Below are 55639 nucleotides of genomic sequence, written 5' to 3'. Positions count from 1 at the left end.
GACGGCGGTATCGGCGTGCTGTTCTCGTATTCGGGCAAGGGCCGCCGCGAGCTGCCGAACAGCCGCGTGCACGTCGACGGCCCGGTGGAGCCGCTCTCGAAGGACGGCAGCTTCCTCGGTCGGCACGTGTACACGACGCTGCCGGGCGTCGCCGTGCAGATCAACGCGTTCAACTTTCCCGTGTGGGGGTCTCTGGAGAAGCTCGCCCCGGCGTTCCTCGCCGGTATGCCGACGCTGGTGAAGCCCGCCACGCCGACTGGATATCTCGCCGAGGCGATGGTGCGCATTCTCGTCGAGTCGGGGCTGCTGCCCAAGGGGTCGCTGCAGCTGGTCAGCGGCAGCGTGCCCGATCTGTTCGATCACCTGCGGCTGGGCGATCTGGTCGGGTTCACCGGCAGCGCGTCGACCGCCGAGGCGCTGCGGCAGCACGCCGCCGTGCAGACCGGCGGGGTGCGCTTCACCGCCGAGACCGACTCGATCAACGCGTCGGTGCTGGGCACGGATGCCGTCGCCGGCACGCCCGAGTTCGACGCCTACGTGCGCCAGCTGGTGGTGGAGATGACCACGAAGGCAGGGCAGAAGTGCACAGCCATCCGCCGCGCGATCGTGCCGGCGGCGGCGGCCGACGATGTGATCGAGGCCGTGCGCGCGCGCATCGCGGAGAAGACGGTGCTCGGCGACCCGCGCGCCGAGGGCGTAACGATGGGACCGCTCGCCTCGACCGCGCAGCGCGAGGAGGTGCTGCGCCAGGTGCAGAAGCTGCGGGATGCCGGCGGCCGCGTCGTGGTCGGCTCGACCGATGCGCCCGCCGTGCGGCATGCCGACGGGTCGGCGGGCCCGGCACCTGACGGGGCTTTCGTGGCGCCGCTGCTGCTGCGCTTCGACGAAGCGAGCGCCGAGGCCGTGCACGATGTCGAGGCGTTCGGGCCCGTCTCGTCACTGCTCACGTATTCCACCACCGCCGAGGCCGCGGATCTGGTCGCCCGCGGTGGCGGGTCGCTCGTCACGAGCATCGCCACGCACGACCCCGCGCAGGCGGTCGAGTTGGCGACGCGCATCGCGCCGTTCAACGGCCGGATGCTGCTGCTCGACCGCGACGATGCCCGATCGTCCACCGGGCACGGCTCTCCCCTGCCGGGGCTCGTGCACGGCGGACCGGGGCGGGCGGGAGGCGGCGAGGAGCTCGGCGGCATCCGCGCCGTTCTGCACCACATGCAGCGCACGGCCGTGCAGGGCTCGCCCGAGATGCTCACCACGCTGACCGGCGTGTGGCACGCGGGCGCGTCAACGCGCACCGGCGACCGACATCCGTTCCGCAAATCATTGGCCGAGCTGCGTATCGGCGACCAGGTCGCGTCGGATGCCCGAGAGGTCACTCTCGACGACATCGAGACCTTCGCGCACTTCACCGGCGACACGTTCTACGCCCACATGGACGAGGACTCCGCGGCGGCCAACCCGTTCTTCCCCGGCCGCGTCGCGCACGGCTATCTGCTCGTGTCGTGGGCGGCAGGGCTGTTCGTGGACCCTGAGCCGGGTCCGGTTCTGGCGAACTACGGGCTCGAGAACCTGCGGTTCGTCACGCCGGTGTCGCCGGGCGACAGCATCCGTGTCGAGCTGACGGCGAAGCAGATCACTCCGCGCGAGACCGACGAGTACGGCGAGGTGCGCTGGGACGCGGTGATCCGCAACCAGGACGACGAGATCGTCGCGACCTACGACGTGCTGACCCTGGTCAGCAAGCAGCCGGCGGCCGAGGTCGTGTCGGTGTGAGGGAGATGATGCGGCGCGATGCGGCGTCGGCGATGCTCGGCATGGTGGTCGAGGCCGACGAGCCGGGCCGCGCCGTCGTGTCAATGCTCGTGCGCGACGACATGCTCAACGGCTTCGCGATCGCCCACGGCGGGCTGGTGTTCGCGCTCGCCGACACGGCGTTCGCGATCGCCTGCAACGAAGACGAGCGGGTGACCGTCGCCGCCGGCGCCGACATCACATTCTTGAAGTCGACGACCGCCGGTCAGACGCTGCGGGCCACCGCTGTGCGGCGCACGGTCAGCGGCCGCACCGGCGGCCTGTACGACGTGACCGTGCGCGACGAGACGGATGATGTGGTGGCGGAATTCCGCGGACGCTCGACGACGACGAGCCGCGTCGTCGGCTGACGGCTGCCGTATCGCTGCCGCGGCCGTGTTCGATCGAGGCTTTCGCGGGTGCTGCCGAAAACGCTGCGCGAGGGGTTTCGGTCGATTCGGTTTCGGCAGGGGGTTTCGGTGGGTCGATGCGCGGTGTGTCGCGCCTCTGCCGAGGGAGGTCGTCGACCCGGCCGAAAACGATCGTTTACGGCAGGGGGCAGTCAGCCTGTTTGACGTTGTTGCGCCGGTCTCAGAGCCCGAATGCTCCTCCGCTGATCAGGATGAATACACCGAGCCCGATGAGGACGAGGGGGAACAGGACGTGTTCCCAACGTTCCAAGATCTCGGCGATCGGACGTCGCGTGGCGATGAACTTGGCCACGATGACGAGCACAGCAACGAGCGCGAGGAACACGACGCAGTATGCGACCACCGCCGCGGGTCCGACGTTGAGGAAAACGGGGACGTAGACGCCGATGTTGTCACCGCCGTTAGCGAAGGTGACCCCAGCTACGGCCCAGACAGCAACCTTCTTGCCTTCGATCTTCGCCTCATCGTCGTCATCGTCGTGCCGGCGACGCCATGCTTGCCAAGCTGCCCATAGTCCTAACGCCAGCGGGATGAGGCCGAAGTATGGAATGACCTCGGGCGGAAGGAAGGCTCCGGCGCCGAGGGAAACGAGTACGGCAGCGCCGAGAATGCCGACGAATCCCAGGTACTGACCCGCCAGGATTCGAGTTGTCGTGCCGCGTTGCCCCGCGCCGCGGGCGAAGAATAGGGACAACACGATGATGTCGTCGATGTTCGTGGCTAGGAACAGACCGATCGCTTGGAGGACAGAGAGAATCATGTGTTCGCTTTCCGGAGATAGAGCAACAAGCCAAGTCCCACGCCGACGCCGAGGATGACGTCGGCAAGGTTGCCGATGAAGAGGTTGCCGTAGGCCAGGAAGTCGGTGACGTGACCGCGACCGAATCCGGGCGGAGCGAGCAAGCGGTCCAGCAGGTTGCCAACCGCGCCTCCCCACAGGAGTCCGATCGCGATCGCCCACCCAGCCGTTCGGGCGCGCGTCGCGGCGATGAGCAGCGCGATGGATGCGGCAGCGGCCAAGACGGTCAGGAGCCAGGTCGCGTCGGCGCCGAGAGACATCACGGTGCCAGGGTTGAACGCGAGCTGCAGCCCGAGCCAGTCTCCGAGGATGGGGACTCGGTCGGCCTCGCTGAGCCGTGCAAGGGCGAGTGCCTTCGTGCCTTGGTCGACCCAGACGGCGACCGCTGCGACACCTACTGCGAGTAGGAACCGCAGCAATCGGCTTCGCGCGGACGCTCGGTCGGGCGAACTCGTCGCGTCCCCACGAGTGGCTCTGCCGAGAGTGATTCCGTCATCGGGCCGGGTCATGCCTTTCTCCGTCGCGCCGCTCGGAGCCCGTTGAGGATAACGACAACCTCTGCGACCTCGTGAACAAGGACGACGGCTGCCAGACCTAGGTATCCGGTAATCGCCAAGGGCAACAGCACCGCGATGATCGCGATGGACAGCACAACGTTCTGATTGATGATGTTGCGGCCACGGCGTGCGTGTTCCAGTGCCTGCGGGATAAGGCGCTGGTCATGTCCAGTGAACGCAACATCGGCCGACTCGATCGCGGCATCCGCGCCCTTCGCTCCCATCGCGATTCCCAAGTCCGCGGAAGCCAGCGCGGGGGCGTCGTTGATGCCGTCCCCGATCATGGCCGTGGGTTGCGACTTCGACAGTGCTGCGACAGCGGCAGCTTTATCCTCGGGGCGTAGCTCGGCGCGCACATCGCTGATCCCGGCCTGTGCGGCCAGAGCTGCGGCGGTGCGAGCGTTGTCGCCGGTGAGCATTGTCACCGCGATTCCACGTCGGGTGAGGGTTGCGATGACATCGGGAACTTCAGGGCGCAGCTCATCACGCACTCCTACCGCGCCAACAGGCTGGTCGTTGCGGTGCACGATAACCACAGTCATCCCCTCGGATTCCATTGCCTGCACCTCGCCGTCCAGCGAACCGGCGTCCAGCCAGCGCGGGCTACCCACCGCGATACGGGCACCGTCGAGCGTGCCAGAGATGCCGTGCCCGGCAGTCTCACTGACGGCCTCCGCGGTTCGGGCCTCGGAAACGGCGGTGGTGATCGCAGCAGCCAGGGGGTGCGTACTGTGACCCTCCAAGCTCGCCGCCCACGCGAGCACATCGTCCTCGGTCGTCCCCGCGACGGTGACGACGCGGGCCACGGTGGGCTCATTGCGGGTCAGGGTGCCGGTCTTGTCGACAGCGAGATGGCGGATCCCACCAAACCTCTCGAACGCGGCCCCGGACTTCACCACCACACCAAACTTCGATGCTGCACCGATCGCGGCTACGACGGTGAGCGGAACAGCGATCGCCAGGGCGCACGGGGACGCGGCGACCAGCACGACCAAGGCGCGGGTGATCCACAGCTCAGGATCGCCAGTCAGGAGCGAACCGAGCACACCGACCAGAACCGCGAGGATCATCACTCCGGGAACGAGAGGACGGGCGATCCGGTCAGCCAGTCGCGCCCGGTCGCCCTTCTCAGCTTGCGCCTGCTCGACCAGCTCGACGATCGTCGTCAGCGAGTTGTCGGTGCCAGCAGCGGTCGCCTCGATTTCGAGAACGCCTGTGGTGTTGATCGACCCGGCAGAGACTTCGTTGCCGGGATCGACGTCGACCGGGATCGACTCGCCCGTGATCGCTGAGGTATCCAGGCTGCTCCGCCCAGTCCGCACAATGCCGTCTGTGGCTACCCGTTCACCCGGGCGCACCACGAGCACGTCTCCCACGCGCAGATCCTTCGCCTCCACTTCGGACGTCGCGTCGCCTCTCTTGACGAGTGCGGTTTCGGGTACGAGCTTCAACAACGCCCGCAAGCCCGCGCGTGCACGGTCCATGGCCCTGTCCTCCAGCGCTTCCGCGATGGAGTACAGGAACGCCAACGCCGCGGCTTCCTCGACGTAGCCGAGGATGACTGCACCGGTAGCGCTGATCGTCATCAACAGTCCGATCCCGAGCTTTCGCTTCGCGAACAGCTTGCGCAGCGCACCCGGAACGAAAGTCGACGCACCCAACAACAGAGCCACCCAGAACAGCACCAGGCCCGCGGCCTCTGCGCCGGTCCACTCGCACACCAGGCCGGCGCCGAACACCACGCCGGAGAAAATCGGGATCAGAACGCCCGGGCTCCGGTACCACGGCCGGTCATCGTCATCATCGTCGTCGAGGTCGACATGCTCGACGTGCGAACCCGTGACCGAGCTCACGCCCGCAACTCCCCCGCCACGCATCCTTCGACCCCACAGTCCGGGTCCATGCACGGCACACTCTCATCGACCGCGAGCGTCACGTCAACCAGCGCCGTCAAGGCGCGGGCAAGGTGTGGGTCTGCGACCTCGTAGCGAGTCTGCCGCCCCTCGGGCTCAGCCACCACGATCCCGCACCCGCGCAAACACGTCAGGTGATTCGAGACGTTGGAACGAGACAGCCCCAGCTCCCGAGACAACACCGCCGGGTAGCTCGGTCCGTCAAGAAGGGTCAGCAGGATGCGCGAACGAGTAGGGTCAGCCATCGCCCGCCCGAGCCGGTTCATCACGTCAAGTCGATCTGAAATAGTCAGCATACGATGACTATACATTGTGCGATGTACAGTTTACCGCCGTCTTCATGCATCCTCAAACGGCTTCCACCGGTTCGAGACGCTCGCCTGGGCGGGCATCACTTGCGGCATCGTCGACGCCTGGCCGGCGGCGCCAAAGACGACCCGGGTATCAAGGCTGCCTTTCGGGAATAGACCGGCACCCGTTGAGTAGGATACCCCTAGGGGGTATCTTGTGAGCATGAACGGTTACACCGACAACAAGGCGGATCTGCGTAAGCGATTGAGTCGGGTTGAGGGTCAGGTGCGGGGTATCTCTCGGATGGTCGATGAGGACAAGTACTGCATCGACATCCTGACGCAGGTCGCTGCGGCCACGAAGGCGCTTGAAACTGTGGCGTTGTCGCTTCTCAGCGACCATCTGAGTCATTGCGTCGCCCAGGCAAGCGCTGAGGGTGGCGAGGTTGCCGCGGAGAACGTCCGCGAAGCAAACGATGCCATCGCTCGCCTGGTCCGTTCATAACCACTCGTCAAACTACTTGGGAGGAACTCACCATGACTGACCGCATCGAACTTGGACTGAAGGACGCGAACGCTGGTTGCGCGTGCTGCGCCGCTCCATCGAACACCGAAGCATCCACTCCTGTCACGACCCCGGTCTCGGAGGATGTCCTGGTCACCGGGATGACGTGCTCACACTGTGTGTCGAGCGTCAGTGAGGAACTGAGCGCCCTGGACGGTGTCGCGTCCGTCACCGTCGACCTGAACACTGGCGGCCCGTCCCGAGTGACGATCCACAGCGCATCCCCTGTCGATCCCGCTGCCGTGAGGGCTGCGGTCGAAGAGGCCGGCTACAGCCTCGCGACCGGTCACGCCTGACCCACTATCCGTCCGCGCCCGGGTCATCCCCGGGCGCATCCGAGCAAGGGTTTCCGATGAGCCAGCACGACGAACACACCCATCACACTGGACACGAGAATCACGGCGGTGCGCCGACAGCGCAGCATGACCACGCGGCGATGAGCCACGATCACGGCGCTCCTCAAGAACACGCCGGTCACAGCGGTCACGAGGGCCACGCCCGCCACGCCGGCCACGGCGATCACGTGGGCCAGTTCCGGCGATTGTTCTGGATCATGCTGATCCTCGCGGTCCCTGTTGTCGGGTTCTCGATGATGTTCTCGATGCTGCTCGGGTACCCGCTGCCGGAGGCCGCGTGGATCGGGTGGGTATCCCCGGTTCTCGGGACGGTCATGTACGTGTGGGGTGGTGCCCCGTTCCTCACCGGCGCGGTGAGTGAGCTGCGTGCCCGTAAGCCCGGCATGATGCTGCTGATCGCCCTGGCGATCACTGTGGCGTTCCTCGCATCCTGGGGTGCGAGCCTCGGGCTGCTGCATCACGAGCTGGACTTCTGGTGGGAGCTGGCGCTGCTAATCGTGATCATGCTGCTCGGTCACTGGATAGAAATGCGTTCGCTCGCACAGACGACCTCAGCGTTGGATTCCCTGGCTGCGTTGCTGCCCGACGAGGCGGAGAAGATCGAGGGAGATACGACCGTGACGGTCGCCCCGTCTGATCTGCAGGTGGGTGACATCGTGGTGGTGCGCCCGGGTGGGCGGGTGCCCGCGGACGGGAGGATCGTGCAGGGCTCGGCCAGCATGGACGAGTCGATGATCACCGGCGAATCGCGCCCGGTACGTCGCAGCGACGGCGACCAAGTCATCGCCGGCACCGTCGCCACCGATTCCGGGGTCCGGGTCGAGATCACCGCAATCGGTGAAGACACTGCTCTCGCCGGGATCCAGAAACTGGTGACCGAGGCGCAGAACTCATCCTCACGAGCGCAGCGACTCGCAGATAAGGCGGCAGGGTGGCTGTTCTGGTTCGCACTCGGCGCTGCCGCCATCACCGCGATCGTCTGGACGGTCGTCGGCCTGCCCGACGCCGCAGTGATCCGCACGATCACCGTGCTGGTAATCGCCTGCCCGCACGCTCTGGGCCTGGCGATTCCGCTCGTCGTGTCGATCGCGACCGAGAGGGCCGCGCGTGGAGGCGTTCTGATCAAGGATCGTCTCGCGCTGGAGAGCATGCGCACCGTCGATACCGTCCTGTTCGACAAGACCGGCACGCTCACCAAGGGCACTCCCGCTGTGACCGCGATCGACCCCGTCTCCGGAACCGACCCTGATCAGTTGCTGGCGTGGGCGGCGGCCGCGGAAGCAGACTCCGAGCACCCGCTCGCTCGCGCGATCGTGAACGCGGCGAAGGAGAAGACTCTCACGGTCTATTCCTCCTCCGACTTCGAATCTTCCCCGGCGGTTGGGGTGCGTGCACGTGTCGATCGACGCATCGTGCAGGTCGGTGGCCCGTACATGCTCGAGCAGGAGCACGCCTCCGAGCTGCCGGTCGCCGACGAATGGCGCGATGAGGGGGCGATCATCCTCCACGTGCTCGTCGACGGCCAGGTCGCCGGAGCGCTGCGTTTGGCGGATGAGATCCGCTCGGAGTCGCGTCACGCCGTCGACGCCCTCCATGAGCGCGGCGTGCAGGTGGTCATGATCACCGGTGACGCCGACGCGGTTGCCGCCTCGGTCGCGAGCGAACTCAGCATCGACCGCTACTTCGCCGGAGTCCGACCGGAGGACAAGGCCTCGAAGGTGAAAGAGCTTCAGGGCGAAGGCCGCAAGGTCGCGATGGTTGGAGACGGTGTCAACGATGCCCCCGCGCTCGCGCAGGCCGACGTCGGTATCGCCATCGGCGCGGGAACGGATGTCGCGATCGCGTCCGCGGGCGTCATCCTCGCCAGCGACGACCCCCGTTCGGTGCTGTCGGTGATCGAGCTGTCGCGGGCCAGCTACCGGAAGATGAAACAGAACCTCTGGTGGGCCGCCGGCTACAACCTGCTCTCCGTCCCCCTCGCGGCTGGCGTGCTCGCCCCGATCGGGTTCGTGTTGCCCATGTCAGTGGGTGCGCTGCTGATGTCTCTGTCGACCATCGTGGTCGCCCTCAATGCACAGCTGCTGCGCCGACTGGATCTGCGCCCGGACGCGGTGACGGGCACGTAGCCGGGAATCAGAGGCGCATAGTCTGCGGTGTTAGCATCCTGAGCAGAGTGGAGGGTCCCCGCATGCATGTCGCGTTTCGCAGCGCACGCCCGCAGTTGTCGCTGCGCGCGCTGTTGATGCTCGGCGCGGCCACGCTCATGGTCATCGTCGGGCTGCTGGCCATGCACACCTTCACCGCCGAACCAGCCGGGCACGGATCGCCCGGGCTCACCCACTCAACATCCGCAGCCGGCGATGAGCACGCCCCTGACGTGATGGGCACCGCCTGCGATGGGCCCTGTCACGTAAGCACCGGGCCCGACCAGGGCCACAACGACATGCTGACGGCCTGCGTGCTCGCGCTACTCGCCGGCCTCCTGCTGCTGCTTCCTCCGACGCTGATCCACGGTCGCGGCCTGCCCCTTCACCGAGCGATGAGCCTGGTGAGATGGGGTGCGACCGGTGTTTTTCCGCGGGCTCCCTCGCTCACGTTCCTTTCGATAAGTCGCACCTGAGTAGTCGCCGCCGACCCGGACGGTCGGTTTCGTGGCGCCGCCTGGCGCCGTTATTTGCGAACCCTCATACGACTTATCGAAGGAACAATCATGAACAAGAAGATCGCCCTCGCTGTCAGCACCGGCATTCTGACACTCGCGCTGGCGCTCAGCGGCTGCGCGGACAGCGGCACCGCGCCGTCCAGCGAGACCACCTCCCCGTCGCAGTCGTCGACCTCACAGGCGACTGAGGCGGATGAGATGTTCGTCACGATGATGATCCCGCATCACCAGCAGGCCATCGAGATGGCCGACATCCTGCTCGCCAAGGACGGGGCAGACCCACGCGTGGTCGAGCTCGCCGAACAGATCAAAGCAGCGCAGGGTCCCGAAATCGACAAGATGCTCGGATGGCTCGAAGACTGGGGCGTGGACTACGACCCTGACTCCATGGGCGGCATGGACCATGGGTCAATGGGCGGTGACGACAGCATGATGTCCGAAGAAGACATGACCCTGCTGGAGAACGCAGACGCCGCCGAGGCCAGCCGTCTGTTCCTCGAACAGATGATCGTGCACCACGAAGGTGCCGTCGACATGGCGCAAACTGCCCTTGACGACGCGCAGAGCCCGGACGTCCTCGACCTCGCCCAGCAAGTGATCGACGATCAGACCGCAGAGATCGCCACAATGCAGGAACTCCTGGAACAGCTCTAGGACCCGACTCGGGCGGGCCCAGAAACGTTCGGCCCGCCCTCACCGGCCACCTCTTTGCCACGCCCTCGACATCCATTACATGTCGGTGCGCTCCTGCCGCGCGCCGCGAAGCCAGGCCGTCCCGCGGCCGCCACCGGAAGCCATCATGAAACGCTCACTCCTTCTCGCCACTGCCACGGTGACCGCCCTCGCCGTCATCGCCACCGGCTGCACCGCAACACCGCTCGGAAACCCCGACTCGGCACCCCGCATCGACCACATCCACGGCATCGCCGAAGACCCACGTGGCGATGACCTGCTCATCGCCACGCACAACGGCATCTTCACCCTCGACCCCGGCGGGAAGATCTCCGGCCCGATCGGCGGACACGATTTCGACGCCATGGGATTCATCGCCTGGAAAGACACGCTGTTCGCGTCCGGACACCCCGGGGAAGACACCCCGCCTGAACTGGGAGCCCCGAACCTCGGCATCATCCGCAGCGACGACTACGGGAACTCCTGGTCCCCGATCGCCCTCAACGGGACCACCGACTTCCACGTCCTGACCGCAGGACCCGACGGCGTCCTGTACGGCATCCCTTCCAGTCAGGTGAACCTACTCACCAGCACCGACGAGGGAAGCACCTGGACAGAGCGTGCACCCCTCGGCGCCGCTGATCTCGCCGCCACCGAATCCGGCGTGTACGCCGCCGCCGAAGAAGGCCTCCTCCTCAGCACCGACGGCGGCAACACCTTCACGCCCGTCGATGCGGCCCCTGTCCTGTACGCCCTGGAGGCGCGCACGGACGGCACCCTTCTTGGTGCTGGTACGGACGGCGTCCTGTGGTCACAGGACGAAAGCGGTGCCTGGCAGCAGCTGGAATCGCTGCGCGGCGCCGTGCAAGCCCTCTCCGTCATCGACGAGCGCATCATCCTCGTTGACGACCGTGGCATCGTCGAGATCTCCACAAACGGCACGACCGTCCTCAGCCCCGCCCAATAGGGGGGCGGATACCGACAAAGCCCCGCGCTCCAAGACTTCTCATGAACAAGCCCAAGAACCCATTGCGGAATCTCACGTTCTTCATCACAGCCGCGACGATCGCCGTCGCCCTCCTCGCCATCGCCAGTTTCCTCACGATCGGAGCGATCTTCCAATGACCCGCGCCGGAACCCACCCGCTCGATCCTGTGCGAACTCATCGACGCCTCGTTCGCCTCGGGTACGTGCTCCTGGCCACGGGCCCGGTCCTCGCACTCGCGCACTTGCTGAGCGACACGCAATCGACCGATGCCGCCTGGTGGACCTACACAGTCGCCAGCTACGACATCGCGCTGATCATCGTCATGGCTGCCGTGGCATTGGTCCTGCGGGATCCCCCGCCTGGGGGAACGGATCAGCGAGACACTGCGCCCTGAGCGTTGAGGCCGCATCACGGCTGGGGCTACCATGCCCTCCCGGGGTATTCAACGGGGTGCCGCAGGCGACACCGTGATCGTAGTTTGAGAGTTCCAGGACGACGAGAGGATTCGATCATGACTGTCGTGGCAGAAGTGCTCCGCTCCTATCCGAAGGACCTCGGACAGGTCGACCAGAAGGCGCTCGTGGACTGTATCGAGGCCTGCATGGACTGCGCCCAATCGTGCACCGCATGCGCGGATGCGTGCCTGAGCGAGGAGATGGTCTCAGAGCTCACGAAGTGCATCCGCACGAACCTGGACTGCGCCGACCTCTGCGACACCACCGCGCGCATCCTGTCCCGACACACCGGCTACGACACCAACCTCACCCGGGCAGCCCTGGAAGCGTGCCGCACCGCGTGCGCGAGCTGCGCCGACGAGTGCGAGAAGCACACCATGCACGAACACTGCACCGTGTGTGCCGCGGCCTGCCGGCGATGCGAAGACGCGTGCGCCACGCTCCTCGCAACCCTCTGAACCGGACGCTCGTCAACCGCGCGACGCGCAACCAATCCAGACGAACAGGAGAATCACATGTCACAGGACGCCCATGAAGGAAGCGAACGACAAGCAAAGGACAAGAAGCACGGCTCGCTGAAGATGTACCTGCGTTTCGCGGCGATGATCCTCACCGGCATGGTCGTGATGTACTGGACGATGTTCGCCGGAGTGTGGGAATGGGGACACATCCGCTTCAGCGAGAGCCGCATATTCATGGCTCTCACCATGGGCGGCGCCATGGGCCTCGTTATGCTCGCCTGGATGCTGAACATGTACAAGAACACCAAAGCGAACATCGCCGTCGTCATCGTCAGCGTCCTCCTGCTCGGAGGCGGCGTCGCGCTCGACCGTAGCCAGATCACCGTCGACGACACCGCATACATGCGGGCCATGATTCCCCACCACTCCCTTGCGATCACCAGATCTGAACGAGCGCAGATTCAGGACATCCGGGTCTGCGAGCTCGCCGCCGGGATCAGCGAAGCTCAGCGGCGAGAGATCCTAGAAATGGACTGGCTGATCGACGATATTGAACGCAACGGACTCGCCACGACACCCGAGGACGCGCAGAACCGGCCCGTTCCCGACTTCGACCGGGCTGCCGACCGTGAATGCACCGACGACGAGTAGCGACGCCCGGGCGTGGCCCAGATGTCTGCGACGAGATAGTCACCGAGGTCCGTTGAAAGTCCCCACCACCGAATGAGTTTCGGAGAGCCACTGCGGCAGCTCGCCGTGAGACTCTAACCGAATCAGTCAGAAACGATGGGTTGCGCGACACCTGCCGTCGCCGTTCGCGAACGGACTGCGTGTGTCTCCGCGAGATCAGCCGGAAACCCTTGCCGTTTGGTGGTTATGACGAACGTTTGTGGCAGGCCTTCCGAGCCTTAGTTCTGGACCGCACCGGAAACGATCCTTTCGGCGGCGTTCGCGCCTCGCACCAGGAGCTATCGCCGCTAACGTGCCCGCTTGACCTCCACGGGTGATACAACCAGGTGCGGTTCTCTGTCGGCGGCCGGTGTTGCTTCACGGCACGCATCGATGGGTCGGTGTCCGGTCCAACCTCGCACCTGCAATTCTCCACAAATCTCTTTGAACCACATCTCCGACAGATCCCGAGCTTCGGAGTGAGAGAGTGAGAGAGTGGAGATGAGGCGAAACGGCAGAGCGGGCGCGATCCTCCTCTGCGCAATCGTGGCGGCATCAACATTCACAGGATGCGCTGTCGAATACCATGGTTATCCCAGCGCAATAGATGGTGCGCTCTGGCGACAAGTCGCATCCTTCGAAGATCCTTTATCCCAGCGTCTCTACAGCCCCCCGGTTGATGGTCCGACGGCTTACCTCGACACTCTGCCGGGCGCACGGTGGGATGGCGACGCCCGCTCAGCGGCTGAGTTCGAGATCGAGCAGGGCGGAATCGTCCTTTACGACATCTCGTCGACGGAAGCCTCCGCTCACGTGTCGGTGTTCATCACCTCAGGACCACGACCGGCCATCCCGACCGATGATGGCCATGCCTACAACGGGCCAAGCGAGGTATATACCTGCTACGACGTGAGGGCCGATTTTCGCTCGCAGCCAATGCCGTCAGCAGAACGAGTGATCTCTACGAAGTGTCCAACGCCCCTCGTAGAACTCTTAGCCGAGGATGCCGCATTTGCTAGTGGTGAGGTGTTCGACGGATAGGCATCGACTGCTTCCGTTCCCCGGCGAGCGACAGGAGTTGCCGAAAGCGCCTGCCGAAACACGCTTCCGGCGAACGTTAGTGGCACCCGTTGAAGCGCTCGACACCTGACCTCACCGGAAACGATCGTTTTCGGCAGGCTTCTGCGGCGGCGTCCGGTGCGATGAATTACGGTGGCTCCGACAGGAAGCTGAACGACAGCCGTCGGGTAGGCCGGACGGAAGTACGGTCGTCAGCTCCTGAAATCCTGAGGAGAGGTCTTGAATCGTCCGCAGAAGGTGGTCGCCTACATCGTGAAGGATGGCCGGATCGTGGTGGTTCGCCATGCTGATCTGCCATGGGATGAAGCGGGATTGCAGGTGCCTGCTGGGACGGTGAAGCCAGGAGAACTGCCTGAGCATGCGGTTCTTCGAGAGGCGAGCGAAGAAACCGGGCTGGGTGGGTTGCGCATCGTGCAATATCTCGGCACCGGCGAATATGACATGCGTCCCTACGCTGATGCCACCCATGCGCGGCACTACTTTCACCTGACGACCGACAGCAAGGACTTGCCCGAGCGATGGGAAGCGCACGAGGACAACGACGGGGTGGGTGAGCGCATCCGCTTCGAGCTTTACTGGGTCCCACTCGAGAAGGCCCACGTGATCGGTGCCGGTCAGGGCGCTTTCCTCGGCCGGCTGGTCGACGATAGCGCGAGCTAACACTCGACGTTCTTCGCCCGAAAATCGCCGCCGAAGTAGGTTATGGCTCACGTTTCTGAAGTGCGTCCGGCCGACCGTCGTGCTCGACCGCCGCAAACGATCGTTTACGGCGACGCCGACGCGCACGTTCCGACATACTGTAGCCATGTTTAAGGCACGTGGACTGCTTGTCATCACGCTCGTTGCGAGCGGGATCCTGGTATTTTCCGGGTGCTCGGCTTCAGTGAAAGATGACTTTGCCGACCTTCGGAAACCGCACACGTCTCAAGACAAGCTGCCCGCGCTCGACGAAGACCCGATCGAGACGATCAACTTTTCTACGGCCCGTTATGTTGGCGAGCACAAGGGAACGTCGTTGTGGATAGCTGAAGGTATTGAGGCGTCGTCCGTCTGCCTCGTCGCCTTGGTTGGAGACTCCGAGGGCTCCATCGCGTGTGGAGGCACCTCCGGGGTTGCATCACAAGGGCCAGCTGGTAGCTTCGCTGTCATTCCCGACGGTGTGCCTGTCCCTGACAACGCGATGAAGATCTCAGAGAACGTGTACGCGATCACGCCATGAAGGTCCACGTCGTCCGGTCGCCACCGTGCTCGTCGCAGCGCCCATAGACCCGCCAATAGCGTCTGCCAGAAGCACGTTCCGGAGAACGTTACCGGCGTGGCAACCGGGCACCAAACGAGAGATCCGCCGCAAACGATCGTTTTCGGCGGAGTGCGCCAGCGGCGCTCTTCTTCCTATGCTGGATGAGTGAAGAACGACTGGATCGAGCATCGCCGAGGCGGCGACGGAGAACTCATCGGATGGATGCAACCGACTGAGAATGAGTTCATCGTTGTCGATCTGCTTGGCAGGCAGCGCACGGAACCCGTCGACTGGCTAACGGCCGAGGAAACTCTCGACGGTCTCGGCCTCGCCTACCTCGCGGACCCGTACGAGCTCCGCCTTGACAGCGGCTCCTGGCTGAGGGTGCGGATCACAGAGGTCTCCACGGACGGGGTTCGAGTGAAGAAGGACGACTGGGGCGACGTGAACGCCCCAGAACTCTATTACTCCGTCCCCTTCCCCGCGGACGAGAATTTGCTGCGTCCGCTGGGCGAGCGCGCCTGAGATACTCACCGGGGCCCAGCCCGCAATCGAAGACCTCGACCCCAAACGGCATTTCGGTGGACGTTAATGGTCTGCCGCTCCAGATCGTTTGCGGGTTCGCGCCGCAAACGATTGTTTCTGGCGGCCCGCTCATAGGCCGGAGAGGAACCCGTCAACTGTGTCGGCGAAGCCTGGATGATCCTGCGGTCTGTGGTTCGTGCCGGCGAGCTGAACGTGTTCTGCGCCCTCTCCTACCAAGACACCGGCTATCACCTCGTACTCCGAGTTCCACCCTCCAGTGACGACAAGGGTGGGCACTCCGTTGATCGCGGAGCTCGTCACTCCGAATCCCCACGGGGGCTGCTTCGCTTCAAATCTCGCGGCTGCCTCCCGCTCTTCGTCCCAACGAGAACGGTCGGCGGGGCCTCCGAACATGAGCGGCCGGACGATGGACCAGTAACCGAACAGGTCGCCACTTCGAGAAAGGGCTCGGGCGCGCGTCATCGTCTCGATGTGATCTTCGATCACCGGGACACCCCTGGCGACGTCATAGAGACCAGGCTCCAGGAGAACGAGTGCACGCGGGGCGATCTGACGTGCCTGCAGAGCCAGAAAAACGGGCACGGCGCCGGCGGAATGCGCGAACACGACCGCATTACGCGGAGTGAGTGCTGCGAAAGATGCAACGTTCTCGTCCATCGGTCCAGTGAAGTCAAGACTCGCAAAGCGCAACCCCTGGTCCGGGATCGAGGGCCAGGCGTCACGGCCCCGGCGACCCGCGCCGTGAACATACACTCGCATCCGCCCACAGTACTCGCGGCCTCCGAAAACCCCTGCCAAATCCGGCCTACGGCAATCGTTGGTGGTGCGCCTCCATTCGTTGCATGGCCTTGATAGCCTCGATCACATGCTCAGGGTCGGCTGGCTCGCGCGCGAATCCGACTACCAGCCTCCCTTTCTACCGAAGGGCCGAGATCGTTCCTCCCGGATCAGTCCTGCTCCGAGCTATCGGCGCTGGTCTCATCGTCCTTGGGGCTGCCCTGCTCAGCACAAGCGCCTGGTACTGGCCTTTCGCTATCGTCCTGGCCGGCCCGATCGCCACGCTGACAGTGATCACCTTCCACAACAGAAGAATCGCGGAGCGAGCGACCGGCTGAGTGCATTCGGCGCATACCGCTCACCATGCACGCCAACCGAAAAAGTCTGCCGTTTGCCATTGTGACGAGCGTTTCCGGCAGTCCTTCCGAGCCCAACACCTCACATTTCACTGTGCTGCGAGGAGCCCTGGTCGGCGCATCCCAAGCGGTGTGGATATTGGAACCCGAGGATCGCAATGTGCGCCGCGAACGAGGTCTGACCGTCCTCACAGTGATGTACGCACAGACGGACAAGTATTACGGCTTTCTCGAGAGCACGCCACTCGACGCCGCGGACCGTGCAAGCCTCGTGGATCAGCGACGGTGGCTGACCGAACGCCGTGGTGATGCGTGAGAGTCAGCGGTTCGGTGTCGGGAGGCGGCTCTGGGCGCCCGCGCCGGGTGCCACTGCTTCCCGGCGTCGACCTGACGATCAGCACTGCGATCACGTACGACCGGCAGGGGAACCCGGTGGAGTTCCGCGGCATCCGGCCCGACCGCGACTGACGTCCCGTGTAGCGTGGAGTGTCAGAGTGTCGGCGAACAGCAGTCGGGGGTCGAGCATGCGTCGGTCGCAGGCGTTGTATGTCGAGGTGCTCATCCGAGCCGATGTGGAGACGGTCTGGGCGCTGACGCAGGATCCAGACCTCCATCCGCGATGGGACCTGCGCTTCAGCAGGATCGAGCCGACCGGCTCTGATTCGGCGGGCCGGTCGCGGTTCCGGTACGAACGGGCCTTGCCGCTGCACGTGATCCGGGGCGAGGGCATCTCACTCGGAGAGAAGACCCGCCACGACGGCATCCGCACATCCGCGCTCGCGTTCTCGACCGACGACCGCGTGTCGCCGTTGCGCAGCGGCCGCGGGTACTGGCGGTATGTGCCGACCGCCGAGGGCGTGCGATTCATCACCGGCTACGATTATCAGCCGGGCTGGGGACGGGTCGCCGATCTGGTGATGCGGCCGGCGATCCTCTGGATGACCGCATGGAGCTTCGACCGACTGCGCATCTGGGCCGAGCGCGGCGAAGAACCGAATCGGTGGCCCCTGCTGTCGGTCGTGTGGTTCTGGCATTCGGGCAGACCCCGCGCCTCGCGGTGTCGCACCGTCCCACCGCGTGACGGCGCGATGGCTGATGCTCCGCAGACGCTGCAGAAGGTCAGCGTCTCGTGAGCGGCACTCCGATGTTCCGGGCAGCGCTCGGAGACGAAGCCTTCGCACGTCTGCATCCCATGATGCAGCGACGGTTCGGCATCTCGGTGGCGAACGGCTACGGATGCGTCGGACGCGGGACCATGAGCCGAATCCGCCGAGGCCCATGGTGGACGGTTCCGTTTCTGCTGATCGGTCGGCTGCGCCACATCCTCGTCGCCGACACCGGCGCGAACGTGCCATTCGTCATCGAGAACTACCCGTACCTCGACCCGTACGGTCGAGAGACGGTGACGTTCGTTCGCGAGTATCGTGCGCGACGACGGCCGGCGCGGTTCGACGCGACGATGGTGCTCGACCCTGACCGTACGACGATCGTGGACTACCTCGGCACGCACCAGCACCTCGCCGTCGATCTGCACCTCGAAGTCGACGAGCACGGTGGCCTCGTTCTGCGGTCGGATGAGCAGCGCTTCTACGAGGGGCCCATCGCGTTCCGGTTCCCCATGCTGTTCTCGGGTCGCGCCGAACTCCACGAGCGCTACGACGAGGCTGAGGGCGCCTTCCACATCTCACTCGAAGTGCGAAACCGAATCTTCGGCTTCCTCTTCGGCTACGACGGCTGGTTCACGTGCGAGTTCCCGCCCGCGACCGATGCCCCGGACCGGCTGAAGCCACGACGACACGAGCGGCGGCTCTGACGCATCCAGACGGCGGTTGTCAAGGATTCGGCGGCCTGCCGTCCGCCTATGAAGTGAGCGAGTTCAAGCCGATCGTCGCAGCACTTCGATCGCCGACGTTGAACGAGGGGGCGCTTCGGGGACAGCCGCCGCATACTGGATCGTTACTCTGAGCCCATGGGACGAACGACGAGAGCTGTCTCGGCCGCCATTGCGACTGCCTCGGTGATCGGGCTCTCGGGATGCGCGGGGATGGACAGCCTCATCTGGGGACAGGATGGTGCGACCACGATCTCGACAACAGAGAGGCTGATCGAAGCAGCCGCGCAGGGCGACGCGAGCGGCTTCGTGTGCAACGGAGCAGATCCCGAACTCCGAGAACCCGCGGACTGGGAAGGGCTCTCCGCCGAGGAACCCGAGAGGTTCGTTCCCGAGTACTGGGAACAGTTCGCTGCTCTCGATCCGCAGTGGAGCATCAATCTGTCGCTGCCCGAAGACCGCGTGGCCCCGGGCGTCGAGTACCCGGGCGACGTGTTCTACCGCGACACAGACGACGGTCTCTGTCTTGTGGCTGTCGCATGGTGGACGATGGAAGGCCAGTCCGAAAGATGAGCGACCCGGATGTCGAGTGGTTCGACCAGCCGATCGGCGAGGCGATCGAGATCCAGAGCTGGTCAGATGAATGGCCTGAGATCGGCCGGCTGTGGGAGGAGCGCCTGACGGAGGTGCTCTCACCACTTCCTGCGCGGGTCGACCACGTCGGCTCCACCGCCGTGCCGGGGCTGGCTGCCAAGCCGGTCATCGACATGCAGGTGCAGGTGCCCGATCTGTCGAATGAATCGTCGTACGCTCCCGCGCTCGAGAGCGTGGGCATGGTGCTGCGGGCGCGCGGCTGCGACTTCCGCTTCTTCCGGCCGCCGGCCGGGCGGGTGCGCGAGGTGCACATTCACGTCGGCGAGGTGAACTCGGCGTGGGCCCGCGATCACCTCGCCTTCCGCGACGCTCTGCGCGGCGATCCCACGCTGGCCAGGGATTACGAGCGGCTGAAGCGGTATCTCGCCGCCACCGTGACAGAGCGGGCGGACTACAACGCGGGCAAAGAGTCGTTCATCCTGGCGGTGGTCGAGAAGTCGACCGCCGCCAGCCGCGCTTCCGACCGGGACTGACGTCGGCTCATATCCGCAGCACGCCGTCGCGGCGGCGACGCCGCTCGTGAAGGGTGGACAGTCTCGGCGTACGCCACTTCTGCTCGGCGTCCCACCAGGCCGGTCCGCGGATCTGCGGGAGGCCGCCGTTCATGCGGATCTCCCACCCAGACTGCCCGAGCGGTGATGCCACCAGCAGAGCGGCACGCCGTTGTCGGTATGCGTCGGGCCGCCCCGGGCGTGCTCGACGACGTGGTGGATCTCGCACCAGGTCGCCGGGACATGGCATCCGGGAATCAGGCATTCCCGATCTCTGGCGACGATCGCCCGGCGCTGGTGAACCGTGAACACCCGGTCGGTGGTCGTGATCCCCACGATGCGGCCTTCGTCGAACAGCACGCGCTGCACGGCTCCGGTGCAGGCGGTGTGGGTCGCCACGTGCAGCGGAACGGCGGTCTCGGATCCGGGCAGGGTCGCCCAGCCGGTGCCGACTGCCAGATCTGCGGCGTCGACGTGCACCACCAGAGTCGGGGCTGCACCGCCGAGCGAGGGCATCTCGCTGTGTCGGGCGGCGATGCCGAGAGCGGCGGCGAGCGCATCGTGTCGCTTCTGCGCAGGCGTGCGCGGATCGATCACGTTGCGAGGGTCGGTGTTGAACTCGTCGTCGCTGGAGGGGTCGTCGTCGAAGGTGAAGCGGACGCCGGTGTCGGGAGCACCGCCGACCTTCGGGTTGTTGTAGGCATCGTCGATGAGCTGGAACTGCGCAGCCAGCTCAGGGGTGAGGCCTCCCCGCACGGGGTGGAGACCGTCGCGCACCCGGCCGATCGTGAACCCTCGGCGCGCCTGCGCGCGCTCGTCTGACGGCTCGGCGCCGTCTGGGTCGAGGGCGATGGCGAGTGCGGCCGCGAACTGCTTCAGGTCGTCCGCCGATGCTCGCGGCGCCTGCCCCCGATCACCGTGATCACCGTGATCGGCATCGTCGTGGTCGCCGGGGAGGTCGTCGCCGCAGGCGAACGCGGCGAGGTTCGCGTCGGCCCACATCCGCTGCTCGACCGTGATCCGATCCCGCCCACGCTCCAGCGGCGCGACGGACGCGAGCAGACCTGCGACGCCGACCGCACCGTCGAGCAGCGCCTCACGCAGGGCGGGCCAGCGGGCCGGCATCCGCTCCCCCGACACCAGACTCGTCTCACGCTGCACGGCCTCCGCCGCCCGGATGATCCGCGCTGCGGAGGACGCGTCGACCAGTGCCGCCCGTCGCAGCATCTCGTTCATGCCGCGGCAGCCGAACCGATGCCCGAACTCGGTGTCGGCGGTCGCGACGGTCTCGACGATGCCCGCATCTGCCAGCCGCGAGATCTCACCCAACCCCGCGAGCGCTTCCGCGCGCTGCGCATCCGACAGCCCCGCAAGCGCATCGCCCGACAGCAGATCACGCAGGTCGGCGGCGACCTGAGCGAGAGCATCGGCGGGGCTGTTCATACCTCCATTCTGGCGAGGGCCACCGACATTCGAGGGCTCGGTTTCCCCAGATCAGAAAAACTTTTCGGAGAGAGCAGCGGACACCCGCCCGGCCACGCGAGACTTGCCTTCCAGCACGAGACAGTGCTCCGCGCGGGCCGTCTCGTGCTGGAACAGAAGTCTCGCGGATGGCGGCGGAACACCGAGGGGTCAGCCCCGCAGCGCCAGCACGAAGGGCAGCACCTCGCTCGCCCCGGCACGGCGCAGCTCGCGGGCAGCGACCGTGAGCGTCCAGCGACTGTCGGCCTGGTCGTCGACGAGCAGCACAGGCCCCTCCGGCACGGCGAGCCCATCGGCGCTGAAGCGCTCCCAGAGACCGGCGAGACGGAACACGCTGTTGCCGCCCGGCTCACCGCTCGGCCCGCCGTTCGCGAAGTCGAGCGCTCCGACATACGGCAGCCGCCCGATATCGGCGATCCCCCTGGCCAGCGAGTCGACGAGCAGCGGCTTCGATCGCGACGGCATCGCGACGACAGCCACGGGGCGCCGCTCCCAGCCCCAGCCGGCAAGCACCCGTACGCACGCGTCGAGCATCTGAGGGGTCACCTCGGCATCCGCGACTCCGACGGCGAAGATCTGCCGCAGCGTTCCTCCCCAGCCGAGGTCGGTGAGTCTCGCCAGGGCGCGCCCCTCCCCCGCCTGCTCGCCGGCGGGAATGCGCCCCTTCACCGGCACGCCGACACGGTCGCCGCCGGTGGGCCACTGCTTGCGCGGCTCGATCGGCACGCCCACGCGATCGAGGGCTCCGGATGCCGCCGCGCCCGCATCCGAGCCGATCTCGGACGGAAACCATGTGCCGGCGCAGTTGTCGCAGCGACCACATGGGGCTGCCGTGGCGTCGTCGAGTGAGCGCTGCAGAAACTCCATGCGACAGCCGTCGGTCTGCTGATACTCGATCATGTGCTGCTGCTCGGCGCGACGCTCGGCGGCGATGCGCTCGTACCGCTCGGAGTCGTACACCCACGGCTGACCGGTCGCGACCCAGCCGCCCTGCACCCGCCGCACTGCGCCGTCGACATCGAGCACCTTCAGCAGCAGCTCGAGAGGCGTGCGTCGGATGTCGACGATCGCCTCGAGCGCCGGAGTCGACAGCGGCTGATCGCCCAGCGCCGCGATCACGCGCTCGGCGCGCTCGCGATCAGGCATCGACGCGGTGGCGAAGTAGTGCCAGATGTCGCGATCCTCCACTCCCGGCAGCAGCAGCACGTCGGCACTGTCGCTGGCGCGGCCGGCGCGGCCGACCTGCTGGTAGTACGCGACGGGTGACGACGGGGCGCCGAGGTGCACGACGAACCCGAGGTCGGGCTTGTCGAAGCCCATGCCGAGCGCGCTGGTCGCCACGAGCGCCTTGACCTCGTTGCGCTTGAGCATCCCCTCCGATTCCTCGCGCTCGTCGGCATCCGTCTGGCCCGTGTACGCACGCACCTCGTGCCCCTGTTCGCGCAGCAGCCGGGCGGTGTCGACCGCCGCCGACACCGTGAGCGCGTAGATGATGCCCGATCCGGGCAGATCGTTCAGATGGCTGAGCAGCCAGGCCAGCCGCTGCGCCGACCCGGGCAGCTGCAGCACGCCGAGGCGGAGGGATGCCCGGGCCAGTGGCCCGCGGATCGTCAGAACCCCGGCATCAGCCGGCGAGGTGCCGCCGAGCTGCTCGGCCACGTCGGCGACGACCCGACTGTTCGCCGTCGCCGTCGTCGCCAGCACGGGGACGCCGGCAGGCATCTCGGCGATCAGCTCGCGCAGGCGCCGGTAGTCGGGGCGGAAGTCGTGCCCCCAGTCGCTGATGCAGTGCGCCTCGTCGACCACGAGCATCCCGATTCGCCGCACCAGCGCAGGCAGCTGGTTCTCGCGGAAGGCGGGGTTGTTGAGCCGCTCGGGCGAGACGAGCAGCACGTCGACTTCATCGCGGTCGAGCCTGGCGATCACCTCGGCCCATTCATGCGCGTTCGTCGAGTTGATCGCCACCGCCCGCACACCGGCTCGCTCGGCCGCCGCGATCTGGTCACGCATCAGCGCGAGCAGCGGCGAGACGAGCACGGTCGGTCCCGCGCCCTGCCGGCGCAGCAGCAGCGTCGCGACGAAGTACACCGCCGACTTGCCCCACCCGGTGCGCTGCACCACGAGCGCCCGGCGGTGCTCGGCGACCAGCGCCTCGATTGCCTCGTACTGCCCGTCGTGGAACGTCGCGTCGGGCCGTCCGACGAGCTCGCGCAGCGCTGCGAGCGCGGCATCGCGGATGTCGGTCGAGGTCGATGAGGCCATGCATCCACTCTGCCGCACCCCGCCGACACCACGGCGAGCCCGCAAGCACATCCCAGGGCATCCGCCCGTCGCCTACCGTAGAGACATGATCAGCCGCGAACTGGCCGTGACCCTGCGCGAGAACGGTCTCGTCTGGCATCCGGCCAGCGGCGACCGGTTCGCGCTCGATCTGCCCGTAGACATCGAGCTCGAGGCCGAGGCCGACATCTTCACCGTCAGCGAGATGACGATCGAGGCGCGCGCGACACCCTCGGGTACGGATCTCGCCTTCAACGGCACGACCGAATGGGCCCTCGACGCCGTGCAGCTGACGGAGGCCGTGTGGCTGCCGCGCGAGGATCAGCTGCGCGAGCTGCTGCGCGGCACGTTCCGCTCACTGCAGCGGCTGACCGACGCCTTCGTCGTAGAGATAGAGATCACCGGAGAGCGCCTGCGCTTCGAGCATCCGGAACCCGCCGAAGCATACGGACAGGCTCTGCTCGCCCTGCTGCGCCGCGCTCGCTGACACCTGCCTTGATCGCCCGACTCCCGCATGCGAGAATTACCAAACGAACGGTCAGTAAACCGATGGAGTCGATGATGACCAGTCCCGCAGACCTCTCCCTCGTGCACGATGCACCCTCCGAACAAGAACGGCGCTTCGACGAGCTGGTCGAGAACGAGCAGCGCATCGAGCCCCGCGACTGGATGCCCGAGGCGTACCGCAAGACGCTGATCCGGCAGATCTCGCAGCACGCGCACTCCGAGATCATCGGCATGCAGCCCGAGGGCAACTGGATCACCCGCGCGCCCAGCCTCAAGCGCAAGGCCATCCTGATCGCGAAGGTGCAGGACGAAGCGGGTCACGGGCTCTACCTCTACTCGGCCGCGCAGACCCTCGGCACCACGCGCGAGGAGATGATGCGCCAGCTGATCGAGGGCAAGGCGAAGTACTCATCGATCTTCAACTACCCCACCCCCACATGGGCCGATATGGGCGCCATCGGCTGGCTGGTCGACGGCGCCGCGATCGTCAATCAGGTGCCGCTGTGTCGCGCGTCGTACGGCCCGTACGGGCGGGCGATGGTTCGCATCTGCAAAGAGGAGTCGTTCCACCAGCGGCAGGGATTCGAGATTCTGCTGGCGCTCATGCAGGGCACCGACGAGCAGCGCCAGATGGCGCAGGATGCCGTGAACCGATGGTACTGGCCGAGCCTGGCCATGTTCGGCCCGCCGGATGACCAGTCGCCGAACTCGGCGCAGTCGATGAAGTGGAAGATCAAGCGCTTCTCGAACGACGACCTGCGTCAGCGCTTCGTCGGGATGCTCGTGCCGCAGGCCGAGATCCTCGGGATCACACTGCCCGACCCCGACTTGAGGTGGAACGACGAGACCCAGCGGTACGACATGGGCGAGATCGACTGGGACGAGTTCTTCGACGTGCTGAAGGGCAACGGCCCGTGCAACGCCGAACGCCTCGAGCGCCGCCGCACGGCGCACGAGGAGGGCGCGTGGGTGCGCGAGGCCGCCGCGGAGTACGCCCGCAAGCGCGCGCTGCGAGAGGAGGTGGCGTCATGACCGATCAGACCGCCTGGCCCCTCTGGGAGGTGTTCGTGCGCGCGAACCGCGGACTCAGCCATGTGCACGTCGGATCGCTCGTGGCTCCGGATGCCGAGATGGCCGTGCGCAACGCCCGCGACCTCTACACCCGCCGCGGCGAGGGAGTGTCGATCTGGGTGGTGCCGTCGGATGCCATCACGACCAGCGATCCGGATGCCAAGGAGGCCTTCTTCGAGAGCTCGGAGGGGAAGAACTACCGGCACGCCACGTACTACACGGCGTCGGAGGGGGTGCCGCACCTGTGAGCGCCGACGTCCACACCCCGGTCGTTGAGCACCCTTCGACTCGCTTCGCTCGCTCAGGAACCGCGCCCCAGCCCGTCGAAACGCCCACGCCTCCCCACGACGACGTTCACGTCTCCGTAGAAGAACGGCACCTGGCATCCGAACTCGCCGGCGGCGAGAATCGCGCCCCCTCGGCCGACGTGGCCGAGTACGCCCTCTGGCTGGGCGACGACGCGCTCATCCTCTCGCAGCAGCTCGGCGCGTGGATCTCACGCGCCCCCGAACTGGAGGAGGACGTCGCGCTCGGTAACATCGCCCTCGACCTGCTGGGGCACGCGCGCTCGCTGCTGCGCTACGCCGGCTCATGGGACGGACGCAGCGAGGACGATCTGGCGTTCTTCCGCGATGAGCCGGAGTTCCGCAGCTCATGGCTGGTCGAGCAGCCCAACGGCGACTTCGCCCAGACCATCGCGAGGCAGCTGATCGCCTCGACGTACATGTACGAGCTGTACTCGGCATTGCGCGGGTCGACGGATGAGACCTTCGCCGCGATCGCCGCGAAATCGCTCAAAGAGGTCGACTACCACCGCGACCACGCCGTGCAATGGGTGCTGCGTCTCGCCGGCGGCACCGAGCTCTCGCGCGGCAAGATGATCCGCGCGCTGACGGACGTGTGGCCGTACGTCGACGAGCTGTTCCGCGATGAGCCGCTGATCGACCGCCTCGAAGGAGTCGCGGTGCGGCCGTCGACGCTGCGCGCCGGCTTCGACGCCGTGGTCGAGACCGTGTTCGCCGAGGCCGGCCTGATGACGCCCGATGCGAAGGCATCCCGCGCCGGCGGCCGCCGCGGCTCGCACGCCACCCCATTCGGTCACCTGCTCGCCGAGATGCAGGTGCTCGCCCGGCGGCATCCGGGGGCGACATGGTGACCCTTCGACAGGCTCAGGGCCCCAGGGATGCCCAGGGGCCCAGGGGGGCTCGGGGTCCCGGGGTGGCCCAGGAACCCGGGGAAGCTCAGGGGCCGGGGCAGGTTCAGCGCCCCACTCACCGCGCCATTCGCGCGCGGGAGGTCGCGGCCGCGGTCGCCGACCCTGAGATCCCCGTGCTCACCATCGCCGACCTCGGCGTGCTGCGCGACGTGCGGCTCGATGGCGAGCGCGTCACGGTCGACATCACTCCCACCTACTCCGGATGCCCGGCGATGGACGCCATCCGCGACGACATCGTCCTCGCGCTCACCGCCGACGGCTTCGCCGACGTGGAGGTGCGCCTCGTGCTCTCGCCCGCTTGGACGACGGACTGGATGAGCGACGACGGAAAGCGCAAGCTCGTCGAGTACGGCATCGCCCCGCCGTCGGGCCGGGCGGTCCATCGCCAGGGGCCCATCCGCGTGACCCTCGCGGTGAAGTGCCCCCGGTGCGGATCGCTCGACACCCGCGAGATCTCACGCTTCGGTTCAACGTCGTGCAAGTCGCTGTACGAATGCCGCGCCTGCCTGGAGCCGTTCGACCACTTCAAGGTGATCTGATGGAGGCGATCTGATGCCGCTGTTCCGGATGCCCGTCGCCGCCACCCGCGACGAGAATGCTACGCCGCTCTCCGCCGACCGGCACCGCGCACGGTTCCACACACTCACCGTCTCAGACGTGCGCCGCCTCACCGATGACGCCATCGAGGTGACCTTCGCCGTCCCGGCCGATCTCGCCGACGAGTACGCCTACCTGCCGGGCCAGTACGTCGCGCTGCGGGTGGAGCTGGAGGGCACCGAGGTGCGCCGTTCGTACTCGCTGTGCCGCCCACCCGCACCCGTGCGCGACGGCGCCACCAGCCTCAGCATCGCGGTGAAGCGCGACGAGGGCGGTCTGTTCTCGACCTGGGCGCAGACCGAGCTGACTCCCGGATTCCAGATCGACGTGATGAGCCCGCAGGGCACCTTCACCTCAGGACTCGACGAACTGGAGGGCACGCACGTCGTCGGCATCGCCGCGGGCTCGGGCATCACGCCGATGATGGCACTCGCGCGCACCCTGCTCGCGGCATCCGACACGACGCGCTTCACCCTGCTGTACACGAATCGGTCTACCAGCGACGTGATGTTCCTCGAAGATCTCGCCGAGCTCAAAGACCGCTACCCGACCCGGCTCGTGCTGCATCACGTGCTCTCGCGTGAACAGCGCACGGCCCCGGTGCTCTCGGGCCGCATCGACGAGCAGAAGCTGCGCACCATCCTCGAGTCGCTGATCCTGCCGTCGACCGTCGACGAGTGGTTCCTGTGCGGGCCGTTCGCACTGGTCGACCTGTGCCGCGAGGTGCTCGCCGATGTCGGCGTGCCCGGTGAGCATGTGCGCTTCGAGCTGTTCACCACCGGGGATGCCGTCGCCGAGCGGGGTCCCCGCCGGGTGCACGTGCGCCAGGGCGAGAAGACGGTTCGGATCGAGATAAACCTCGACGGCGTCTCGTCGAGCGTCGAGAGCCCGGTCGACGCGCACGAATCGGTGCTCAACGCCGCGCTGCGGGTGCGACCGGATGCCCCGTACGCCTGCTCCGGCGGAGTGTGCGGCACCTGCCGCGCTCGGGTGCGCGAGGGCAGCGTGACGATGACCGAGAACTACGCGCTCGAGCCCGACGAGCTCGAGCGCGGCTACGTACTCACCTGCCAGTCCCATCCCACCAGCGACCGACTCGTCGTCGACTACGACGTGTGAGTTTTCGACAGGGCCTCGCCCTTCGACTGGGTCGAGCTCTTCGGCAGGCTCAGGGAACCAACCACAAGGAGTGCGCATGATCGACATCCGGATCGCAGACGACGTCGCCCGGATCACCCTCAACGCGCCGGATCGGCTCAACGCCCTCGACGAGCACGCCTTGCGCGAGCTGAGCGCGGCGTACGAGGAGGCAGAGCGGGGCGGTGTGCGCGCCCTGGTGCTGCGCGGTGAGGGGCGCGCGTTCTGCGCCGGGCGCGACATCTCGGCGGTGGATCCGCGTGACGACGACGTCATCGGTTTTCTCGGCGGCATCGTCACCCCGCTGCTGAAGCGAATGGCGGCGTTCCCCGCGCCCACATTCGCCACCGCGCACGGCGCGTGCCTCGGCGTCGGGCTCGGCCTGCTCATCGCCACCGACGTGGTCTACGTCGCCGAGTCGGCGAAGATCGGCTCGCCGTTCGCCGCCCTCGGCGCGACGCTCGACTCCGGCGGTCACGCCCTGTTCGCCGAGCGGCTGGGGGCCCATAAGACGCTCGATCTCATCTACACCGGACGGCTGATGTCGGGCGCCGAGGCGGTGGCATCCGGTCTCTTCTCCCGCGTCTTCCCCGACGACGAGGTGCAGACGGCGACCATGGATGCCGCGCACGCCGCCGCCCGCGGGGCGACTGCGGCGTTCCTCGCCAGCAAGCGCCTGATCGCCCGCATCCGCGACGAGCGGCTCTCGCTCTGGGAGTCGATCGATCTCGAGAACGCCGCGCAGGCCGCGCTCTGCGATACCGACGACTACCGCGAGGGCTTCGCCGCATTCCAGCAGAAGCGCAAGCCCGAGTTCCGCGGACGCTGATCCGGCTTGCCGGAGGCGGAGAACACCGGTACCCGGCATCCCCCGCCGGCATTTCCCATCCCTCGTTCGTCGAAGAGATGGAAAACACCGGTACCCGGCATCCGCCGCCGGCATTTTCCATCTCGCGTTCGTCGAAGAGATGGAAAACACCGGTACCCGGCATCCCCCGCCGGCATCTTCCATCCCTCGTTCGTCGAAGAGATGGAAAACACCGGTACCCGGCATCCCCCGCCGGCATTTCCCATCCCGCGCCTCGCCCGGCGGGTAGGAGACGCCGGTACGCGCAACCCCCTGCCTCCATGTCGGCGGCCGGTGGGAGGATGCCGGGATGATGCTCTCCGAGCTGCTCTCGGCGACCGATGAGGTCTCTGCCACGTCGTCCCGTCTGGCCAAGATCGACGCACTCGCCCGGCTGCTGGCGGCCGCGCCGTCAGACGAGCTGCGCCCGCTGATCGGGCTGCTGCTCGCCGCACCCCGGCAGGGCCGGCTCGGCGTCGGCTGGCGCACGCTCGCCGGCCTCGACCTCGCTCATGCCGAAGCGGCGACGCTCACGATCACAGAGGTCGATCATGCGCTGGATGCCCTGGCCGCGACTTCCGGAGCCGGCTCGACGGCCGCGCGGCAGAGCGTGCTGCACGAGCTCGCCGCACGGTGCACCGCCGCCGAATGGGATCTGCTCTCCAGAGCGATGATGGGCGAGCTGCGCACCGGAGCGCTCGGGGGCGTCCTGCTCGATGCGATCGCCCGCGCCTCGGAACGACCTGCGGCCTCGGTCCGCCGCGCAGCGATGCTCTCCGGCGATCTCGGCGAGACCGCCGTGATCGCGCTGACCGGCGACGAGAGCGATCTCGAGGCCGTCGGCCTGACCGTGGGTCGACCGGTGATGCCGATGCTCGCGTCCACCGCTGCCACGCCGACGGCGGCGCTGGGGATCACCGGCCGCGCGTCGGTCGAGTACAAGCTCGACGGCGCGCGCATCCAGGTGCACCGCCGCGGCGATGAGGTCGGCGTCTACACCCGCAGCCTCGCCGACGTCACGCATCGCGTGCCGGAGCTGGTCGAGATCGTGCGTTCGCTGCCCGCGCACGACGTGATCCTCGACGGCGAGACGCTGTCGCTCGATGAGGATGGTGGCCCGCGTCCTTTCCAGGAGACGATGTCGCGCTTCGGAGCCGACGTCGCTCGTGAACTGGCCCTGAGACCCTGGTTCTTCGACATCCTGCATGTCGACGGCCGCGACCTCATCGACGAGCCGCTCAGCGCGCGACTGGCCGAGCTAGAGCGCGTCGCCGGTGAGTGGCGGATGCCCGGCGTCGTCACCGACGACGCCGATGAGGCCGAGCGGCTCTCGCGCGAGGCTCTGGCCGCCGGCCACGAGGGCGTGCTCGTCAAGGCCGTCGGATCGACGTACTCCGCTGGGCGCCGCGGCAAGTCGTGGGTGAAGGTGAAGCCCGTGCTCACCTACGACCTGGTCGTGCTCGGCGCGGAGTGGGGATCGGGCCGGCGCACCGGGATGCTGTCGAACCTGCACCTCGGTGCCCGCGATCCCGAGGGCGAGTTCGGCGAGCCGGGCGAGTTCGTCATGGTCGGCAAGACGTTCAAGGGACTCACCGACGACCTGCTGCGCTGGCAGACCGAGAACTTCCCCTCGCTCGAGACCCGCCGCACGGCGAGCACCGTGTTCCTGCGGCCCGAGACCGTCGTCGAGATCGCGATCGACGGCGTGCAGCGCTCGCCCCGGTACCCGGGCGGCATCGCGCTGCGCTTCGCGCGGGTGAAGGGCTACCGCACCGACAAGACGGCGAACGAGGCCGACACCATCCAGTCGCTCAGGTCGCTGCTGCGCGGCTGATCGCGACGCCACGAGTCACGCCTCGGGCATCCACACCCGGTCGTTGAGCGAGCGAAGCGCGTCGAAACGTCTCACGCCGAAGCTGGCAGCCCCTGATCCTCCTCGACGACCGTGCCCTTGAACGACCACGGGAAGTTGATCCAGCGATCGGTGTCCTTCCAGGCGAAGTCCGGCTGGATGATCGTCGAGGGCTTGGTGTAGATCGTCACCGAGCGCACGTCGGCGCCCTTCTCTTTCAGCAGCTGCACGGCAAGGGCGAGCGTGCGGCCCGAGTCGGCGACGTCATCGACGAGCAGCACGCGCCGGCCGTCGAGGTACTCCATGTCGAGCTCGGGTGGCAGCACCTCGGGTGCATCGAGCACCGTGCCGATCCCCGTGTAGAACTCCATGTTAATCGCACCGCAGTTCTTCACGCCGAGGCCGTAGGCGATGGCACCGGCCGGCAGCAGACCTCCGCGGGCGATCGCGACGACGACCTCGGGCACGAAGCCGCTGTCGATGATGTCTCGTGCGAGCTCGCGTGTCGCGTCGCCGAATCCGTCCCAGGTGAGCGTCTCGCGCTCGATGTCTGCCTCAGTCACCGCTCCATTCTGTTACACCGATGCCATGCCGAGCCAACGGATTCCGCGCCTGTTCAGCCGGAATGAGGTAGAAACGAAGGAGGGATCGCGTCGCCCGCCGCATCCCTCATCCCGATTTCCGAGGTCTTTCCGTCATGTGCCGCCTGTTCGCCTTCGTCTCATCAGATCGCTCCGCTGCCCGCCGTGAGCTGGGCCGAGATGGGATGGAGAGCCTGCTCTCGTTGGCGCGCCTGCACGGCGACGGCTGGGGCTGGGCAGGCGTGAGCGCGCCCGGGCAGCCGCCTGCGGCGCACCGCTCGGCGCGATCCGCCATCGGCGACCCGGCGTTCGATCAGGCGATGGATGCCGAGTGTCGCGCGGCGATCGTGCACCTGCGATGGGCCACCGCCGGACTGCCCGTGCTCGACTCCAACGCGCACCCCTTCACGGCCGACGGCATTGCCTTCGCGCACAACGGCTCGATCAAGCCGCTCGAGCAGCTGCGGTCACTGCTCTCGGCCGAGAGCGTCGCGACACTCACCGGCACCACCGACAGCGAGATGTACTTCGCGCTCATCCGCGAGAAGGTGGCGGAGGGACTCGGCCTGCACGAGGCGACGACGCGAGTCGCGACGATGCTGCGAGAGCTGTTCCCGCTCGCCAGCCTGAATGCCCTGGTTCTCGATGCCGACCAGCTCGTCGTCGTGCACGCCAGTGCCACCAGCATCCTCACCGATCACGATCTCTCCCGCCTCGCCCCGTTGGCCGATGTGCTGCCCAGCGAGCACAACGAGGACTACTTCGCGCTGCGCTGGCGCGAAGGCGCCGACGGCACGATCTCGGTCGGATCGACCGGTGTCGCCGGCGACGGCTGGACTCCCCTGCCGGCCGAGACCGTCACCGCGATCCGGCTCGACGACCGCTCGGTGTCGACGCTCGACCTCGCCGCAGAGCACGCCCTGCACGGCTAGACGCCCACCGCTCAGATCGACGACCCGCGATCAGCGTTTCGGCGCGTCCTCACCGCGCCTGGCGTCCCCACCGCGCCGGTCGTCGTCATCGTCGCGGGAGTCGTTCTCCGCGCGCAGTCGCAGCTGTCGACCTTCTTCGATGGTCTTCTGCTCCTTCTCCTGCATCTTCTTGCTCTGCCGGTCGTCGCGCGGCGGCAGCTGGATGCTCTCCTCCGCCTCGATCCCGGCCTGCAGCTGACGCCCTCGTTCCATCTCGGCGTCGAACTCCGCGCCGAACAGCAGCGACAGGTTCACGATCCAGAGCCACAGCAGCAGGATGATGACGCCGGCGATGCTGCCGTAGGTCTTCTGGTAGTTGCTGAAGTTGATCACGTAGAAGAAGAAGCCGAGCGAGGCGATCACCATGATCACCAGCGCCACGAACGCTCCGAGGCTCATCCAGCGGAACTTCGGCTGTTTCACGTTGGGGCTGCCGTAGTACAGGATCGCCAGGGCCAGGATGGCGAGCAGCACGATGACCGGCCACTTGGCGATGCTCCACACGGTGAGCGCCACCTCTCCGAGCCCGATAGTCTCGCCGATCGCCTCGGCGATCGGTCCGGAGACGATCACCAGCAGCACGATCGCCACCGCGATGATCAGCAGGATGACGGTGAGCAGCAGCACCATCGGGCGCAGCTTCCAGAACGGACGACCCTCATCGATCTCGTAGACGGTGTTCATCGCCTGCGAGAAGGCGCTGACATACCCCGAGGCCGACCAGATGGCGCCGGCCAGACCGATGATGAGCGCGAGGCCTGCGGTGTTCGACTGAGCGAGCTGCTCGATCGGCTGACGCAGCACCTGAACGACGGAATCATCGGCCACGCGGCCAAGGACGCTGAGCAGGAGGTCGGTGGTCTCGTCGGCCTTGCCGAACAGCCCCACCAGCGAGACCACGGCGAGCAGGGCGGGGAAGATCGCCAGGACGCTGTAGTACGTCAGCGCAGCGGCGAGCGTGGTGCACCGGTCGCGCAGGAACTCCGAGAAGGCGCGCTTGAGCGCGTACTTCCACGAGGGCTTGTCGATCTCGGGCGGGGTCTGCGGTTTGCGCGCGTCGTCGGGTGGCGGCGCCTGCCGCTCTTTCGCGGTGCTGGTCTGCGCATCGCCCTGCGACGCGGGCTGCTCCAGGTTTCCCGACATGGTGCCCTCCGTGGTGGTGCGGTCGTGCTGCTGCGGTCGTGCTGCTGAGCGATCCACTCTGCGCCGCTGAGCCTTTCGCCACCACGACCTCGACGCATCGCAGCGCGGGGGCTATCCTTCGGCGCGGGCGAGCGTTCACCCGCGCAGGTGCGCCGGATAGAATCGGAGAGTCCGGCCCCTCAGGCCGGTGCTCGAAAAAGGGGCACGAAGCACTCCGCGACGAGGCGCGAGACATATACGGATTCCTCCGTTCCTGTCTTGAAAGGCGCTTCACCATGCCCACCGTCTCCGCCCACGTGGCCCTCACCCTCGCCCAGCACATCGACCACGTCTTCGGCGTGATGGGCAACGGCAACGCGTACTTCCTCGATGCGCTCGAGAAGCAGACCGACGCCGTCTTCACCGCCGTCCGCCACGAGCAGGGCGCTGTGGTCGCCGCCGATGCGCACTTCCGCGCATCCGGTCGCATCGCCGCCGCCACCTCGACGTACGGTGCGGGGTTCACGAACACCCTGACGGCGCTGGCCGAGGCCGTGCAGGCGCACGTGCCGCTCGTGCTCGTCGTCGGCGACGAGCCCACGTCGGGCCCGCGCCCGTGGGATGTGGATCAGATCGCCATGGCATCGGCCGTCGGCGCGCGCACCTATACGACCGGGCACGCCGACGCCGCCGCGACCACCGTCATCGCGATCGAGCACGCCCTGACCTACCGCGTGCCCGTCGTGCTGGCGATCCCCTACGACGTCGCCTCGCTCGAGGCGGGCGCCGTCGCGCCGGCCCCGGTGCCGCGCATCCCCGCGCCGCTCGCGCCCCGCGGCGAGTTCGCCGACGGGATGCTCGATGACATCGCGAACGCGCTGCGCTCGGCCGAGCGCCCGTTCCTGCTCGCCGGCCGCGGCGCGTGGCTCGCCGGCGCGCGCGACGCCCTGGGGGCCCTCGCGGAGTCGACCGGGGCGCTCACCGCATCCACTGCCCTGGGCAGAGGTGTCTTCCCCGACACCCGGTACGACCTGGGAGTGACCGGTGGGTTCGGCGCCGAGGGCGCCATGCAGCTGATCCGCGAGGCCGATGTCGCCGTGGTCTTCGGTGCGTCGCTCAACCAGTTCACGATGCGCTTCGGTGAGCTGTTCGCGCCCGGCACGCGAGTGTTCCAGGTCGACGTGGCGCCGGCGGCGACCCACGCCCATGTCGGCGGCTTCGTGCGCGCCGATGCCCGTCTTGCCGCTGAGGCGCTCGTCGAGCGGCTCAGCACCCCGGCATCCGCTCCCGCGCACGCCCCCTGGCGCGAGACGGCCGACGTCGAGGCCGCCCGCGCGTACGCGGACGGCGATGATCTCGCCGCCGACGGGCGCCTCGACCCTCGCTCGGCGGCGCGCCGCATCGCGGAGCTGCTGCCGGAGGACCGCGTCGTCGTCTCAGACGGCGGCCACTTCATCGGCTGGGCGAACATGTACTGGCCGGTGGCAGCGCCCGACCGCATGATGATGGTCGGCACCGCCTTCCAGTCGATCGGCCAGGGCTGGCCCAGCGTGGTCGGCGCCACCCGCGCGCGACCCGAGCAGACCATCGTGCTGACCTCGGGCGACGGCGGCGGCCTGATGGCGATCGCCGACCTCGAATCCGCCGTGCGCGCGGCCGGCGGTCGCGGCATCGCGGTGATCTGGAACGACGCCGCCTACGGCGCCGAGGTGAACCTCTACGGCCTCAAGGGGCTCGCCGAGGGCCCCATGCTCATCCCCGAGGTCGACTTCGCCGCCTTCGCCGCAGCCGTCGGCGCGGAGGGCGTCGTCGTGCGCACGCTCGACGACCTCGAGCGCCTGCGCACCTGGGCATCCGAAGACCCGGCCGAGCGCCACTTCCTGGTGCTCGATCTGCGCATCTCGGGCAAGGTCATCGCGCCGTACCAGCAGGAGATCATCCGCGCGAACTCCTGACCGCGGGCATCCGGGTGTCACCCCGGGCGACGACTCAGATCCAGCCCTTGTCCTGCGCCACGCGCACCGCCTGCGCGCGGTTTCCGGCGCTGGTCTTGCCGATCGCCGCCGACAGGTGATTGCGTACCGTTCCGGCGGAGAGGAAGACCTCGGATGCGATGGCTGCGGCCGACCTGCCGTCGGCGGCCAGCCGCAGCACCTGCCGTTCCCGGTCGCTGAGCGGATTCGCCCCTTCGAACAGGCTCTTCTCGGCGAGCGCCGGATCGAGCACCCGCAGTCCGGCATGCGTGCGTCGCACGGCGTCGGCAAGCTGCTCGGCGGGCGCATCCTTCACCATGAATCCGCACGCGCCCGCCTCCAGCGCATCTCGCAGGTAACCGGGACGGGCGAATGTCGTCACGATCAGCACCCGTGTGGCCGGGCTGGCCGCGCGCAGGCGACGGGTCGCCTCGATGCCGTCGATCCCTGGCATCTGGATGTCCATCAGGCACACATCCGGCGTGAGCGAGGCTGTCAGGCGCAACGCCTCCTCGCCGTCCGCGGCGGTGGCGACCACATCGATGTCGGGCTCCAGCTCGAGCAGGGCGGCGAGCGCACCGCGCACCAGCGCCTGGTCATCGGCGACGAGCAGGCGGATGCTGTGGGGCGCCGTGCGCTGCGGCAGCGGGCTCACCAGCGCACCTCCACCCGCGTTCCCGCACCCGCGGCCGGTCCGATGCGGAATGCGGCGCCCGCGGCCGCAGCGCGCTCTCGCATGCCGCGGATCCCATTGCCCTCTGCCGCACCGGTCTGATCGCCGTCGAGGCCGCACCCGTCGTCTTCGACCAAGAGCCACCCCGGGGCCACGGTCACCCGCGCCCGACGGGCCGCGCTGTGTCGCAGCAGGTTCGTAGTCGCCTCGCGCAGGATCCAGCTGGCCGTGAGCTCCTGGGCCGGTGAGAGCGCGTCCGGTGCTCCGTGCACCTGCAGCGCCACGCCCCCGGCGGCGAGGGCCTCGCCGCTGCGTGCCAGCTGCTCGCCGAAGGTGGTGCTGCGCGCGCCGGCGACCGTGGCGCGTGCGGCGGCGAGCGCCTCTGCGGTCAGAGCGGTGATGGCGGCGAGTTCGGCTTTCGCCCGAGCGGGATCGGCGTCGATCAGACGTGCCGCGAGCTGCGACTTCAGTTGCACCACGGTGAGCGAATGCCCGATGAGGTCATGCACGTCGCGGGCGAGCGCCTCGCGCGCCTCGCTCGTGGCCAGCTCGAGTCCGAGCCGCTCGGCCTGCGCTGAGCGGATGATCAACCATGTCGACACGGTGTTCACCACGCCCAGCAGCATCACCACCACAAGCAGCGCGAAATACGCGGTGCCGCCGGGGAGCAGCAGGATGCAGCCGGTGGTGATCAGCACGGCGACGATCGAGGTGATCCAATGGGCTGCGCGGGTGAGGCCGTATGAGGCGAACGACATGATGAAGGGCAGGAAGGTCAGTGCCAGCAGCCCCTCTGCCGGCACCGACAGCGCCGCGCAGGCGATGAGCACGGCGAAGAACATCCACTGTCCGCGCACCGGCGGAGAGCCGAGCCCGCCGCCACCGCGACTGCCCCGCACGAACCCGACGACGTACACTGCGGCGAAGGCGACCAGTGCCACCCACCCGGTGACGATCCACGCCCGCGACGCGTCTGAGCGCAGCAGAGCGATCACCGGGTACGCCAGAAAGATCATCCAGACGACCGCCATGAGCCATCCGTAGCGATCCCAGTGCGAGGCGGTCGCGGCGGGGCGCTCGATGCCGCCCTGCTGCGCTGTCATGACTCCAACCTACCGATCATCCGCACCCTGCTCATCGCCGCCGGCGGGAGCGCCGCACACCCGCGAAGACCAGAGCCGCGAACACGGCCAGCCAGACGAGGATGTTCAGCATCACCGCCCACAGCGGGTCGGTCTGCCCGGTGGTGAGGGTGCCGTCGGTGAGCGGCCAGCGGCTGAGCGCCACGAAGCCGTACAGCGGGGTGAGTCGGGCCACGTCGAGCATGACGCCGTCGAGCGGCATGAACACGTTGCCGAAGAAGGCGAAGAAGGTCATCGAGATCGACGCCAGCGCTGCGGACGAGTCGGTGTTGAAGAAGAGCCCTACCCCCAGCCCGTACAGTCCGAACATCAGTCCGATTCCGAGGACGATCCCCGCGACGGCGAACCAGCGCCACGTCTCGTCGGCCGCCGCATCTGTGAGGATGCCGGCGACGAACACAGCAGTCAGAGCGAGCGCGGCGAACCCCAGCGCGTTGAGCAGCTTCGTCAGGGCGTAGCCGGCCGTGCTCAGCGGGGTCATCGCGAGCTGGCGCCCCCAGCCCTGCTGCGCCTCAGCGGCCGCCAGCGAGGTCAGCGAACTCATCGCGACCGCGGTTCCGTACGCCGCCATCGAGATCATCACGTAGAACGACGCGTTGCCGTTTCCGGCCGACAGCTCGGCGTAGCCGGCGGTCGCGCCGAAGAGCAGGTACATCACGACGGGCATGGCGAGTGTGAACGCGAGCGTGTACGGGTTGCGCAGCTGGCGGATGGCCTCGATGCGCAGCATCGTGAGTGAGAGCCGCGTCGGCGCGGTCGTGGCGATGGTCATATCAGTCCTCCGTGAGAGCGGTGAAGGCGGTCTCGAGCGTGGGCGTCGTGATCTCGAGGTCGCGGCAGCCGGCCGCGAGGAGCGCTGCGGCGAGGGCATCCGAGTCGCTCGCTCGCAGCCTCAGCCGGCCGGCGTCAACGCGCACATCGGTGGCGCCGTCCCACTCGCGGAGCCGGCGCAGGATGCCGGCGGCATCATCATCATCATCGGGCAGAGATGCGGCGATACCCCTCGCGCCGAGCCCGGCGCGAAGCTGCGCCGTCGGGGCATCTGCGACGATTCGGCCACGGTGCATCACCACCGTGCGATGGGCGAACTGCTCCGCCTCCTCGAGGTAGTGCGTGGCGAAGATGATCGTGCGCCCGGCGTCGGCATCCGCTCGCATCACATCCCAGAACCGACGCCGCGCCGTCACGTCCATGCCCGCGGTGGGCTCGTCGAGCACGAGGATGCCGGGATCGGCGACCAGGGCGAGGGCGAACTTCACGCGCTGCTGCTCGCCGCCCGAGCACTTGGCGACCCGGCGGCCGACGAGCGCGGTCAGGTCTGCCTTCGTCAGCACAGACGGAACGCGTGCCATCGCCGCTGCACCGTGCAGCGACGCGATGAGGCGCACGGTCTCGCCGACCGTGAGATCGCCGAGCAGTCCGCCCGTCTGCAGAACCGCGGCGATCGCTCCCCGGCGCGCAGCCGCGGCGGGGACCATCCCGCGCACGCGCACGCTGCCCTCGCCGGGTTCGCTGAGGCCGAGCAGCATGTCGAGCGTGGTGGTCTTGCCGGCCCCGTTCGGCCCGAGCAGCGCGACCACCTCGCCGCGGCGAATGGTGAGGTCGAGGCCGTCCACGGCGCGGACGCGCTGGTCACCGGAGCCGAAGCAGCGGCGGACGCCGCGAAACTCGACGGCGATCGGCGGCGCGGTGTCGCCCACGACGGCATTCGGTCGGGCGACGGCGTTCGGTCGGGCGGCAGCGTTCGGCTGGGCGGCAGGTGGTCTCTCAGTGACTGTGGGCATGCTTCCAGCGTGGCCGCTCGGCACGACGGCATCCGGAGGGCAGTGTCACGATCTCGGCGTGACACTCGTCATGCCCCGCGCGCAGGCCAGGTTCAGGATGCCGGCAGCAGCGCTCCCTCGAAGAACGCGGCGAGCTCGTCGACCGCGTCGAGGGGGAGGATCGCGGCGACGTACTGGTCGGGGCGCACGACGATCACGACCCCGTCCCGCGAAAGCTCCCGCGCCTCGAAGATGTCCGTCTCGTTCCACTTGCTGGGCGCGGCGGCGTAGACCTTCTCCCAGTCGGTGAGGCCAAGCGGTCCGGTCTTCGGGGCGAACAGCGCCGGCACCGTCGTGACCTCGACATCCTCGTAAGACCCCTGATAGACCGCCTTCACATCGAAGACGGCGTCGACATCGGCATCCGCCGGGGTGAACCGCGCGAAGACCGGCGCAGTCTGCGCCGCCCAGGCGTTCAGTCGCTCGCCCGAGGCGTCGCCGAAGGCGTAGACCCGCCAGCGGCCGTCTGCCCGGGCGTGGTGGCCGAGGTGGATGACGTTGCCGTCGCAGATGCGCGTGACCTCTGCCGACTTGAACCGCTTGCCCAGCGGGAAGCCGGCCGCGAGCGACTGGTGCGCGTCGGTGCCGGTGATCATCGACGAGGTGTACTGGGTCATGAACCCGGAGGGGAACTCGGCGGTGCCGAGATAGAAGGTCGCCAGCTCCTGCGGGTCGGAGATCTCTTCGGGCTTGCGCGCCATCAGGCTCGACCACTCGCGGTCGAAGTCGATCAGCTGCTGCGCGACCGGCTTGCGCTCGGCACCGTAGGTGGCCAGCAGTGTCTCGGGGCTGCGCCCGGTGAGCACCGAGCCGAGCTTCCACCCGAGGTTGAAGCCGTCTTGCATCGAGACGTTCATGCCCTGGCCTGCCTTGGCGCTGTGCGTGTGGCAGGCGTCTCCGGTGAGGAAGACGCGCGGAGTGCGACCCGAGCCGTCGACGACATCGTCGAAGCCGTCGGTGACTCGGTGGCCGACCTCGTACACGCTGTGCCAGGCGATGTCCTTGACGTCGATGGAGTACGGATGCAGGATCTCGTTCGCCTTACGGATGATCTCCTCGATCGGCGTCTGACGCACGCGGTGGTCGTCGTCGGCGGCGACCGCGCCGAGGTCGATGTACATGCGGCTGAGGTAGCCGCCCTCGCGCGGGATGTGCAGGATGTTGCCCGCCTCGGCGTTGATCGCGCACTTGGTGCGCCAGTCGGGGAAGTCGGTGTTCACCAGCACGTCCATCACGCCCCATGCGTGCGCGGAGGCGTTGCCGACGTGCGTGCGCCCGATCGCCTTGCGCACGCCGCTGCGCGCGCCGTCGCAGCCGACGACGTACTTGGCGCGGATGGTGCGCTCGACGCCCTTGTCGTCGATCTGCACCTCGACCGGATGCTCCCCCTCGTCGTGCACGGTGAGGCCGAGGAAGGCGACGCCATAGTCGGGCACGATGCGACCGGGGCCGTCGGCGGCCGCCTCGGCGAAGTAGTCGAGCACCCGGGCCTGGTTGACGATGAGGTGCGGGAACTCGCAGATGTCATAGGCGTAGTCGGCGGTGCGCGCCGTGCGGATGATGTTCTGCGGGTTCTCGGGGTCGGGGCCCCAGAAGTTCATCCAGCCGATGTTGTAGGCCTCTGCGACGATGCGCTCGGCGAAGCCGAACGCCTGGAAGGTCTCGACGCTGCGCGGCTGGATGCCGTCGGCCTGGCCGAGCACGAGACGACCGTCGCGCTTCTCGATGATGCGCGTGTTCACGTTCGGATACTGCGACATCTGGGCGGCGAGCAGCATGCCCGCAGGTCCCGAGCCGACGATGAGCACGTCCACCTCATCGGGCAGCGCGTCTGGCCGGTCGATGCCCAGGCCCTCCGCGGGAAGGACCCGCGGGTCGTGGGACACATAGCCATGGTGGTGGAACTGCATCGTCGTCGATTCCTTCCGGCGTGTTCTATATTGGAACACAACGTTCTACTATTGAACAGATCGTATACGAAGGCGCACGACGCCACAACAGAACTGGAGCCGACGATGACCCCAGCGCCCGCTTCGCAGACGCTCAGCCGCGGCATCCGCATCCTCGAAGTCCTCGCCGACGGCCCGCTGTCGATAGACGAGGTCGCCACCCGACTCGACGTGCACCGCTCGATCGCCTACCGCCTGCTGCGCACGCTCGAGGATCACCGCCTCGTCATCCGCGATGCGTCCGGACGCATGGCCCTGGGCCCGCGCATGGCCGCCCTCGCCGCCGGGGTCGCGCACGATCTGCATGCCGAGGCACTGCCCGAGCTGACCGCGGTGGCGAACGAGCTCGGCCACACCGCCTTCCTCGCCGTTCTCGACGGCGACGAGGTCATCACCCTGACCAGCGTCGAGCCGCGCCACGCGGTGGCCAATGTCGCCCAGCGGCCCGGCACCAGGCATCCGGTCACGGTGGGAGCACCGGGCAAGGCGATCCTCGCTCAGCTGCGCGATGCCGAGTGGCCAGCGGTCGATGCGGCGCTGCGCGCCGAGGTCGAGGCCGTGCGCGAGCGCGGCTACGCGCTCAGCCACGACGAGGTGATCCCGAACCTCAAGTCGATCGCCGTGCCGCTGCCGCTGCGTGGCGCACGCCCCGCCGCCCTCGCCGTGGTGCACGTGGCATCCCGCTTCGCAGATACCGAGATCGCCGCACGGCTGACGCGCTCCGCAGACGTCATCCGGGCCGCCCTCGACGGCTGATCGCACAGGCCGCCAAGACTGACGCAGGTCGGAGGGATGATCCGGTACGAACCATCCCTCCGACCTGTAAGAGCTTCAGACGCGGAGGCTCAGGCGCGGGCGAGCCCGTGGATCGGGCTCACCGCCTGCTCGGCCTCGTGGTCGGGCCCGAGCGGGATGCCGCTGCGGTCGCGCAGCAGCAGCGTCGCGATGAGTCCGATCACGGTCATGCCCGCGAGGTACCACGTGACCGACATGGTCGTGCCGGTCGCCTGCACCAGCGCGGTCGCGATGGTCGGGGCGAACGCACCGCCGGCGATCGCGCCGATCGCGTACGAGATCGACACCCCCGAGAAGCGGATGCTGGCCGGGAACAGCTCGGTGTACAGCGCCGCCTGCGGGCCGTAGGTGAAGCCGAGCCCGAGGGTGAGGATCGCGAGGCCCGTGAACATCAGGCCGATGTCGCCGGTGTTGACCAGTGGGAACAGCGCGAACACGCCACCCAGCTGCAGCACCCACCCGATGACGTAGGTGGTGCGACGGCCCAGCTTGTCGCTGACGAATCCGGCCAGGAGCGTCGAGAGCAGCCAAGTGACCGCCGAGCCGGTGACGGCCCACAGCACCGGTCCGCGCTCGAGGGCGAGCGGGCCGTCGGGGTTCGTGGCGTAGTTCTGGATGTAGCCGCCGGTGGTCATGTATCCGACCGCGTTGTTGCCGGCGAAGACGAGCGCGGCGACGATCACGAGCAGCAGGTGCTTGCGGAACAGCTGCACGATCGGCATCCGCGCCTCTTCCTTGCGCTCCGCGAGCTCGGCGAACACGGGGCTCTCCTCGACGTTGCGTCGCACGTAGTAGCCGATCAGGATCAGCACGATGCTGAGCAGGAACGGAACTCGCCAGCCCCATGCGAGGAACTGCTCACCGGGGGCGATCGCGGTCATGATCGCCATCACGCCCGAGGCCAGCAGCAGGCCGAGCGGCACGCCGATCTGCGGCGAGGCGCCGAAGATGCCGCGCTTGGTCTTGGGTGCGTGCTCGACAGCCATCAGCACCGCACCGCCCCACTCACCTCCCGCCGACAGGCCCTGCAGGATGCGCAGCAGCACCAGCAGCAGCGGCGCGGCCACGCCGATCGCCTCGTAGGTCGGCAGCATGCCGATCAGCGCCGTCGCCGCACCCATCAGGATGAGCGTCCACATCAGCACCACCTTGCGGCCGACCTTGTCGCCGAAGTGCCCGGCCAGGAAGGCCCCGAGCGGACGGAACAGGAAGCTGATCCCCACGGTCGCGAAGCCGATCAGGATGCTGTTGGCACCCAGCGGGGCGAAGAAGAGCTGCCCGAAGACGAGCCCGACCGCGGTCGCATAGATGAAGAAGTCGTACCACTCGACGGTGGTGCCGACCACCGTGGCGAAGACGACGCGGCGACGATCGGCCGCATTGGCGATCGTGCCGGTGGGGGTGAATCCCTCGGGTGGACGAGATGCCCGAGAACGGCGTGACTGCTCGCTCATGATGCTCCTTTGACGACTCTGTCGGGGTGGTGATCGGATGCTTGCCACCCGCCTGAGGATCATATACGATTTCGAATACGACGCACAAGACCACCGAGTCATCCCGTGCACGATGCAAGGAGGCGCCCCATGGCCGAGCTCGCACGCCCCGGCAAGATCATCGCGATCCACCTCAACTACGTCTCGCGCTCCGACCAGCGCGGCCGCCGTCCCGCCGCCCCCTCCTACTTCTTCAAGCCCGCCAGCTCGCTCGCCGGCACCGACGGCGTCGTCGAGCGCCCCGCCGGCACGGAGCTGCTCGCCTTCGAGGGCGAGATCGCGCTCATCATCGGCACCGCGGCCCGCCGCGTCTCGGTCGACGAGGCGTGGTCGCACGTGGCATCCGTCACCGCGTCGAACGACCTGGGCCTGTACGACCTGCGTGCCAACGACAAGGGGTCCAACGTTCGCTCCAAGGGTGGCGACGGTTACACGCCGGTCGGCCCCGAGCTCATCGACGCCGCGGCCGTCGACCCCGCAGCTCTTCGCGTACGCACCTGGGTGAACGGCGAGCTCGCGCAGGACGACACCACCGCCGGCCTGCTCTTCCCGCTCCCCCAGCTCGTCGCCGACCTCTCGCAGCACTTCACGCTCGAGCCGGGCGACATCATCCTCACCGGTACGCCCGCGGGTTCCAGCGTGATCGTGCCCGGTGACGTGGTCGAGATCGAGGTGGATGCCCCGGATGCCCCCGGCGCCCCCTCATCGGGCCGCCTGCGCACCACGGTCACTCAGGGCGACGTCGAGTTCGACCCGGCGCTCGGCTCGATGCCGGCCGTCGACGACCTGCAGCGGGCAGAGGCCTGGGGCTCGCGAGAGCTCGCCGGTCTGCCCACCATCGAGCAGACGCCCTCTGGGCTGTCCGCCGAGCTGCGGGCGAAGCTCGAAGCCGCGCCCACCGCGGGGCTGTCGAGTCAGCTGCGCAAGCGCGGCCTGCACTCCTGCTTCATCGACGGCCTCTCCGCCAACCTGCCAGGCGCCAAGATCGTCGGCACCGCCAAGACCCTGCGCTTCGTGCCGGCCCGCGAAGACCTCTTCAAGAGCCATGGCGGTGGGTACAACGCCCAGAAGCGCGCCTTCGACGCGGTCGGCGAGGGCGAGATCATCGTGATCGAGGCCCGCGGCGACGAGACCACCGGCACCCTCGGCGACATCCTCGCGCTGCGTGCCCGCACCCGCGGTGCCGCCGGCGTGGTCACCGATGGCGGCGTGCGCGACTTCGACGCGGTCGCCGAGATCGGGCTGCCGGTGTTCTCGAAGGGCGCGCACCCGTCGGTGCTCGGCCGCAAGCACGTGCCCTGGGAGTTCGACGTCACGATCGGCTGCGGCGGGGCGACCGTGCAGCCCGGCGACGTCATCGTCGGCGACGGCGACGGCGTGATCGTCATCCCCGCGCACCTCGCGGAAGAGGTCGCCGATGCGGCTCTCGCGCAGGAGGACGAGGATGCCTGGATCGCCGAGCAGGTCGCCGCGGGCAACCCGGTCGACGGGCTGTTCCCGATGAACGCCGACTGGCGCGCGAAGTACGAGGCAAGCCGATGACCACGCTCGTGCGCGAGGGCAGCAAGTCCGAGCAGGCCTACACCTGGCTTCGCTCGCGAATCGCCTCGCATGCCTACGGCCCCGGCTACCGCCTCGTGCTCGGTGCCATCGCCCGCGAGCTGCAGATGAGCGTCGTGCCGGTGCGCGAGGCGATCCGCCGCCTAGAGGCCGAGGGCTTCGTCACCTTCGAGCGCAATGTGGGCGCGCACGTGTCGCTGATCGACGAGGACGAGTACGCGCACACCATGCAGACCCTCGGCCTGGTCGAGGGCTCGGCGACCGCGTTGTCCGCTCCCCTGCTCGACGAGGAGGCGCTCGTCCGAGCCGAGCAGATCAACGAGCAGATGCGCGAGCTGCTCGATCACTTCGACGCCCACCGCTTCACGCAGCTGAACCAGCGATTCCACTCGGTGCTGTTCGAGCCCTGCCCGAACCCGCACATCCTCGACCTCGTGCACCGCGGGTGGGGTCGGCTCTCGGGCATCCGGGACTCCACCTTCGCCTACGTGCCGGGCAGGGCCCGGCACTCCGTCGAAGAGCACGAGCAGATCCTCCAGCTGATCCGCGACGGCGCCGAGCCGCTCGAGATCGAGCTGTCCGCACGAAACCACCGCTGGCGCACCCGGGACGCATTCCTGGCTGCCCGGCACTCCCACATCAGCGAAGAAGGACGATGATGACCGACGTCTACACCCCCGCCGACCTCCCCTCGAAGATCCAGCACTACATCGACGGCGAGTTCACGGACTCGATCGACGGCGACACCTTCGCGGTGCTCAACCCCGTCACCAACGAGACCTACGTGCACGCCGCCGCCGGCAAGAAGGCCGACATCGACCGTGCCGTCGCGGCCGCCCGGCGCGCCTTCACCGAGGGCCCCTGGCCGCGCATGCTGCCGCGCGAGCGCTCGCGCGTGCTGCACCGCATCGCCGACATCGTCGAGTCGCGCGACGCGCGCCTCGCCGAACTCGAGTCCTTCGACTCGGGTCTGCCCATCACCCAGGCGCTGGGCCAGGCGCGTCGCGCCGCCGAGAACTTCCGGTTCTTCGCCGACCTGATCGTCGCGCAGGCCGACGACGCGTTCAAGGTGCCCGGCAAGCAGATGAACTACGTCAACCGCAAGCCGATCGGCGTCGCGGGCCTGATCACGCCGTGGAACACCCCGTTCATGCTCGAGTCGTGGAAGCTCGGCCCCGCGCTGGCCACCGGCAACACCGTCGTGCTCAAGCCCGCCGAGTTCACCCCACTCTCCGCGTCCCTCTGGGCGGGCATCTTCGAAGAGGCGGGACTGCCGCCGGGCGTCTTCAACCTCGTCAACGGCCTGGGTGAAGACGCTGGAGATGCCCTGGTCAAGCATCCCGACGTGCCGCTGATCTCGTTCACCGGCGAGAGCCGCACCGGCCAGATCATCTTCGGCAACGCAGCCCCCTTCCTGAAGGGGCTGTCGATGGAGCTGGGCGGCAAGAGCCCGGCCGTCGTCTTCGACGACGCCGATCTCGACACCGCGGTGGATGCCTGTGTGTTCGGCGTCTTCTCGCTCAACGGCGAGCGCTGCACGGCCGGCAGCCGCATCCTCGTGCAGCGTGGCATCTACGACGAGTTCGTCGAGCGCTTCGCCGCGATCGCAAAGCGAGTCAAGGTCGGCCACCCCCACGACCCCGCCACCGAGGTCGGCGCTCTGGTGCACCCGGAGCACTACGACAAGGTCATGAGCTATGTCGAGATCGGCAAGACCGAGGGACGTCTGATCGCCGGCGGCGGCCGCCCCGACGGCTTCCCCACGGGCAACTACGTCGCCCCGACCGCCTTCGCCGACGTCGCGCCCGATGCCCGCATCTTCCAGGAGGAGATCTTCGGCCCCGTCGTCGCCATCACACCGTTCGACACCGAGGACGAGGCGCTGGCCCTCGCGAACAACACGCGCTACGGCCTCGCCGCGTACATCTGGACCAACGACCTCAAGCGCGCCCACAATTTCGCGGGCGCCGTGGAGGCCGGCATGGTGTGGCTGAACTCGAACAACGTGCGAGACCTCCGCACCCCGTTCGGTGGCGTCAAGGCATCCGGGCTCGGACACGAGGGCGGGTACCGCTCGATCGACTTCTACACCGATCAGCAGAGCGTGCACATCACCCTCGGCGCGCCGCACAACCCCGCCTTCGGCAAGCAGGACCTCGACGACCCCGACCCGCGCTGACCCGTCGACAGGCTCAGGCACTCGACCGGGGACCACCTCAAGACAAGCAAGGACGCTGACATGACCGATCACGAAGGCAAGACCCTCACCTCCTCCGGCTTCTACGTGAGCCAGGAGGCGCCGATCCGCACCGACGACCCCATCGCGACGCCCGTCGCGAGCCCACCCGACATCCTGCGCTGCGCGTACATGGAGCTCGTCGTCACCGACCTCGCCGCGTCGCGGGAGTTCTACGTCGACATCCTCGGGCTGTACGTCACCGAGGAGGACGAGCACACCATCTACCTGCGCTCGACCGAGGAGTTCATCCACCACAACCTCGTGCTGCGCAAGGGCGAGGTCGCGGCCGTCGCCGCGTTCTCGTACCGGGTGCGCACCCCCGACGACCTCGACCGCGCGGTGGAGTTCTATACCGAGCTCGGCTGCGACGTGCGACGCGAGGCCGGCGGTTTCGTGAAGGGCATCGGCGACTCGGTGCGCGTCGTCGACCCGCTCGGATTCCCGTACGAGTTCTTCCACCAGAGCGAGCACGTCGAGCGGATGTCGTGGCGCTACGACCTGCACATCCCCGGCGAGCTGGTGCGGCTGGACCACTTCAACCAGGTCACCCCCGACGTGCCGCGCGCGGTGCGCTACATGCAGGACCTGGGCTTCCGCGTCACCGAGGACATCCAGGACGCCGAGGGCACCGTGTATGCGGCGTGGATGCGCCGCAAGCCCACCGTGCACGACACCGCGATGACCGGCGGCGACGGACCGCGCATGCACCACGTGTGCTTCGCGACGCACGAGAAGCACAACATCCTCGCCATCTGCGACAAGCTCGGCGCGCTGCGCCGCTCGGACGCCATCGAGCGCGGCCCGGGCCGGCACGGCGTCAGCAACGCGTTCTACCTGTACCTGCGCGACCCCGACGGCCACCGCGTCGAGGTCTACACGCAGGACTACTACACCGGCGATCCCGACAACCCGGTCGTCACCTGGGACGTGCACGACAACCAGCGCCGCGACTGGTGGGGCAACCCCGTCGTGCCCAGCTGGTACACCGACGCGTCGCTCGTGCTCGACCTCGACGGCAACCCGCAGCCCGTGCGGGCGCGCACCGACTCCAGCGAGATGGCCGTCACCATCGGAGCGGACGGCTTCTCGTACACCCGCCCCGACGAGGGCGAGAAGTCGATGCCCGAGTGGAAGCAGGGCGAGTACAAGCTCGGACACCAGCTGTGACCCTTCCCGCCGAGACCATTGCGGCGCTGGCCGCCGAGCTCGCCGAGGCCGAGCGGACGCATGGCGTGATGCCGCGCATCACCGCCCGGTATCCGGATGCCACGGTCGAGGACTCGTACGCCATCCAGGGCGTCTGGCGTGACTCGCAGGTCGCTGCCGGGCGCCGCCTGGTCGGCCGCAAGATCGGACTGACCTCGCGCGCCATGCAGCAGGCGACGGGGATCACCGAGCCCGATTACGGCGTGATGTTCGACGACACCGTGTATCCCTCGGGAGCGGAGATCCGGTTCGACGACTTCTCGAACGTGCGCATCGAGGTCGAGCTGGCCTTCGTGCTGAAGACGCCGCTCGAGGGTCCCGACTGCACCCTCGACGATGCCCTCGCGGCGATCGACTACGCCGTGCCGGCACTCGAGGTGCTCAACTCGCACATCGAGCTGGAGGGGCGCACCATCGTCGACACGATCAGCGACAACGCCGCCTACGGCGCGATGGTGCTCGGCGACGTGCACATGCGACCGGACGAGATCGACCTGCGCTGGGTACCCGGCGTGCTGTCGAAGAACGGTCAGATCGAGGAGACCGGCGTGGCTGCCGGAGTGCTCGGGCATCCGGCCACCGGCGTCGCATGGCTGGCGAACAAGTTCCACCAGCACGGCGCGCGACTCGAGGCGGGCGAGATCATCCTGGCAGGATCGTTCACACGGCCCATGTGGGTCGAGCGCGGCGACGAGGTGCTGTGCGACTACCGCGAGATGGGAACGATCGCATGCCGCTTCGTCTAGAGCCCACCTTCCGAGACGCGCTGGCGGCCGCAGATCGACCCCTGATCGGCATGTGGCTGAGCACCGGCACGGCCCTGAACGCCGAGATCTGCGCCGGCTCGGGCATCGACTGGCTGCTCATCGACATGGAGCACGGCCCGAACACCGTCGTCTCGGTTCAGCAGCAGCTGCAGGTGATCGCCGCGTATCGGGTGCCCACCATCGTGCGCGTGCCGGTGAACGATGCGGTGATCATCAAGCAGGTGCTCGACACCGGCGCGCAGAACCTGCTCGTGCCGATGGTCGGCTCGGCCGCAGAGGCGCAGGCGGCGGTCGCCGCCGTGCGCTATCCGCCGCAGGGCGTGCGCGGGGTCGGCTCCGGTCTCGCGCGCAGCGGTCGATGGGGACGGGTGGCGGGCTACGTGCCGAACGCGTCGGAGACGATCTCGCTGTTCGTGCAGATCGAATCGGCGGATGCCGTGGACGCGGCGGCCGAGATCGCCGCGGTCGACGGCGTCGACGGCGTGCTCGTCGGCCCCGCCGACCTCGCGGCCTCGATGGGCCTCCCCGGTCAGCAGGCGCACCCCGACGTGCTCGCCGCCGTGCAGCGCGTCTTCGAGGCGGTGAGCGCTGCCGGCAAGAAGGTGGGCGTGAACGCGTTCGACCCCGCCGGCGCCGACGCGTACGTCGCCGCGGGAGCGCACTTCCTCTCCGCGAGCGCCGACGTGACGATCCTCGCCCGCGGCGCCGAGGCCCTCGCGGCGCGCTTCATCCCGGCATCCGGCAACGGCGAGACCGACCAGTACTGAACTCGGATTGCTCCTCTCAAGCTGTCAGAGGCTGACGAGCAGCAGCGCCGCCGCCATCACCACGCCCGAGCCGAGCAGCGTCACGAACGTGTAGCCGAGGATGTCGCGCATCTTCAGCCCCGCGATCGCGAGCACCGGCAGCGCCCAGAACGGCTGGATCATGTTCGTCCACTGGTCGCCGTAGGCAACGGCCATGATCGCGATCGAGGGGTCGACGCCCAGCTGGTTGGCGGCGTCGAGCATGATGGGCCCCTGTACGGCGAACTGCCCGCCGCCCGAGGGCACGAAGAAGTTCACGATGCCCGCCGAGAGGAGCGCGAGCACGCCGAACGTGGTCGGCGTGGCGATCGAGACGAAGGCATCCGAGAACAGCTGGATCAGGCCAGAGCTCGCCATGATGCCGAGGATCCCGGCGTACAGCGGGAACTGCACGAGGATCTCGCCCACGTTCGAGGCGGCCCGCTTCGTGAGATGGATCAGCTCGAACGGATTGCGCACCAGCAGCAGGATCAGCGCGAGGAACGACCAGTTCACGATGTCGAGAGTGAGGGTGCCGCCCTGCGAGAAGTGCACGATCAGGTAGGCGACGAGGGCGAGGCCGAGCACGAGAGTCAGAACGCGGGAGGCGTCGATGCGGTCAGCAGGGGTCACCACCTCGTCATCCATCTCATCCTCAGCCTCCGATCCGACGTGCGCCGGCAGCTCGTATACGGGTTCATCCTTACGCGGACGGATCAGGAGGAAGAGCAGCGCGCACACGATGATCACACCGAGAGCGGCCAGCATGTTCCAGCCCGCGAAGGTCGTCTGCGTGACCGGGATCACCTCTCCGCCGAGACTCGACTCGAGGAAGGAACCAGGGGTCGCGGCGGTCAGCGGTCCCGAACCGGAGTACCCCATGTGCCAGACGACGAAGCCCGAGTAGCCGGCCGCGACCAGCAGCGGGAAGTGCACCTTCATACCGCGCTCGCGTGCCTGCACGGCGATCTCGCGCGCGAGCAGCGTGCCGACGATCAGCCCGAGACCCCAGGTGATCAGGCTGGCCACCGCCGCGACGACGAAGACGAAGACGTACGCCATCGCGGCGCTGTTGGGCACGCGGGCGAGCGCGCGCAGCAGCTTCTGCACGGGGCGAGTGTTGGCGAGCATGTATCCCAGCAGAAGGATCAGGCACATCTGGGTCATGAACGACAGCAGTCCCGCCAGGCCGTCACCCCAGCCCTTCACCACGTCGACCGGGCTGGCCTGCGTCAACGTCATGGCGAGCACCGCGACGATCAGAGTGAGCACGATCGCGAAGGTCAGCGCCGATGGCACCCACCTCTCGAGGAACCGGTTCACAGGGCGCATCATGCTGCGCTTCTCGGGTCTTGCCTGCGTCGTGGGCATGGCGGAAACTCCTTCGTCTCGAAATGCTCTTCTCCGACCATAGCCACCTCGCAGGCGACGCTTCGGCGAGTCATAGCATCCGCCGCCAGACTGGCGTCATGAGCTTCGAGACGCTTCGGGCGCTGGCCGACCGCGCCGCCCTCTTCACCACCCTCCGCCAGGATCAGCTCGCGTCGGCGACCGACTCGCTGGGCGAGCACCGCTGGGACGCCGACCTCGCCGCCGGCACGTTCACCTTCATCTCGCACGACGACGATGCCCGCACTTTCGAGGCGGTTCCGCATCTGCTCATCTCGATCGCGCCGGGCCCGCGTTCGATGATGTGGTCGTGGGCGCTGCCGCAGGGCGACCGAAGCGGCATCACAGACGCGCTGCGCGCGTACGGCGAGCAGCACGGCATCACAGAGCTGACGCGGGGCGAGGTGCCCTTCCCCGACGACATCGGCGATGACGTCGACTCGTGGATCGCCGACGTCGCACACGTCATCGGCGCAGCCGCGGTCGAGATCACCGGTCGCTCGCCCTACTACTCGGCGCCCTTCGGCGGCGGATCCCGGGCCGTGCTGCTGCTCGATGCGCCGCTGCCGTCGCTCACCGTGGCCGCCGCGGTCGCCGCCCTGCCCCGCGTGATGAGCGGGCTCGAGCTGAACGACCCGCGCGCATCCGTCTGGGATCTCGCGCGCCTCGCCGGATGGCGGCTGGAGTGGTCGGACGACGCGTTCTCGGCGGCCGAGGTGACCGACGCCACCGGATCTGCGACCTTCGACTTCGACGAGTACGCGCGGATCAGCGGCATCCGCGGTCGTCTCGCCGCGACGGCATGACCCCGGCTCGCGCCCGCTCCTGATCACGTCATCAGGGGGCGGCGCGGATGCTTCGAGTCGGCGTCGACGGATCAGCCCGCGGCGCGCTCCGCGGCCTCGACGACGTTCGTCATCAGCAGCGCGACCGTCATCGGGCCGACGCCGCCGGGGTTCGGCGAGATGAAGCCGGCGACCTCGGCGACATCGGGGTGCACGTCACCGTAGACCTTCGATCTGCCGGTCTCGGGGTCGTCTTCGCGCGTGACGCCCACGTCGAGCACGGCGGCTCCGGGCTTGACGTCCTCCGCGGTGATGAGGTGCTTGACCCCGGCGCCGGCGACGATCACGTCGGCCTGACGCAGGTACGGCGACATGTCCGGGGTGCCGGTGTGCACCTGGGTCACCGTGGCGTTGACGTCGCGACGCGTGAGCAGCAGACCCATCGGACGCCCGATGGTCACACCGCGACCGACGACCACGACGTGCTTGCCGCCCAGGTCGTAGCCGTTGCGCTGCAGCAGCTCGATCACGCCCCGCGGGGTGCACGGCAGCGGAGTGTGGATCGTTCCGTTGACGTTCAGCACCAAGCGCCCGAGGTTCGTCGGGTGCAATCCGTCGGCATCCTTCGCCGGGTCGATCCGCTCGAGGATCGCGTCGGTGTCGAGGTGCTTCGGAAGGGGCAGCTGAACGATGTAGCCGTGGCAGGCGTCGTCGGCGTTGAGCTCGTCGATCAGGGCCTCGACCTCGGCTTGCGTGGCATCGGCGGGCAGCTCGCGCTGGATCGAGTTCATGCCGATCGCCTCGGACTGCCGGTGCTTCATGCCGACGTACAGCTGCGACGCCGGGTCGGCGCCGACCAGCACCGTCGCGATGCCGGGCACGACGCCCCGCTCGCGCAGCGCTGCGACGCGCTCTGCCAGCTCACTCTTGATGGCGGCGGCGGCTGCCTTCCCGTCGAGGATCTTCGCGGTCATGTCTGCCCCTTCTCTCCGCGTTCATCCCCGCGAGACTTCTGCTCCGGCACGAGACAGGGCGCCGTGCGTCCTGTCTCGTGCCGGAAAGGAAGTCTCGCGGGTGGGTTCCGGATGCTTACTGCTGCAGGTTCGGGTACAGCGGGAAGGCGCCGGCGAGCGCGTCGATACGGGCGCGCAGCGCCTCGACGTCGGCACCGGGCTGCAGCGCGAGCGCGATCACGTCGGCCACCTCGGTGAACTCGGCGTCGCCGAAGCCCCGGGTTGCGAGCGCGGGGGTGCCGATCCGCAGGCCCGAGGTGACCATCGGCGGGCGCGGGTCGTCGGGCACCGCGTTGCGGTTCACGGTGATGTGGATCTCGTGCAGCAGATCCTCGGCCTGCTTGCCGTCGATCTCGGCGTCACGCAGATCGACGAGCACGAGGTGCACGTCGGTGCCGCCCGAGCGCACGGCGATGCCGGCATCCTTCACGTCCTGCTGCGACAGGCGCTCGGCGATGATCGCCGCGCCGCGCAGCACGCGCTCCTGGCGCTCCTTGAACTCCGGCGTGCCGGCGATCTTGAACGCCGTCGCCTTGGCTGCGATCACGTGCATGAGCGGACCGCCCTGCTGACCGGGGAAGACGGCCGAGTTGATCTTCTTCGCGATGTCGGCGTCGTTGGTGAGGATGAAGCCCGAGCGGGGTCCGCCGATCGTCTTGTGCACCGTCGACGACACGACGTGCGCGTGGGGCACGGGGTTCGGGTGCAGGCCCGCGGCGACCAGACCGGCGAAGTGCGCCATGTCGACCCAGAGCAGCGCTCCGACCTCGTCGGCGATCGCCCGGAAGGCGGCGAAGTCGAGGGTGCGCGGGTAGGCCGACCAGCCCGCGATGATCACCTTCGGCTTGTGCTCGAGGGCGAGACGGCGCACCTCGTCCATGTCGATGGTCGAGGTCTCGGGGTTCACGCCGTAGGCGACGATGTCGTACAGGCGGCCCGAGAAGTTGATCTTCATGCCGTGCGTCAGGTGGCCGCCCTGGTCGAGCGAGAGACCGAGCAGCGTGTCGCCGGGGCGGGCGATGGCATGCAGCACGGCGGCGTTGGCGGTGGCGCCGGAGTGCGGCTGGACGTTGGCGAACTCCGCGCCGAACAGCTCCTTGGCGCGGGCGATCGCCAGCTCTTCAGCGACGTCGACCTCTTCGCAGCCGCCGTAGTAGCGACGGCCCGGGTAACCCTCGGCGTACTTGTTGGTGAGCACCGAGCCCTGCGACTGCAGCACCGACACCGGCACGAAGTTCTCGGACGCGATCATCTCGAGGAAGGTCTGCTGACGCTTCAGCTCGCGATCGAGCACCTCGGCGATCTCGGGGTCGACCTCGGCGAGCGGGGCGTTGAAGTAGCGATCGGTCATGACGGTCTCCTGTTCACACGGGAAATAGGGGTGTTCCTCATCGGCCCAGGCGCGCGGTCGATTCCTATGAGGCCGCTCCCCGGTGGTGACCCACCCAGACGCCAGTCGCGACGCAAGAAGCTTAGCGGATCGATCTCATCCGTCCCCAGCGCGTCGGCGTCCAGCACGTCACATTCGCCCCCGGGATACATTCGATCCATGGTCTCTTCCGGGCCCCGCGACGCGGGTGCCCGCGCACCCGACAGATTCTGGAGCAGCCGATGACCCTGGAGCAGGCGATCACCACCGACTTCCGCGGCACCCGCGTCATCCATTCGGCTCGGGTCGTCGACGGCGACGGCAGCATCACCGAGAACGGGTGGGTGCGCTTCGAGGGGGGCCGGGTCGCCGCACGCGGCACGGGCGGCGACTGGACCGCCGCCGACGAGGTGATCGACGCGACCGCCGTCGCCGGACCGGATGCCCTGCTCACCCCCGGCTTCATCGACATCCACGGACATGGCGGGGCGGGCGTCGCTTACGACGACGGCATCGAGGCGATCCGCCGCGGACGGGCCATGCATCGCAGCCACGGCACGACCCGCGCCGTGATCTCACTGGTCACCGCGACGGTCGACGAGCTCGCCGAGCAGGTCGCCTCGATCGCTGACCTCACCGAGACCGACGCCGACATCCTCGGCAGCCATCTGGAAGGGCCCTTCCTCGACCCCGGGCACCAAGGCGCTCATGAGCCGTCGCTGCTTCGGCATCCGCAGTCGTCGGATGTGACCCGACTGCTCGAGGCGGGGCGCGGCACAGTCAGGCAGGTGACGCTCGCCCCCGAGCTGCCCGGCGGGCTCGAGGCCGTGCGCCTGGTCGTCGCCGCAGGAGCGGCGGCGGCCGTCGGTCACACCGACGCCGACGCCGACATCGCGCAGCAGGCGTTCGACGCCGGGGCGACCATCCTCACTCACGCGTTCAATGCGATGAACGGCATCCACCATCGCGCGCCCGGACCGGTGCTGACCGCCGCGGCCGATCACCGCGTCGTGCTCGAGGGCATCGCCGATGGCTTCCACCTCTCGCCGCGCATCATCAAGCTGCTCTTCGACGTCGCCCCGGGCCGTGTCGCTCTGATCACCGACGCGATGGCCGCCGCCGGCAGCGCCGACGGCCACTACGACCTCGGCGCGGTGAAGGTCACGGTGAAGGATGGTATGGCGCGCACCGACGGCACCGGATCCATCGCGGGCTCCACGCTCACGCAGGACGTCGCGCTGCGACGAGCCGTGGCCGCGGGGGTGCCCCTGGGGGACGCCGTGCAGGCGCTCACCGCCACGCCCGCGCGGGCGGTCGGCTGCGGCGCGTCACTGGGCGCGCTGCAGCCGGGCATGGTCGCCGATGCGGTGCTGCTCAGCGCCGGATATGACGTGGCTCGCGTCTGGGTCGGAGACGCCCCACGCCGTTGAG

At 68.0% G+C, this 55639-nt stretch carries 56 protein-coding genes and 1 riboswitch (1 of these 57 cut by a window edge); of the genes, 37 read left to right on the top strand and 19 right to left on the bottom strand.

The window, feature by feature from the left end; genetic code table 11:
• Together paaZ and paaI are read left to right on the top strand one after the other, a co-directional pair.
• Positions 1-1773, top strand: the 3' portion of a protein-coding gene (gene paaZ, locus V2S05_RS00280) for a phenylacetic acid degradation bifunctional protein PaaZ (protein ID WP_413633253.1). The gene continues 309 nt to the left of window position 1, outside the view; the window shows 1773 of its 2082 coding nt (coding positions 310-2082); its start codon lies beyond the left edge, outside the window; its stop codon occupies positions 1771-1773.
• Positions 1774-1778: 5 nt separating this feature from the next.
• Positions 1779-2162 (top strand): hydroxyphenylacetyl-CoA thioesterase PaaI, encoded by a 384-nt coding sequence (gene paaI / locus V2S05_RS00275; RefSeq protein ID WP_413633252.1) that lies wholly within the window; start codon positions 1779-1781, stop codon positions 2160-2162.
• A 220-nt stretch (positions 2163-2382) separates the two neighbouring features.
• Here paaI and V2S05_RS00270 read toward each other — a convergent pair whose 3' ends face one another.
• From V2S05_RS00270 to cmtR, 4 genes are read right to left on the bottom strand one after another with little or no spacing between them, the layout of a single operon-like run.
• Positions 2383-2982 (bottom strand): cadmium resistance transporter, encoded by a 600-nt coding sequence (locus V2S05_RS00270; RefSeq protein ID WP_053548203.1) that lies wholly within the window; start codon positions 2980-2982, stop codon positions 2383-2385.
• Complete coding sequence (locus tag V2S05_RS00265; RefSeq protein WP_082334722.1) at positions 2979-3530, bottom strand: signal peptidase II; 552 nt, start codon at positions 3528-3530, stop codon at positions 2979-2981. Before V2S05_RS00265 ends, V2S05_RS00270 begins: the two co-directional genes overlap by 4 nt.
• A complete protein-coding gene (locus tag V2S05_RS00260) occupies positions 3527-5431 on the bottom strand; it encodes a heavy metal translocating P-type ATPase (protein WP_413633250.1) in 1905 nt (634 codons plus the stop codon). Before V2S05_RS00260 ends, V2S05_RS00265 begins: the two co-directional genes overlap by 4 nt.
• On the bottom strand, positions 5428-5787 hold the full coding sequence (gene cmtR / locus V2S05_RS00255) for a Cd(II)/Pb(II)-sensing metalloregulatory transcriptional regulator CmtR (protein WP_053548253.1): 360 nt from the start codon (positions 5785-5787) through the stop codon (positions 5428-5430). Before cmtR ends, V2S05_RS00260 begins: the two co-directional genes overlap by 4 nt.
• A 217-nt stretch (positions 5788-6004) precedes the next feature.
• On the opposite strand from cmtR, the gene V2S05_RS00250 reads away from it, so the two are divergent.
• From V2S05_RS00250 to V2S05_RS00200, 11 genes are all read left to right on the top strand, one after another.
• The gene (locus V2S05_RS00250) at positions 6005-6286 is read left to right on the top strand and encodes a metal-sensitive transcriptional regulator (protein WP_413633248.1); all 282 of its coding nucleotides are present in this window, start codon (positions 6005-6007) and stop codon (positions 6284-6286) included.
• A 32-nt stretch (positions 6287-6318) separates the two neighbouring features.
• Entirely contained in the window at positions 6319-6642 is a 324-nt protein-coding gene (locus V2S05_RS00245; protein ID WP_155048972.1) for a heavy-metal-associated domain-containing protein, read from the top strand.
• Between the two features lie 56 nt (positions 6643-6698).
• The gene (locus V2S05_RS00240) at positions 6699-8828 is read left to right on the top strand and encodes a heavy metal translocating P-type ATPase (protein WP_053548205.1); all 2130 of its coding nucleotides are present in this window, start codon (positions 6699-6701) and stop codon (positions 8826-8828) included.
• A gap of 62 nt (positions 8829-8890) precedes the next feature.
• A complete protein-coding gene (locus V2S05_RS00235; RefSeq protein WP_053548206.1) occupies positions 8891-9322 on the top strand; it encodes a DUF6153 family protein in 432 nt (143 codons plus the stop codon).
• Positions 9323-9412: 90 nt separating this feature from the next.
• Positions 9413-10018: a DUF305 domain-containing protein gene (locus tag V2S05_RS00230; protein WP_413633245.1), complete on the top strand. Its 606-nt coding sequence runs from the start codon at positions 9413-9415 to the stop codon at positions 10016-10018.
• 79 nt (positions 10019-10097) lie between these two features.
• Complete coding sequence (locus V2S05_RS00225) at positions 10098-11003, top strand: F510_1955 family glycosylhydrolase (protein WP_413633244.1); 906 nt, start codon at positions 10098-10100, stop codon at positions 11001-11003.
• Positions 11004-11535: 532 nt separating this feature from the next.
• The gene (locus V2S05_RS00220; protein WP_413633243.1) at positions 11536-11937 is read left to right on the top strand and encodes a four-helix bundle copper-binding protein; all 402 of its coding nucleotides are present in this window, start codon (positions 11536-11538) and stop codon (positions 11935-11937) included.
• 57 nt (positions 11938-11994) lie between these two features.
• The gene (locus tag V2S05_RS00215; RefSeq protein ID WP_413633241.1) at positions 11995-12591 is read left to right on the top strand and encodes a DUF305 domain-containing protein; all 597 of its coding nucleotides are present in this window, start codon (positions 11995-11997) and stop codon (positions 12589-12591) included.
• Positions 12592-13908: 1317 nt separating this feature from the next.
• Positions 13909-14349, top strand: coding sequence for an NUDIX hydrolase (locus V2S05_RS00210; RefSeq protein ID WP_340088059.1), 441 nt, complete (start codon positions 13909-13911; stop codon positions 14347-14349).
• Positions 14350-14494: 145 nt separating this feature from the next.
• Complete coding sequence (locus V2S05_RS00205) at positions 14495-14908, top strand: hypothetical protein (RefSeq protein ID WP_413633240.1); 414 nt, start codon at positions 14495-14497, stop codon at positions 14906-14908.
• Positions 14909-15094: 186 nt separating this feature from the next.
• Complete coding sequence (locus V2S05_RS00200) at positions 15095-15454, top strand: hypothetical protein (protein ID WP_271638300.1); 360 nt, start codon at positions 15095-15097, stop codon at positions 15452-15454.
• A 129-nt stretch (positions 15455-15583) separates the two neighbouring features.
• Here the strand turns inward: V2S05_RS00200 and V2S05_RS00195 are convergent, their stop codons facing one another.
• Positions 15584-16132 (bottom strand): alpha/beta hydrolase, encoded by a 549-nt coding sequence (locus V2S05_RS00195; RefSeq protein WP_413633239.1) that lies wholly within the window; start codon positions 16130-16132, stop codon positions 15584-15586.
• A gap of 483 nt (positions 16133-16615) precedes the next feature.
• On the opposite strand from V2S05_RS00195, the gene V2S05_RS00190 reads away from it, so the two are divergent.
• From V2S05_RS00190 to V2S05_RS00170, 5 genes are all read left to right on the top strand, one after another.
• Positions 16616-16924: a hypothetical protein gene (locus V2S05_RS00190; protein WP_413633238.1), complete on the top strand. Its 309-nt coding sequence runs from the start codon at positions 16616-16618 to the stop codon at positions 16922-16924.
• A gap of 208 nt (positions 16925-17132) precedes the next feature.
• The gene (locus tag V2S05_RS00185) at positions 17133-17741 is read left to right on the top strand and encodes an SRPBCC family protein (RefSeq protein WP_413633237.1); all 609 of its coding nucleotides are present in this window, start codon (positions 17133-17135) and stop codon (positions 17739-17741) included.
• An 11-nt stretch (positions 17742-17752) separates the two neighbouring features.
• A complete protein-coding gene (locus V2S05_RS00180) occupies positions 17753-18421 on the top strand; it encodes a DUF4166 domain-containing protein (protein WP_413635178.1) in 669 nt (222 codons plus the stop codon).
• 156 nt (positions 18422-18577) lie between these two features.
• Entirely contained in the window at positions 18578-19012 is a 435-nt protein-coding gene (locus tag V2S05_RS00175; RefSeq protein ID WP_413633236.1) for a hypothetical protein, read from the top strand.
• On the top strand, positions 19009-19566 hold the full coding sequence (locus V2S05_RS00170; protein WP_413633235.1) for a GrpB family protein: 558 nt from the start codon (positions 19009-19011) through the stop codon (positions 19564-19566). Before V2S05_RS00175 ends, V2S05_RS00170 begins: the two co-directional genes overlap by 4 nt.
• Positions 19567-19573: 7 nt before the next feature.
• Here the strand turns inward: V2S05_RS00170 and V2S05_RS00165 are convergent, their stop codons facing one another.
• The 3 genes from V2S05_RS00165 to V2S05_RS00155 form a co-directional block, all read right to left on the bottom strand.
• Complete coding sequence (locus V2S05_RS00165; protein WP_413633234.1) at positions 19574-19699, bottom strand: hypothetical protein; 126 nt, start codon at positions 19697-19699, stop codon at positions 19574-19576.
• Entirely contained in the window at positions 19696-21027 is a 1332-nt protein-coding gene (locus V2S05_RS00160) for a DUF222 domain-containing protein (RefSeq protein WP_413633233.1), read from the bottom strand. The genes V2S05_RS00165 and V2S05_RS00160 overlap by 4 nt, the downstream gene beginning before the upstream one ends.
• Positions 21028-21216: 189 nt before the next feature.
• Positions 21217-23328, bottom strand: coding sequence for a RecQ family ATP-dependent DNA helicase (locus V2S05_RS00155; protein ID WP_413633231.1), 2112 nt, complete (start codon positions 23326-23328; stop codon positions 21217-21219).
• Between the two features lie 85 nt (positions 23329-23413).
• Between V2S05_RS00155 and V2S05_RS00150 the strand changes: the two genes are divergently transcribed.
• The 8 genes from V2S05_RS00150 (at position 23414) to V2S05_RS00115 (ending at position 30555) form a co-directional block, all read left to right on the top strand.
• On the top strand, positions 23414-23833 hold the full coding sequence (locus V2S05_RS00150) for a pilus assembly protein CpaE (RefSeq protein ID WP_413633230.1): 420 nt from the start codon (positions 23414-23416) through the stop codon (positions 23831-23833).
• A gap of 74 nt (positions 23834-23907) precedes the next feature.
• Positions 23908-24885, top strand: a complete 978-nt coding sequence (paaA, locus tag V2S05_RS00145) for a 1,2-phenylacetyl-CoA epoxidase subunit PaaA (protein ID WP_413633228.1) — start codon at positions 23908-23910, stop codon at positions 24883-24885.
• Positions 24882-25172, top strand: coding sequence for a 1,2-phenylacetyl-CoA epoxidase subunit PaaB (gene paaB, locus V2S05_RS00140; protein ID WP_413633226.1), 291 nt, complete (start codon positions 24882-24884; stop codon positions 25170-25172). The genes paaA and paaB overlap by 4 nt, the downstream gene beginning before the upstream one ends.
• 131 nt (positions 25173-25303) lie before the next feature.
• On the top strand, positions 25304-26080 hold the full coding sequence (gene paaC / locus V2S05_RS00135) for a 1,2-phenylacetyl-CoA epoxidase subunit PaaC (RefSeq protein ID WP_271639697.1): 777 nt from the start codon (positions 25304-25306) through the stop codon (positions 26078-26080).
• Between the two features lie 62 nt (positions 26081-26142).
• The gene (paaD, locus tag V2S05_RS00130; RefSeq protein WP_413633225.1) at positions 26143-26679 is read left to right on the top strand and encodes a 1,2-phenylacetyl-CoA epoxidase subunit PaaD; all 537 of its coding nucleotides are present in this window, start codon (positions 26143-26145) and stop codon (positions 26677-26679) included.
• 28 nt (positions 26680-26707) lie between these two features.
• A complete protein-coding gene (gene paaE, locus V2S05_RS00125) occupies positions 26708-27856 on the top strand; it encodes a 1,2-phenylacetyl-CoA epoxidase subunit PaaE (RefSeq protein ID WP_413635176.1) in 1149 nt (382 codons plus the stop codon).
• 76 nt (positions 27857-27932) lie between these two features.
• Positions 27933-28703, top strand: coding sequence for an enoyl-CoA hydratase/isomerase family protein (locus V2S05_RS00120; protein WP_413633223.1), 771 nt, complete (start codon positions 27933-27935; stop codon positions 28701-28703).
• A gap of 328 nt (positions 28704-29031) precedes the next feature.
• Positions 29032-30555, top strand: a complete 1524-nt coding sequence (locus V2S05_RS00115; protein WP_271638318.1) for an ATP-dependent DNA ligase — start codon at positions 29032-29034, stop codon at positions 30553-30555.
• Positions 30556-30626: 71 nt separating this feature from the next.
• Here the strand turns inward: V2S05_RS00115 and V2S05_RS00110 are convergent, their stop codons facing one another.
• A complete protein-coding gene (locus V2S05_RS00110; RefSeq protein ID WP_413633221.1) occupies positions 30627-31136 on the bottom strand; it encodes a phosphoribosyltransferase in 510 nt (169 codons plus the stop codon).
• A 134-nt stretch (positions 31137-31270) separates the two neighbouring features.
• On the opposite strand from V2S05_RS00110, the gene V2S05_RS00105 reads away from it, so the two are divergent.
• Positions 31271-32086, top strand: a complete 816-nt coding sequence (locus tag V2S05_RS00105) for a class II glutamine amidotransferase (protein WP_413633219.1) — start codon at positions 31271-31273, stop codon at positions 32084-32086.
• Positions 32087-32116: 30 nt separating this feature from the next.
• On the opposite strand, the gene V2S05_RS00100 is transcribed toward V2S05_RS00105, so the two are convergent.
• The gene (locus V2S05_RS00100) at positions 32117-33268 is read right to left on the bottom strand and encodes a YihY/virulence factor BrkB family protein (protein WP_413633217.1); all 1152 of its coding nucleotides are present in this window, start codon (positions 33266-33268) and stop codon (positions 32117-32119) included.
• 275 nt (positions 33269-33543) lie between these two features.
• On the opposite strand from V2S05_RS00100, the gene V2S05_RS00095 reads away from it, so the two are divergent.
• Positions 33544-35202 carry a thiamine pyrophosphate-binding protein gene (locus V2S05_RS00095; protein ID WP_413633215.1) on the top strand — a complete coding sequence of 553 codons (1659 nt, stop codon included), beginning with the start codon at positions 33544-33546 and terminating at the stop codon, positions 35200-35202.
• A gap of 34 nt (positions 35203-35236) precedes the next feature.
• Here V2S05_RS00095 and V2S05_RS00090 read toward each other — a convergent pair whose 3' ends face one another.
• The 5 genes from V2S05_RS00090 to V2S05_RS00070 all read right to left on the bottom strand — a co-directional run bounded on the left by V2S05_RS00090 (position 35237) and on the right by V2S05_RS00070 (position 40768).
• Entirely contained in the window at positions 35237-35875 is a 639-nt protein-coding gene (locus tag V2S05_RS00090; protein WP_413633213.1) for a response regulator, read from the bottom strand.
• On the bottom strand, positions 35872-36996 hold the full coding sequence (locus tag V2S05_RS00085; RefSeq protein ID WP_413633211.1) for a sensor histidine kinase: 1125 nt from the start codon (positions 36994-36996) through the stop codon (positions 35872-35874). Before V2S05_RS00085 ends, V2S05_RS00090 begins: the two co-directional genes overlap by 4 nt.
• A 31-nt stretch (positions 36997-37027) precedes the next feature.
• Positions 37028-37807 (bottom strand): ABC transporter permease, encoded by a 780-nt coding sequence (locus V2S05_RS00080; protein WP_413633209.1) that lies wholly within the window; start codon positions 37805-37807, stop codon positions 37028-37030.
• Position 37808: 1 nt separating this feature from the next.
• A complete protein-coding gene (locus V2S05_RS00075) occupies positions 37809-38819 on the bottom strand; it encodes an ABC transporter ATP-binding protein (RefSeq protein ID WP_413633207.1) in 1011 nt (336 codons plus the stop codon).
• Positions 38820-38911: 92 nt separating this feature from the next.
• The gene (locus tag V2S05_RS00070; RefSeq protein WP_413633205.1) at positions 38912-40768 is read right to left on the bottom strand and encodes an FAD-dependent monooxygenase; all 1857 of its coding nucleotides are present in this window, start codon (positions 40766-40768) and stop codon (positions 38912-38914) included.
• 105 nt (positions 40769-40873) lie between these two features.
• On the opposite strand from V2S05_RS00070, the gene V2S05_RS00065 reads away from it, so the two are divergent.
• The gene (locus V2S05_RS00065; RefSeq protein ID WP_413633203.1) at positions 40874-41563 is read left to right on the top strand and encodes an IclR family transcriptional regulator; all 690 of its coding nucleotides are present in this window, start codon (positions 40874-40876) and stop codon (positions 41561-41563) included.
• Between the two features lie 89 nt (positions 41564-41652).
• Here V2S05_RS00065 and V2S05_RS00060 read toward each other — a convergent pair whose 3' ends face one another.
• On the bottom strand, positions 41653-43056 hold the full coding sequence (locus V2S05_RS00060) for an MFS transporter (protein WP_271638328.1): 1404 nt from the start codon (positions 43054-43056) through the stop codon (positions 41653-41655).
• Positions 43057-43185: 129 nt separating this feature from the next.
• Between V2S05_RS00060 and V2S05_RS00055 the strand changes: the two genes are divergently transcribed.
• Genes V2S05_RS00055 through V2S05_RS00030 form a run of 6 tightly spaced genes read left to right on the top strand, consistent with a single transcriptional unit; the run spans position 43186 to position 49634 of the window.
• Entirely contained in the window at positions 43186-44637 is a 1452-nt protein-coding gene (locus V2S05_RS00055) for a fumarylacetoacetate hydrolase family protein (protein WP_271638329.1), read from the top strand.
• Complete coding sequence (locus V2S05_RS00050) at positions 44634-45314, top strand: GntR family transcriptional regulator (protein WP_413633201.1); 681 nt, start codon at positions 44634-44636, stop codon at positions 45312-45314. The genes V2S05_RS00055 and V2S05_RS00050 overlap by 4 nt, the downstream gene beginning before the upstream one ends.
• Entirely contained in the window at positions 45314-46834 is a 1521-nt protein-coding gene (hpaE, locus tag V2S05_RS00045; protein WP_413633199.1) for a 5-carboxymethyl-2-hydroxymuconate semialdehyde dehydrogenase, read from the top strand. The genes V2S05_RS00050 and hpaE overlap by 1 nt, the downstream gene beginning before the upstream one ends.
• 60 nt (positions 46835-46894) lie before the next feature.
• Complete coding sequence (hpaD, locus tag V2S05_RS00040; protein WP_271638332.1) at positions 46895-48061, top strand: 3,4-dihydroxyphenylacetate 2,3-dioxygenase; 1167 nt, start codon at positions 46895-46897, stop codon at positions 48059-48061.
• Positions 48058-48846: a fumarylacetoacetate hydrolase family protein gene (locus V2S05_RS00035; protein WP_413633196.1), complete on the top strand. Its 789-nt coding sequence runs from the start codon at positions 48058-48060 to the stop codon at positions 48844-48846. Before hpaD ends, V2S05_RS00035 begins: the two co-directional genes overlap by 4 nt.
• A complete protein-coding gene (locus V2S05_RS00030) occupies positions 48831-49634 on the top strand; it encodes an HpcH/HpaI aldolase family protein (protein ID WP_413633195.1) in 804 nt (267 codons plus the stop codon). The genes V2S05_RS00035 and V2S05_RS00030 overlap by 16 nt, the downstream gene beginning before the upstream one ends.
• A 24-nt stretch (positions 49635-49658) precedes the next feature.
• Here the strand turns inward: V2S05_RS00030 and V2S05_RS00025 are convergent, their stop codons facing one another.
• Positions 49659-51023, bottom strand: coding sequence for a short-chain fatty acid transporter (locus V2S05_RS00025; RefSeq protein ID WP_413633193.1), 1365 nt, complete (start codon positions 51021-51023; stop codon positions 49659-49661).
• A 98-nt stretch (positions 51024-51121) separates the two neighbouring features.
• On the opposite strand from V2S05_RS00025, the gene V2S05_RS00020 reads away from it, so the two are divergent.
• Positions 51122-51847, top strand: a complete 726-nt coding sequence (locus V2S05_RS00020) for a DUF6882 domain-containing protein (protein ID WP_413633192.1) — start codon at positions 51122-51124, stop codon at positions 51845-51847.
• Between the two features lie 71 nt (positions 51848-51918).
• Here the strand turns inward: V2S05_RS00020 and V2S05_RS00015 are convergent, their stop codons facing one another.
• Positions 51919-52800: a bifunctional methylenetetrahydrofolate dehydrogenase/methenyltetrahydrofolate cyclohydrolase gene (locus tag V2S05_RS00015; RefSeq protein ID WP_413633190.1), complete on the bottom strand. Its 882-nt coding sequence runs from the start codon at positions 52798-52800 to the stop codon at positions 51919-51921.
• A 115-nt stretch (positions 52801-52915) separates the two neighbouring features.
• Positions 52916-54190, bottom strand: coding sequence for a serine hydroxymethyltransferase (gene glyA / locus V2S05_RS00010; RefSeq protein WP_413633188.1), 1275 nt, complete (start codon positions 54188-54190; stop codon positions 52916-52918).
• A gap of 36 nt (positions 54191-54226) precedes the next feature.
• Positions 54227-54309, bottom strand: a riboswitch (ZMP/ZTP riboswitch).
• 141 nt (positions 54310-54450) lie between these two features.
• On the opposite strand from glyA, the gene V2S05_RS00005 reads away from it, so the two are divergent.
• Positions 54451-55638, top strand: coding sequence for an N-acetylglucosamine-6-phosphate deacetylase (locus V2S05_RS00005; RefSeq protein ID WP_413633186.1), 1188 nt, complete (start codon positions 54451-54453; stop codon positions 55636-55638).
• The last annotated feature ends 1 nt before the right edge of the window (position 55639 follow it).

Origin of the sequence: Microbacterium sp. OR16 (genome assembly GCF_047306725.1) — a bacterium.
GTDB lineage: Bacteria > Actinomycetota > Actinomycetes > Actinomycetales > Microbacteriaceae > Microbacterium.
The sequence above is the reverse complement of the archived record's forward strand: the minus strand, read 5'-3'. Positions and strand labels throughout refer to the sequence as shown.

Bases quoted from the DNA above. Each gene is read 5' to 3' on its own strand.
- V2S05_RS00095 (WP_413633215.1), top strand. From the start codon at position 33,544: ATGCCCACCGTCTCCGCCCACGTGGCCCTCACCCTCGCCCAGCACATC.
- V2S05_RS00225 (WP_413633244.1), top strand. From the start codon at position 10,098: ATGTCGGTGCGCTCCTGCCGCGCGCCGCGAAGCCAGGCCGTCCCGCGG.
- V2S05_RS00065 (WP_413633203.1), top strand. From the start codon at position 40,874: ATGACCCCAGCGCCCGCTTCGCAGACGCTCAGCCGCGGCATCCGCATC.
- V2S05_RS00060 (WP_271638328.1), bottom strand. From the start codon at position 43,056: ATGAGCGAGCAGTCACGCCGTTCTCGGGCATCTCGTCCACCCGAGGGA.
- V2S05_RS00215 (WP_413633241.1), top strand. From the start codon at position 11,995: ATGTCACAGGACGCCCATGAAGGAAGCGAACGACAAGCAAAGGACAAG.
- V2S05_RS00195 (WP_413633239.1), bottom strand. From the start codon at position 16,132: ATGGACGAGAACGTTGCATCTTTCGCAGCACTCACTCCGCGTAATGCG.
- V2S05_RS00205 (WP_413633240.1), top strand. From the start codon at position 14,495: ATGTTTAAGGCACGTGGACTGCTTGTCATCACGCTCGTTGCGAGCGGG.
- paaI (WP_413633252.1), top strand. From the start codon at position 1,779: ATGATGCGGCGCGATGCGGCGTCGGCGATGCTCGGCATGGTGGTCGAG.
- V2S05_RS00080 (WP_413633209.1), bottom strand. From the start codon at position 37,807: ATGACCATCGCCACGACCGCGCCGACGCGGCTCTCACTCACGATGCTG.
- V2S05_RS00020 (WP_413633192.1), top strand. From the start codon at position 51,122: ATGAGCTTCGAGACGCTTCGGGCGCTGGCCGACCGCGCCGCCCTCTTC.
- V2S05_RS00030 (WP_413633195.1), top strand. From the start codon at position 48,831: ATGCCGCTTCGTCTAGAGCCCACCTTCCGAGACGCGCTGGCGGCCGCA.
- V2S05_RS00270 (WP_053548203.1), bottom strand. From the start codon at position 2,982: ATGATTCTCTCTGTCCTCCAAGCGATCGGTCTGTTCCTAGCCACGAAC.
- V2S05_RS00070 (WP_413633205.1), bottom strand. From the start codon at position 40,768: ATGCAGTTCCACCACCATGGCTATGTGTCCCACGACCCGCGGGTCCTT.
- hpaE (WP_413633199.1), top strand. From the start codon at position 45,314: ATGACCGACGTCTACACCCCCGCCGACCTCCCCTCGAAGATCCAGCAC.
- paaE (WP_413635176.1), top strand. From the start codon at position 26,708: ATGCCCGTCGCCGCCACCCGCGACGAGAATGCTACGCCGCTCTCCGCC.
- V2S05_RS00025 (WP_413633193.1), bottom strand. From the start codon at position 51,023: ATGCCCACGACGCAGGCAAGACCCGAGAAGCGCAGCATGATGCGCCCT.
- V2S05_RS00240 (WP_053548205.1), top strand. From the start codon at position 6,699: ATGAGCCAGCACGACGAACACACCCATCACACTGGACACGAGAATCAC.
- V2S05_RS00150 (WP_413633230.1), top strand. From the start codon at position 23,414: ATGATCAGCCGCGAACTGGCCGTGACCCTGCGCGAGAACGGTCTCGTC.
- paaB (WP_413633226.1), top strand. From the start codon at position 24,882: ATGACCGATCAGACCGCCTGGCCCCTCTGGGAGGTGTTCGTGCGCGCG.
- V2S05_RS00175 (WP_413633236.1), top strand. From the start codon at position 18,578: ATGGGACGAACGACGAGAGCTGTCTCGGCCGCCATTGCGACTGCCTCG.
- V2S05_RS00245 (WP_155048972.1), top strand. From the start codon at position 6,319: ATGACTGACCGCATCGAACTTGGACTGAAGGACGCGAACGCTGGTTGC.
- V2S05_RS00220 (WP_413633243.1), top strand. From the start codon at position 11,536: ATGACTGTCGTGGCAGAAGTGCTCCGCTCCTATCCGAAGGACCTCGGA.
- paaA (WP_413633228.1), top strand. From the start codon at position 23,908: ATGACCAGTCCCGCAGACCTCTCCCTCGTGCACGATGCACCCTCCGAA.
- cmtR (WP_053548253.1), bottom strand. From the start codon at position 5,787: ATGCTGACTATTTCAGATCGACTTGACGTGATGAACCGGCTCGGGCGG.
- V2S05_RS00015 (WP_413633190.1), bottom strand. From the start codon at position 52,800: ATGACCGCGAAGATCCTCGACGGGAAGGCAGCCGCCGCCGCCATCAAG.
- V2S05_RS00235 (WP_053548206.1), top strand. From the start codon at position 8,891: ATGCATGTCGCGTTTCGCAGCGCACGCCCGCAGTTGTCGCTGCGCGCG.
- V2S05_RS00120 (WP_413633223.1), top strand. From the start codon at position 27,933: ATGATCGACATCCGGATCGCAGACGACGTCGCCCGGATCACCCTCAAC.
- V2S05_RS00170 (WP_413633235.1), top strand. From the start codon at position 19,009: ATGAGCGACCCGGATGTCGAGTGGTTCGACCAGCCGATCGGCGAGGCG.
- V2S05_RS00250 (WP_413633248.1), top strand. From the start codon at position 6,005: ATGAACGGTTACACCGACAACAAGGCGGATCTGCGTAAGCGATTGAGT.
- V2S05_RS00050 (WP_413633201.1), top strand. From the start codon at position 44,634: ATGACCACGCTCGTGCGCGAGGGCAGCAAGTCCGAGCAGGCCTACACC.
- V2S05_RS00085 (WP_413633211.1), bottom strand. From the start codon at position 36,996: ATGACAGCGCAGCAGGGCGGCATCGAGCGCCCCGCCGCGACCGCCTCG.
- V2S05_RS00160 (WP_413633233.1), bottom strand. From the start codon at position 21,027: ATGAACAGCCCCGCCGATGCTCTCGCTCAGGTCGCCGCCGACCTGCGT.
- V2S05_RS00105 (WP_413633219.1), top strand. From the start codon at position 31,271: ATGTGCCGCCTGTTCGCCTTCGTCTCATCAGATCGCTCCGCTGCCCGC.
- V2S05_RS00115 (WP_271638318.1), top strand. From the start codon at position 29,032: ATGATGCTCTCCGAGCTGCTCTCGGCGACCGATGAGGTCTCTGCCACG.
- V2S05_RS00230 (WP_413633245.1), top strand. From the start codon at position 9,413: ATGAACAAGAAGATCGCCCTCGCTGTCAGCACCGGCATTCTGACACTC.
- V2S05_RS00005 (WP_413633186.1), top strand. From the start codon at position 54,451: ATGACCCTGGAGCAGGCGATCACCACCGACTTCCGCGGCACCCGCGTC.
- V2S05_RS00165 (WP_413633234.1), bottom strand. From the start codon at position 19,699: ATGAACGGCGGCCTCCCGCAGATCCGCGGACCGGCCTGGTGGGACGCC.
- V2S05_RS00075 (WP_413633207.1), bottom strand. From the start codon at position 38,819: ATGCCCACAGTCACTGAGAGACCACCTGCCGCCCAGCCGAACGCTGCC.
- V2S05_RS00100 (WP_413633217.1), bottom strand. From the start codon at position 33,268: ATGTCGGGAAACCTGGAGCAGCCCGCGTCGCAGGGCGATGCGCAGACC.
- V2S05_RS00180 (WP_413635178.1), top strand. From the start codon at position 17,753: ATGTTCCGGGCAGCGCTCGGAGACGAAGCCTTCGCACGTCTGCATCCC.
- V2S05_RS00055 (WP_271638329.1), top strand. From the start codon at position 43,186: ATGGCCGAGCTCGCACGCCCCGGCAAGATCATCGCGATCCACCTCAAC.
- V2S05_RS00190 (WP_413633238.1), top strand. From the start codon at position 16,616: ATGCACGCCAACCGAAAAAGTCTGCCGTTTGCCATTGTGACGAGCGTT.
- hpaD (WP_271638332.1), top strand. From the start codon at position 46,895: ATGACCGATCACGAAGGCAAGACCCTCACCTCCTCCGGCTTCTACGTG.
- V2S05_RS00155 (WP_413633231.1), bottom strand. From the start codon at position 23,328: ATGGCCTCATCGACCTCGACCGACATCCGCGATGCCGCGCTCGCAGCG.
- glyA (WP_413633188.1), bottom strand. From the start codon at position 54,190: ATGACCGATCGCTACTTCAACGCCCCGCTCGCCGAGGTCGACCCCGAG.
- V2S05_RS00265 (WP_082334722.1), bottom strand. From the start codon at position 3,530: ATGACCCGGCCCGATGACGGAATCACTCTCGGCAGAGCCACTCGTGGG.
- V2S05_RS00185 (WP_413633237.1), top strand. From the start codon at position 17,133: ATGCGTCGGTCGCAGGCGTTGTATGTCGAGGTGCTCATCCGAGCCGAT.